The sequence below is a fragment of the Nonomuraea sp. NPDC002799 genome, from assembly GCF_053592075.1.
Genome location: NZ_JBSFVA010000016.1, coordinates 161,970 through 218,847 on the forward strand (window position 1 = coordinate 161,970; position 56,878 = coordinate 218,847).

A 56,878-nucleotide genomic window follows, 5' to 3' on the forward strand; every position below is an offset into this window, starting at 1 on the left:
CATCCTGACCCGCCGAAACCTGACCTGCGTGATCCTGACTTGCCGGAACCTGACCTGCCGGAACCTGGCCGGCGCGATCCTGGCCAGCCGGAACCTGGCCGGCTCGATTCTGGCCGGACAGGGTTTCTTGGGTTGGGTGCTCGGCGTCAGCTCGGTCGTTCGTGGAGGCTTGGTTGGCTGGGAGTGTTTCGTTCTCCGGGCTGTCCGGTGTCCCGTCGTGCCCATCGGACTCGCCGTGCCCTGGCATCAGGGAATTGGTCGGCTCTGGTGGGGCGGTGTCGGTTTCGGTGTTGATGGAGGCGCGTTGGCGGTCGCGTTGCTCGCGCCACTCGTCGGCCGACGGCCAGGCGTCCGCTGCTGAGCGAGCCAGGTCGCGACCGCCGCGCGACCTGGTGTGGTCCCGTGGGTCAGCCACGAGCGGGCCTCCGGAGCAGCGGCTTGCCGACGATGGTGCGGGAGCGGTGATCAGCAACATAGGACCGGGCGCCCCGGAACGGCGGGTGGGGCGCTTGGAGTCGGGTTGTTGGGTCGGTCATGGGGTCAACGATCAGACGTCGCCCGGCTTCGGAGTGGCCTTCGAGCCACGGCCGGAGGAGGCGGCGGCAGGGGCCGGAGCAGCGGCGGCGGCGACCGGCTCAGCGGGAGCGTCGAGGCGCGGGCCCACGCCCAGCTTGTCCTTGATCTTCTTCTCGATCTCGTTGGCCATGTCGGGGTGGCTCTTCAGGAAGTTGCGGGCATTCTCCTTGCCCTGGCCGAGCTGTTCGCCCTCGTACGTGTACCAGGCGCCGGACTTGCGGACGAAGCCGTGCTCCACACCCATGTCGATGAGGCCGCCCTCACGGGAGATCCCAACGCCGTAGAGGATGTCGAAGTCGGCCACGCGGAAGGGCGGAGCCATCTTGTTCTTGACGACCTTGACCCTGGTGCGGTTGCCGACCGCCTCCGTGCCGTCCTTGAGCGTCTCGATGCGGCGGATGTCCAGGCGGACCGAAGCGTAGAACTTGAGCGCCTTACCACCGGTCGTGGTCTCAGGGCTGCCGAACATGACGCCGATCTTCTCGCGGAGCTGGTTGATGAAGATGGCGGTGGTGCCGGTGTTGCTGAGGGCGCCGGCGACCTTGCGCAGGGCCTGGGACATGAGGCGGGCCTGAAGACCGACGTGGCTGTCGCCCATCTCGCCCTCGATCTCGGCCTTGGGCACCAGCGCGGCCACCGAGTCGATGACGATGACGTCGACGGCGCCGGACCTGATCAGCATGTCGGCGATCTCCAGCGCCTGCTCCCCCGTGTCGGGCTGGGAGACGAGCAGAGCGTCGGTGTCCACGCCCAGCTTCTTGGCGTAGTCGGGGTCGAGGGCGTGCTCGGCGTCGATGAACGCCGCGATGCCACCGGCCCGCTGGGCGCTGGCCACCGCGTGCAGGGCGACCGTGGTCTTACCCGAGGACTCGGGGCCGTAGATCTCCACGATGCGGCCACGCGGCAGGCCACCGATGCCGAGGGCCACGTCAAGGGAGATCGACCCCGTGGGGATCACCTCGATGGGGGCTCGGACGTCGTCGCCCAGGCGCATCACTGAGCCCTTGCCGAATTGCCGCTCGATCTGAGCGAGCGCGGTCTCGAGGGCCTTCTCGCGGTCGTTGATAGCCATGGGAACTCCCCTGGAGGGTCGTGGTCCGATCAGTCGAGTGAAAGCTACGGCCTGCCACCGACATTTTCTCGGCAGTCGGGGAAGACGTGGCTGGCGCGGCGGGTCCATCGTAGCCGAACGGCTGTTCGATCACAGCAGTAACACGCAGGTGGCCGGTCAATCTGCCTCCAGCCCTGGTGGCGAGCCGTCAGGTCCTCCTTGCCGTCAGGTCCTCCTTGCCGACGATGTTGGAGTAGGCGTGTTCTTGGTGAGGTCGGCTTCGGCGGTGATCTCCGACAGCGAGTCAGGCAGCGGCTGATCGTGGTTTGGGACAGCGGTGCGCCGATGGTGGTGCTCAAGATGCCAGGAGATGGTGTTGGGACCGGTGCACAGGCTCTGACCGGCCACCGCAAAGGTTGCGCCCGCTCCTACGGGTGTCCCGAGGGCCGGGTGTCCTGAGCGGGTGTCCCGAGGGCCGGGTGGCTGCTTTATCTCGGCTGATCCCGGCAGTGACCCCGACGGTGGGTGTGTAAATGCAAGGTGTCGCCGAGCAGCTTTGGCAGCTTGCGCATGCGCCTTCTTGAGGGTTGTGACGCCAAGCGGGGCGTCACGTCGCGATCTCGCCGGGTGATGTTCGCCAGGGGTTGGCGCCAGCGTGTTGTCATGTGCGATGAGCTGGGGAGACTCACTGCAGGGGCAAGGGTTGGAGGCGGCGACGTGGTGAGCGGCTACACCGGGGAACGGCGCGTCCATTTGGAGGCACTCGCCGAGTTGCTGCCCGACCACGGCCTGGTCGGGCGTATGGTCGGCGGCGACGATCCGGTGTTGTGGGTCTGGCATCCGCGTACCGGACGCCAGACGATCATCTTCGCCACCCCGTCGGGGCAGGGCTGGCTCTTCCTGTGGTCGCCGGGTGGGCAAGGGGCCGTGGACGATCTGGAGCATACGGCCGCTGCGCTGCGCCAGACGCTGGACCTGCCCGAACCCGATTAACCCGGCTACCCCGGGCCACTCCGGCTACCCCTGCTACCCGGTCATTCCAGTACCCCAGCTACCCCGGCCATCCAGGTACCCCTCTTGCCCCGGCTACCCAGTCATCCAGCTACTCCTGTTGCCCCGGCTACCCCGGTTGCCCCGGATTACGGACGGTCAGCGGAGCTTGGATGAGACGTCCTCAACCTGACAGACGGCGCGCCAGACGGTTTTGGCGCTCTCTCCATCGGACAGCGCCTGCGCCACCGTCCGCCCGCCCAACGGGGCGATGACGTAGTCCCGAGCCCACGACTCGGCGTAGGTTTCGCCGAAGTGAGCGTTCATCCGTCTCCAGAATTCGGTCAGGCGCATGACGTCAAGTATGGAATCGCCCGGGGCGTGGGTAGAACACCTCCATGCCAAAGACCCCCAAGTCTTCACCCCCGAGGACAGCCAAGACCAAGGCCAACAGAGCCAAGCGCCGCCGGTTACTACTGGTGATACGACTCGCCGTACAGCAGGAGAAGGCGGAGCGATCTGAGCGGCATGCGGGCATCAGACGGGCGCCCCGTGCGGGCAAGCCGCGGACGCGCAGGGCGTCACGGCGTTAGGTCACAACACCCGCGATCCGTACATCTCACCGAGATGGTCGGCGAGCAGCTCCAGCCGGGCGCCGTCGGGGTCCTTGAAGTAAATGGAGGCGCCGCTCTCGATCTGGTGCGGCACGCCGGCCATCTCCAGCTTTCCGCGCAGTCGCTCCCACGTGGCGGGGTCCACCGAGATCGCGATGTGGTGCAGGCCGCCGAGCACTTCCTGGTACGGCCCGAGGTCGAGGCCCGGGAAGTCGAAGAACGCGAGCAGGTTGCCGTTGCCGATGTCGAAGAAGAAGTGGCTGGAGCCCTTGTAGTCGCGGTTCTCGATGATCTCGGTGAGCGGGAACTCCAGAAGCTCCTGGTAGAACGCGATGGTGCGCTCCACATCGGAAGAGATCAAGGCCATGTGGTGCAGGCCGCGAGCGCTGCTCGAGGGTCGGTGCGGTAAGACGTATCGTCGCCTGATCTCCGCACGGCGGGCTTCGATGGCCGCATAGTCAGTGGTCACGGTCGCTGTATGTCCGCAAGTGCCCCTGCTCAATCTTGTGCTGTCGTGCCAAATGCGTTTTCTGTCGGTGGCAAGAGGCAATATGTGCAGGTGAGCTCGCTAGACCATTTCAGCCAGGTGACCAGGCAATGGTTCGCTGGGGCCTTCCAAGCTCCCACGGCCGCCCAAGAGGGGGCGTGGGAGTCGATTTCGCGCGGTGACAACACCCTCGTCGTCGCGCCCACCGGGTCGGGCAAGACGCTGGCGGCCTTTCTGTGGTCCCTCGACCGGCTGGCGGCCGAGCCCGCCCCACCCGGCGTGCCGGGCAAGCCGACAAAACCCGCCAAGCCAGCGAGCAAGCCAGCGAGACCGGCCAAGTCCGCGAAGTCAGCCAATGTCGCGAAGCCTGCTGGGGTCGCGGAAGCTGCTGAGGTTGCGCAGCAAGTCAGGCCCATGGGGACACGCGTGCTGTACGTGTCGCCGCTCAAGGCGCTGGCCGTGGACGTCGAGCGCAACCTGCGCGCGCCGCTGGCCGGGCTCAAGCAGACGGCGCGGCGGCTCGGCCTGCCGGTGCCGGAGATCTCGGTGGCGATCCGCTCGGGTGACACGCCGGCCCAGGAGCGCCGGCGGTTCGCGGCCAAGCCGTCCGACATCCTGATCACGACGCCCGAGTCGCTGTTCCTGCTGCTCACCAGCCAGGCTCGGGAGGCGTTGCGCGACGTCAGGACGGTGATCGTGGACGAGGTGCACGCGGTCGCGGCCACCAAGCGCGGCGCCCACCTGGCACTCAGCCTGGAGCGGCTCGACGCGCTGCTCGAACGGCCCGCGCAGCGGATCGGGTTGTCGGCGACCGTACGGCCGGTGAGTGAGGTGGCGACGTTCCTGGGCGGGGCGCGCCCGGCGACCGTGGTGCAGCCGCCGTCGGACAAGGTCATCGAGGTCGACGTCGTGGTGCCCGTCGAGGACATGACCGAGATGGAGAGCGGGCCGCGCGCGGAGGGCGAGGAGTTCGCCCCCGAGCCGACCAGCAGGTCCATCTGGCCGCATGTCGAGGAGCGGCTGTTCGATCTGATCGAGGCCCACAGCTCGACGATCGTGTTCGCCAACTCCAGGAGGCTGGCGGAGCGGCTGTGCACCCGGCTCAACGAGCTGGCGTACGAGCGGCGGCAAGGCCCGGAGACCGTCGACCTGTCGATCTGGGAGACAGGATCGCCGCGCCCGCCCGCCGAGGTGATGGCGCAGGCGGGGGCGAGCAGGGGGGCCACCACGGAGGTCGTGCGCGCGCACCACGGGTCGGTCTCCAAGGAGGAGCGGGCGCAGATCGAGGAGGCGCTCAAGTCGGGCCGGTTGCCTGCCGTGGTCGCCACTTCCAGCCTGGAGCTGGGCATCGACATGGGCGCGGTGGACCTGGTCGCGTGTGTGGAGGCGCCGCCGAGCGTGGCCAGCGGGCTGCAGCGCATCGGCCGGTCCGGCCACCAGGTCGGCGCGGTGTCCAGGGGTGTCATCTTCCCCAAGTACCGGGGTGACCTGGTGCAGACGACCGTGGTGGCCGAGCGGATGAAGAGCGGCCAGATCGAGGAGCTGCACTATCCGCGTAATCCGCTCGACGTGCTGGCCCAGCAGATCGTGGCGATGACCGCGCTCGACGAGTGGACGGTCGAGGAGCTGGAGTCCGTGGTCAGGCGGGCGGCCCCGTACGCCACCCTGCCGAGGACCGCGCTGGAGGCGACGCTCGACATGCTGGCCGGGCGCTATCCGAGTGAGGAGTTCGCCGAGCTGCGCCCGCGCATCGTGTGGGACCGGGTCACCGGCACCCTCCAGGGGCGTCCCGGCGCGCAGCGGCTGGCGGTCACCAACGGCGGCACCATCCCCGACCGGGGTCTGTTCGGGGTGTTCCTGGTGGGCGAGCGTGCCTCCAGGGTGGGCGAGCTGGACGAGGAGATGGTCTACGAGTCGCGCGTGGGCGACGTCTTCGTGCTGGGCGCGACGTCCTGGCGGATCGAGGACATCACGGCCGACCGGGTGCTGGTCTCCCCGGCTCCCGGCCAGCCGGGCAAGCTGCCGTTCTGGCACGGCGACGCGGCGGGGCGGCCGGTGGAGCTGGGCAAGGCGATCGGGCAGTTCCTGCGCGAGCAGGCCAAGGAGGGCACGACCGACCGGATGCGGGCGGCCGGGCTCGACGAATACGCCTCGGGCAACCTCATGGCCTACCTCAACGAGCAGCGCGAGGCCACCGGTTACGTCCCCGACGACCGCACCCTGCTGGTCGAGCGCTTCCACGACGAGCTGGGCGACTGGCGCGTGGTGATCCATTCCCCCTACGGCGCCCGGGTGCACGCCCCGTGGGCGCTGGCGATCAACCGGCGGCTGCGCGAGCGCTACGGCATCGACGTACAGGCCGTGCACTCCGACGACGGCATCGTGCTGCGCATCCCCGACACGCTGGCCGAGCCGCCCACCGACGTGGCGGCCTTCGACGCCGAGGAGATCGAACGGATCGTCACCGAGGAGCTGGGCGGCTCGGCGTTGTTCTCCTCCCGCTTCAGGGAGTGCGCGGGGCGGGCGCTGCTGCTGCCGCGCCGCACGCCGGGGCGGCGCAGCCCGCTGTGGCAGCAGCGGCAGCGGGCCGCCCACCTGCTGGGGGTGGCCTCCCAGTACGCGTCGTTCCCGATCGTGCTGGAGACGATGCGCGAGTGCTTGCAGGACGTGTTCGACGTGCCGGGGCTCGTGCAGCTCATGCGTGACATCGCCGCCCGCCGGGTGCGCGTGGTGGAGGTGGAGACCTCGCAGGCCTCGCCGTTCGCGGCCTCGCTGCTGTTCCACTACGTGGGCGCGTTCATGTACGAAGGCGACGCGCCCCTGGCCGAACGGCGGGCGCAGGCCCTCGCGCTGGACACCACGCTGCTGGCCGAACTGCTGGGCCAGGCCGACCTGCGCGAGCTGCTCGACCCCGACGTGATCTCCGACACCGAGCGGGAGCTGGCCAGGCTCGACCGGCCGCTGCGCGACCTGGAGGATCTCTCTGACCTGCTGCGCTCGCACGGGCCGCTGCTGGCGCCCGACGTCAGCGTGCGCGGCGGCGATCCCGCCTGGCTGGAGGCGCTCGAACGTGCCCGCCGCGCGATCAGGGTACGCATCGCGGGCGAGGAGCAGTGGGTGGCCATCGAGGACGCGGCCCGCCTGCGTGACGCGCTGGGCACGCCGCTGCCCGTCGGGATCCCGCACACGTTCCTGGAGCCCGTGCCCGATCCGCTGGCGGACCTGGTGGCGCGGCACGCCCGCACCCGAGGGCCCTTCCATCCCGGTACGGCCGCCGCCCGGTTCGGGCTCGGCGTGGCCGTGGTGACCGACGCCCTGCGGCGGCTGGCGGCGTCGGGGCGGGTGGTCAACGGCGAGTTCCGTCCTGGCGGGCGGGGCGAGGAGTGGTGCGACGCCGGGGTGTTGCGGATGTTGCGGCGCAGGTCGCTGGCTCAGCTCCGCAAGGAGGTCGAGCCGGTCGAGCCGGAGACGCTGGCCGTGTTCCTGTCGGCCTGGCACGGCATCACCGGGTCCGACGGGGCGGCCAGGGGCAAGGCCGGGGACGCCCGCGCCATGGACGCGCTCATCCGCTCGATCGAGCTGCTCCAGGGGGCGGTCGTGCCCGCGTCCGCGCTGGAGACGCTGGTGCTGCCGTCCCGGGTGCCCGGCTACCATCCGGCGCTGCTCGACGAGCTGACCTCGTCGGGCGAGGTGATGTGGTCCGGCCAGGGGTCGCTGCCCGGCGGCGACGGCTGGGTGTCGCTCTACTTCGCCGACACCGCGCCGCTGCTGATGCCCGAGCCCACCGAGATCACGATGACGCCGGTCCATGAGCGCGTGCTGGAGCTCCTGAGCGGGGGCGGCGCGCTGTTCTTCCGGGGGATCTCCGACCAGCTCGGCTCGCTGGACGACGCTTCGCTGGTCTCCGCTCTGTGGGATCTGGTGTGGTCGGGGCGGGTGTCCGGCGACACGCTGGCGCCGCTGCGGGCGACGCTCGGCACCGGGCGTCCTGCGCATCGGCCCGCCACGACGCGGCGGCGCCGGGCGGTGCTGCCGAGCCGGAGCGGGCCGCCGACCGTGGGCGGGCGGTGGTGGTTGCTGCCCGCGCCTGCCGAGGGGGCGACACCGCGTGCGCAGGCCCAGGCCGAGGTGCTGCTGGAGCGGCATGGTGTGGTGACGCGGGGAGCGGTGACGTCGGAACGGCTTCCTGGAGGGTTTACGCCCATTTATCAGGTCTTGCGGGCCTATGAGGAGAGCGGGCGGTGCCGCCGGGGCTACTTCGTCGAAGGGCTCGGGGGCGCGCAGTTCGCGCTGCCGGGTGCGGTGGATCGGATGCGCGCCATGGCGCCGGGCATCGCGCCTGGCGGCGGCCGTCCGGAGAACATGGGGACGATCGAGCAGGCGGGCGCGGGGGCCTTCGAGCAGGGAGGCACCAGGACGGGCGAGGACGCGGGTGCGGGGGCGTTCGAGCAGGCGGGGGCGTTCGGCCGGGCGCGTTCCGGGGCTTCCGTGCGGCGGGCCGTGGTGCTGGCGGCGGCAGACCCGGCCAACCCGTACGGCGCCGCGCTCCCCTGGTCGCAACATCCCGGCGACGTCGGCCACAAGCCGGGGCGGAAGGCCGGATCCCTGGTCGTGCTGGTCGACGGCCACCTGGTCCTCTACGTCGAACGCGGCGGCAAGACGCTGCTGTCGTTCACCGACGACGAACGGCTGCAGCCGGCCGTCGACGCGCTGGCCCTGGCCGTGCGGGACGGCGCGCTGGGGAAGCTGACCGTGGAGCGGGCCGACGGGGCCTCCATCGTGGAGTCACCGCTGGCGGCGGCCCTGGAGGCGGCCGGGTTCCATCCGACGCCACGCGGGTTGCGGCTGCGCGCCTGACGTAAGGGCCGCCCCTCTGACGCGGCTTGCGACTGCGTCTGGCGCAAGGGCCGTCCTCTGACGTGGGTTGCGGCTGCGCGCCTGACGAACCCCCGTACGGCGCCGGCCGTGGTCGTCGTGTCGGGCGGAGAAATGCCTGGCGGGTCCGGCAGAATGATCGTCCCGACTACCCGAGGAATCCGCCGCATGAGGTTACTGATCGCCGCCACGGTGGCACTCGTCACCGCCGTTCCGGCCGTGGCCCACGCCGAGTCCGCCGGTCCCGACCCGATCAGGGCCATCCGCACGCTGCTCGCCGAGGGCAGCGGAGCGCGGATCGACGTCTTCGGCTCGGTCGTGACCAGCCGGTACAAGAGGGACGAGGCGTCGGACCAGGACCACACGGGCGGTTATGACGTGAGCGGGGCCGGGCGGATCCGGCTCGGCGCGAGCGGCGTGGTGGCGGCGGAGGTGACCCGGAAGCTGACGTTCGAGGGCGCGCCGGAGCGGGCGCTCATGGCCGAGGACGCGGAGACGGACCCCTACGCCGCCGGCGTGCTCGCCTCCGCCGGGACCACCCGCATGATCAGCGTGCGGGGCCGCCAGTACCAGTTGCCGCCCAAGGCGAAGCGGTGGATCGGCCTGGGCCGCGCCAGTGGGGGCGCGGCGGCGTACGGCGACCAGGTGATCAACGTGTTCGAGCCGGCGACGTTGCGCAAGTTGCTGGCCGGCGCGGACCGCAAGAGCGTGTCGGACTGGCACGAGAACAGCGCCACCGGCCGCAGGCAGCGCATCTACACGGTGAGCGGGCTCATCACCCTCGCCGGGCTGCACACGTTGTCGCCCAGCTTCAGGGAGGCGGCCGGGCCGGCCACCGGCGGCGCGGCGCAGGTCGACTGGACGTACATGTACGACGACCGCGGCCTGCCGTACCGGGCCGGCTGGCTTTTCCACGCGCTGCCCGACGGTGAGGGGCTCGGGGACGACCGGGTCAGACGGGTGTCGATGGCCACGCAGTACCGCGGCTGGGGCAGCGAGGTCTCGATCACGGCGCCGCGGTCGGTGCGGGGCAAGGGCCTGGCCGTCGACGAGGTCCTCGACGTCCTGCGGGCCCCCGCGCGGTCCGAGTAATAATCCCCTCTGTATACGATAAATCCCTATATGACTGATCTGACGCTGGGCGCGTCTCACCGGACCTTGCGCGACGAGGTCACCAGTGAGTTGCGGCGCCGCATCCTCTCGGGCGAGTTCGCCCAGGGCGAGCGCCTGGTCGAGGACCGGCTTGCCGCCTCGCTCGGCGTCTCGCGCAACCCCGTGCGCGAGTCCATCCGGGTGCTGGCCACCGAGGGCTTCGTCGAGGTCGTCCCCCGCTTCGGCGCGACCGTCGCCCGCCTGTCCGCCGAGGAGGGCGAGGAGCTCTTCGACGTCCGGATGGCCATCGAGGGGCTCGCGGCCCGGCTGGCGGCGCGCAAACGCAGCCCCGCCGCGGCCCGGCGGCTGCGGCAGGTGCTGGAGCAGGCCAAGGAGGCGGTGGAGAGCGGGCACCTGGAGCAGGTGGCCGACCTCAACACCGCCTTCCACCTGGCCGTGGGCGAGGCGGCGGGCAACTCCTACCTCAGCCTGATGATGAAGCCGATGCTCCAGCGGGCGCAGTGGGTCTTCACCCAGACCGCCGCCACGCGCGGCCCGCACTCCTGGTCGGAGCACCTCGGCCTGTGCGAGGCGATCGTCGCAGGCGACGAGGACGAGGCGCAGGCCAGAGCCGTCGCGCACGTCGCCGCAGCCAGACGATCTTTCCTCGCGGCGGTGGGCCGCACGGCAAAACACCCGAACGATTAGAGAACACTCAGATAACAACATAAGGTGATGAAACACCACTGAAATGTGAGGTTGTGTATACAGTCTCCTAAACCTTTTCAACGGAGGCTCCATGAGACCGTCCCCCAGGCTGGTCGCGGCGCTGGCCTTCCTCCCCGTGGCCCTTGCGGCTTGCGGTGGCGGCGGATCCAGCAACAACACCCCCGCGGCTGCTCCTTCCATAGCCGACGCCTCGGCCGACACCCGGCCGGTCAAGGGCGGCGGCACGCTCAACGTGGCGCTGAACGCCGACCCTGACGCGCTCGACCCGAGCACCTCGACCACGCTGGTGGGCCGCGAGGTGTTCGCGAGCATGTGCGAGAAGCTCTACGACATCGACGCCACCTCCACGCTCGTCCCGCAGCTGGCCTCGGCACTGCCCGAGGTCTCCGGTGACGGCAAGGAAGTGACGATCAAGCTGCGCGAAGGCGTCAAGTTCAACGACGGCACGGCGTTCGACGCCGAGGCGGTCAAGAAGTCGCTGGACCGGCACCGCACCTGGGAGAAGTCCGCGCGTCAGGCCGACCTGGCGGCGATCTCCAAGGTCGGCGTGGTCGACGCCACCACGGTGAAGCTCACGCTGACGCAGGCGTTCACGCCGCTGGCCGCGCAGCTCGCCGACCGCGCCGGCATGATCCTGTCGCCCAAGGCGCTGGACGCGAGCAGCGACAACTTCGGCGCGAACCCGGTGTGCGTCGGGCCGTTCAAGTTCGCCGGCCGCACCTCCGGCAGCCAGATCGAGCTGGACCGGGCGCCGGACTACTACGACGCCGCCAAGGTCAAGCTCGACAAGGTTGTATACAAAATCATCGTCGACCCCAACGTGCGGGCCGCGAACCTGAAGTCCGGCGACGTGCAGGTGGCCGACCAGCTCGCCACGAACACGGTCAAGGGCGTGCAGGCGGATCCGAACCTGTCCGTCGTGTCCGGCGGCGGCCTCGGCTACTACGGCTTCCAGATCAACGTCGGCAACGTCAAGGGCTCCACGGAGAAGCCGGGTGCGGTGAACACCGCGCTGGGCAAGAGCCCGCAACTGCGCGAGGCGTTCGAGTTGTCGCTCGACCGGGACGCGATCAACAAGACCGTCTACAACGGTCTGCACGAGGTCGACTGCTACCCGGTTCCCGCCGACAGCCCGTTCCGGCCGAAGGACCTGCCGTGCGCCAAGCGCGACCTGGCCAAGGCCAAGCAGCTCGTGCAGGCCTCCGGCGTGCAGACGCCGATCCCGGTCACGCTGGCCACGCCGAACGACGCCGTCAACCAGCGTCTGGCGCAGGTCATCCAGTCGATGGCCAAGGAGGCCGGCTTCAACGTGAGCGTGCAGACGGCCGAGTTCGTCAGCGTTCTGGAGCAGGGTAAGGCCGGCAAGTTCGACGTCCTGCTGAGCGGCTGGTCGGGCCGTGTGGACCCGGACGGCAACCTCACGAACCTGGTCACCACCCAGGGCAGCAACAACTACGCCGGCATGGCGGACGCGGGCATCGACGACCCGATCAAGCAGGCCGCCGCAGAGACGGACACCGCCAAGCGGGCCGAGCTGTACGGCAGCGCCATGCGGAAGGCCGCCGAGCTCCGGGGCGTGGTGTACCTGTACCACAACAAGTACTACCTGGGCATGAACAAGACCGTGGCCGGGGTCCAGTACTTCAAGGACGGTCTGCCGCGCTTCGTGACCGCCGGGTTCGCCGGCTGATGTTCTGGTTCATCCTTCGGCGCTTCGGCTCCGCGGTGATCGTGCTCTTCATGGCCAGCGTCCTGATCTTTCTCGGGATCAGGGCGCTGCCCGGCGATCCGGCCACGGTCATGGCGGGCCAGGAAGCCTCGCCCGCCGCGATCGAGGCCATCCGGCACGAGTTCGGCCTGGACAAGCCGCTGCTCGCCCAGTACGGCGACTACGTCGGCCAGACCCTCACCGGCAACTTCGGCCGCTCCACGCAGGACCAGCTCCCGGTGATCGACATCATCGCCGAACGGCTGCCGGTCACGCTGCAACTGTCGGCCCTGGCCATGCTGGTCGCGATCATCGTCGGCGTCGGCGCCGGCATCGTCGCGGCCGTCCGGCGCGGCAAGGTCGCCGACTACCTGGCCACCGCCTTCGGGCTGGCCGGCCTGTCGGTGCCGCACTTCTGGCTGGGCCTGCTCGGCATCCTGCTGTTCGCGGTCACCTGGCAGGTGCTGCCCGCCTCCGGCTATGTCCCGTTCTTCGAGGATCCCGTGGAGAACCTGCGGCGCATGATCCTGCCCGCCCTCGTGCTCGGCACCGGCTTCGCGGCCATCCTCATGCGGCAGACCCGCTCGGCCATGCTGGGCGCGCTGTCGGCCGACTATGTCAGGACCGCCAGGTCCAAGGGCCTGTCGGAGATCAAGGTCGTGGGCGCGCACGCGCTGCGCAACAGCCTGACGACCGTGATCACCGTGCTCGGCCTGCAGCTGGGCGCGCTGATCAGCGGGGCCGTGGTGACCGAGCAGATCTTCGTCATCCCCGGGTTCGGCAAGCTGACCGTGGACGCGGTCCTGACCAGGAACTATCCGGTCATCCAGGCCGTCGTGCTCATCACGGTGGTCGGCTACGTGCTGGTCAACCTGCTGGTGGACATCGCCTACGCCTTCCTCAACCCGCGGATCAGGCTGTCGGGGGGCAAGCATGAGTAAGTTGTGGCGGCGTTTCAGAAGGCGCCCGATGCCGATGGCCGGCCTGGTGCTGGTGGTCGCGTTCGTGCTGCTGGCGCTGCTGGGGCCGCTGTTCACGGGCGACCCGGCCGCGCAGGACTATCTGGCCACGCTCGCCGCCCCGTCGGGCGCCCATCCGATGGGCACCGACGACCTGGGCAGGGACGCCTTCGCCCGGATCGCGCACGGGGCGCAGGTGTCGCTGCAGGCGGGCGTTCTGTCCACACTGCTGGCGATGGCGATCGGCATCCCCGTCGGGCTGGTCGCCGGGTTCTACCGGCGCTGGCTCGACCCGATCGTGATGCGGCTGGTGGACGTGACGCTGGCGTTCCCGTTCCTGGTGTTCGCGGTGGGCCTGGCGGCGATCATCGGCCCCTCGCTGAAGGGCGTGGTGCTGGCGCTGGGCTTCTCCCAGCTGCCCGCCATCATCCGGATCACCCGGGGCGAGGTGCTGGCGGTCAGGGAGATGGACTACGTGTCCGCGGCCATCGCCGACGGCTCCGGCGACGGGCACATCATCTTCCGCTACGTGCTCCCGAACTGCGCCAGCCCGCTGATCGTGCAGGCCACGGTGGCGATTCCGGCGGCGATCATCGGCGAGGCCACGCTGTCGTTCCTGGGGCTCGGCGTGCAACCGCCGACGCCGTCGTGGGGTGTGATGCTGACGACCGCGCAGCAGTACCTGAGCGACGCGCCCTGGCTGGCCGTCTGGCCGGGACTGATGATCGCGCTGGCCACCCTCGGGTTCAACCTGCTCGGTGACGGGCTGCGCGACGTTCTCGATCCGAGGAGTCACCGATGAGCCTGCTGGAGATCACCGACCTGACCGTCGGCTTCGACACCGAGGACGGCCTGGTGCAGGCGGTCAGGGACATCTCGCTCAGTCTGGACGAGGGCGAGATCCTGGCGCTGTGCGGCGAGTCCGGCTGCGGCAAGTCGGTCACCGCGATGTCGGTGCCCCGGCTGCTGCCGCCGGAGACGACGAGGTTGTCCGGGTCGGTGCGACTCGACGGACGCGAGCTGACCACGCTGTCGGAGCGGGCCATGCGGCAGGTACGCGGCAAGGACGTCTCGGTCGTCTTCCAGGAGCCGATGACCTCGCTCAACCCGTCGTTCACCGTCGGCTACCAGATCACCGAGGTGCTGCGCCGGCACGAGCGCCTGAGCCGTCAGGCGGCCGACCGGCGGGCCGTCGAGCTGCTGGAGCTGGTCGGCATCCCGGCGCCGCAGCGCAGGATGAAGGAGTACCCGCACCAGCTCTCGGGCGGCATGCGCCAGCGCGTGATGATCGCGATCGCGGTGGCCTGCTCGCCCCGGGTGCTGATCGCCGACGAGCCCACCACGGCGCTCGACGTGACGATCCAGGCCGGGGTGCTGGACGTGTTCCGCGACCTGCGCGACCGGCTCGGGACGGCGATCATCCTCATCACGCACGACCTGGGCGTGGTGGCCGACATCGCCGACCGGGCCGTGGTCATGTACGCGGGCCGCGCCGTCGAGCAGGCCCCGGTGGCCGAGCTCTTCGCCCGGCCGCGTCATCCGTACACGCTGGGCCTGATGAACGCCCTCCCATCAGCGGCCGTCAACGGCCGGCTGGCCGAGATCCCCGGCATGGTGCCCTCACCGCTGTCGGACCCCGACGAGTGCGCCTTCCAGACCCGGTGCTCGCGCGCCCAGGCGGACTGCCGCGCGTCGAGGCCGCCGCTCGAACCGCACGCGCCAGGCCACCTCACGGCCTGCTACCACCCGGGAGGCCGGCAGTGATCCTGCGCATCGACAACCTGGTCAAGCACTACGGCCCGGTACGCGCCGTGGACGGCCTGTCGCTGGAGATCGGCGAAGGCGAGGTGCTCGGGCTGGTCGGCGAGTCCGGCAGCGGCAAGTCCACGGTCGGCAAGTGCGTGCTGCGCCTGACCGAGCCCACCTCAGGCATGATCGAGCTCGGCGGCCGGGACATCACGCGCCTGTCGCGCCGGGCCATGCGCCCGCTGCGCCGCGACGTCCACATGGTCTTCCAGGACCCCTACTCCTCGCTCAACCCGCGCTTCACGATCGAGCGGATCGTCGGCGAGCCGCTGCTCCGCCACGGCGTGACCGACCGGCGCGAGACGGCGAAACGGGTGGCGGCCATGCTGGAGCGGGTCGGGCTGCGTCAGGAGATGCGCGCGCGGTACCCGCACGAGCTGTCCGGCGGGCAGCGGCAGCGGGTGGGGCTGGCCAGGGCGCTGATCCTTGAGCCCAAGCTGGTCGTCGCTGACGAGCCGGTGTCGGCGCTCGACGTGTCGGTGCAGGCGTCGGTGCTCAACCTGATCACCGATCTGCAGCGGGACATGGGGTTCTCGTGCCTGTTCATCACGCACGACCTGTCGGTGGTGGAGTTCCTGGCCGACCGGATCGCCGTGATGTACCTGGGCAGGATCGTCGAATCCGGCCCCAAGGCGGAGATTTTCGCGGCGCCGCGGCATCCGTACACGCAGGCCCTGCTCTCGGCCGCCCCGGTGGCCGATCCGGTCAGGCAGCGGGAGCGGCGCAGGGTCGTGCTCGGCGGTGACGTGCCGAGCCCGATCGATCCTCCGGCGGGGTGCCGGTTCCACACGCGGTGCCCGCTGGCGTACGACGCCTGCCGCACCGATGAGCCGCCCCTGCACGACCCACGTGGCACCGGCCATCCAGCCGCCTGTCACCTGGTAACGGCGGACGGCGTCCCCGACGCGTCCGCGCACCGATAGAAGGAGAGACTTTGTTCACCACCAGGCCCGAGCTGACTGGCGACTTCGGCATGGTCGCCGGCACGCACTGGCTGGCCTCGGCCACCGGCATGGGCGTGCTGGAGCGCGGCGGGAACGCCTTCGACGCGGCGGTCGCCGCCGGATTCGTCCTGCAGATCGCCGAGCCGCACCTGAACGGCCCCGGCGGCGAGGCGCCGATCCTGCTGTGGAGCGAGGCCGAGCAGAAGGTGTCCGCGATCTGCGGGCAGGGCGTGGCGCCGGCCGCGGCCACCATCGAGCGCTTCGCCGAGCTGGGCCTCGACGTGGTCCCCGGCACCGGGCTGCTCGCGGCGACGGTGCCGGGGGCGTTCGGCGGCTGGATGCTCATGCTGGAGCGCTGGGGCACCTGGTCGCTCGCCGACGTGCTGGCGCCCGCCATCCACTACGCCGAGCACGGCGTTCCGGTGATCGAGCGGATCGCCGCCACGATCTCGTCGGTCAAGGAGCTGTTCACCGGCGAGTGGCCCACGTCGGCGGCGACGTGGCTGCCCGGCGGGAACGTTCCCGCGCCCGGGTCGAAGCTGGCCAACCCCGTGCTGGCCGCCACCTACCGGCGGCTGGTGGCCGAGGCCACGGCCGCGTCCGGCACCCGCGAAGGGCAGCTCGCCGCCGCCCGCCAAGCCTGGTACGAGGGTTTCGTCGCCGAGGCCATCGCCGAGTTCAGCGCCAAGACGGCCTGGCGCGACAGCTCCGGCGAGGTGCACGGCGGCCTGCTCACCGGCGACGACCTGGCGAGCTGGTCGGCCACCGTCGAGGAGCCGCTGACCTTCGACTACCACGGGCACACCGTGGCGAAGACGGGCCCGTGGGGTCAGGGACCGGTGTTCCTGCAGCAGCTCGCGCTGCTGGAGGGGCTCGACCTGGACGCGATGGGGCACCTCAGCGCCGACTACGTGCACACCGTGACCGAGGCAGCCAAGCTCGCCTTCGCCGACCGCGAAGCGTGGTACGGCGACACCGACGTGCCCATGGACGACCTGCTGAGCAAGGCGTACAACGCCGAGCGGCGGCGGCTGATCGGCGCCGAGGCCAGCCTGGAGCTGCGCCCCGGAGCCCCGGGCGGCCGGCCGCCGAAGTTGCCGGTCTTCCCCGACCCCGGCACCGCGAGCAACGCCCCGGGCGTGTCGGGGGCGCGTTCCCCGCAGGGCGTCGGAGAGCCGACCGTGGCCCGCGACGGCACGGTCAAGGGGGACACCTGTCACATCGACGTCGTGGACCGCTTCGGCAACATGGTCTCGGCCACCCCCAGCGGCGGCTGGCTGCAGAGCTCCCCCACCATCCCCGCGCTGGGCTTCTGCCTGGGCACGCGGGCGCAGATGTTCTGGCTGCAGGAGGACCTGCCCGCCACCCTGCGTCCCGGGACGCGGCCGCGCACCACGCTGTCGCCGTCGTTCGCGCTCAGGGACGGCCGGCCCTGGCTCGCGTTCGGCACGCCCGGCGGCGACCAGCAGGACCAGTGGAGCGTGAACTTCTTCCTGGCCGTCGTCCACGGCGGGCTGAACCTGCAGGAGGCCGTCGACGCGCCGATGTTCCACTCCGAGCACTTCCCCAGCTCGTTCTTCCCGCGCGGCTCGCGGCCCGGCGTCATGCACATCGAGGACCGCGTGGATCCGGGCGTCATCGCCGAGCTGCGGCGGCGCGGCCACGAGGTCGAGGTCCAGGGCCCCTGGTCGCTCGGCAGGCTCAGCGCGGTCGCCCGTGACGGTGACTTCCTCAAGGCCGCCGCCAACCCACGTGGCGCCCAGGGCTACGCCGCCGGCCGATGACACCGGCCGATCTGCTCTTCCTGGCCGGGGCCGGTCTGCTGGCCGGGGTGGTCAACGCCCTGGCCGGCGGCGGCACCCTCATCTCCTTCCCCGCACTGCTGGCACTGGGCTATCCGAGCCTGACCGCGTCCGTGACGAACGCGGTCGCGCTGTGGCCCGGCTACCTCGGCGGCGTCCTCGGCTACCGGACCGAGCTGCGGGGACAGCGGCGCCGGACGACGCTGTTGTCGGCCACGGCGGTGCTCGGCGCGATCGCGGGCAGCGCGCTGCTGCTGCTCACGCCGGGCCGGCTGTTCGAGTCGATGGTGCCGTTGCTGGTGGCGTTCGCCAGCCTGGCGCTGCTGGCGCAGCCGTGGTTGCGCAAGATGTTCGGCGGCGAGCCCGGCGAGGCGCCCAGCAGGCTCGTGTACGCCGGGGTCTTCCTCGGCGGATGTTACGGGGCCTACTTCAACGGCGGCATGGGCGTGCTGCTGCTGACCGTGCTCGGCATGTTCCTGCACGACACCCTGCATCGCGTCAACGCCGTGCGGGCCGTGCTCGCCCTGGTCATCAGCACGGTCTCGGTCGTGGCGTTCTCGCTGTTCGGGGCGGTGCAGTGGCAGGCCGTGGCGGTCATCGCGCCGGCCAGCCTGGTGGGCGGGCTGCTCGGGACGCGGCTGGCCAAGCTCATGTCGGCCAAGGTGCTGCGGGGCGTGGTGGTCGCCTTCGGCCTCGGAGTGGCCGTGGCGCTCGCCCTGCACTAGGCCACGGCCACCTACGGCCCCTGCGCTAGGCCACGGTCGCCTCGATGAGGTCGTCGACGACCTCGGCCAGGTCGTGGCCCCTGGCATGGACCCGGCGCTGGCGCGTGGCCCCCGACCCCTTGCGCAGCAGCCGGTCCAGGCCCTCCTGGATGTAGGTCAGGTCGCCCGCCTCCGCCAGCGCGGACCTCGCGTGCTCCAGGAGGCGCCCGGCCATGACCGGCGCCGGCACGAGGGTGCCGTGCCGCACGTCCAGGCTGTCGCCCTGCAGCCCGTCGCGGGCCGCGCGCCAGTAGGCGGCGCGCAGCACCTCCGACGGGATCGGCAGCCCCCGGTCGCCCCGGCGCACGTCGGCGAGCGCGGTCACGACCAGGGCGCGGATGAGGCCGATCAGGGTGAGGCTGTCGCTCACGTCGAGCGGCACGTCGGCCACCCTGATCTCCACCGTGGGCAGGCTCGGCGACGGGCGGGTGTCCCAGTAGACGGACTTGGGGTCCATCAGCGCACCCGACTCCGTCAGGGCGCGCAGGGCCAGCTCGTACGCGCCGTAGGACGGGAAGTAAGGGGGCGCGCCCGAGACCGGCCACCGGCCCCAGCTGATCACCCGCCAGGACGCGTAGCCGGTGTCGCGGCCCACGAAGAACGGCGAGTTGGCGGCCAGCGCGATCAGCGTCGGCAGCCAGGGTCGCAGATGGTTGCCGACGTAGACGGCGTGCTCCTGGTCGGGCACGTCGACGTGCACGTGCAGGGCGCAGATGCTGATCTCGTCCTGCAGCGCGCGGTAGAGCTCGCTGCCCTGGTGGTAGCGGACGTCGTCGGTGAGCGGCGGCGGCACGACGTTCCCCAGGACGGGGATGCCGCTCGCGACGACGGCCAGCCCGCACGAGCGGGCCGCGCCCGCCACCTCCTTGCGCACGGTGCGCAACCGCGAGCCCAGCTCGCTGAGGTCGGCGGAGGGCGGCGTGCGGGCCTCCACCTGGAATCTAGTGATTTCATGCACCACGTCCAGCACGTCCGTCGCCGCGGCCAGGACATCGGCCGCTCGGGGAGCCACGTGGCGGGTGCGGGGATCGACGACGAGGTATTCCTCTTCGATCCCGATCAACGGAACCATGCACACACCTCGCTGGGGAGTCCAAAAGCCTCCGTACGAGGTTGTGCCCGTCTCACACCCGGCGGAAAACCGTTCCGACAAGCGGTTGTCAGCCGGGGAAGGCGATCGGGCCGTAATGGGCGTGCGGCGAGCGCGTGACCATGGCCCAGTAGCGGTCGCCGTAGGACCAGTGCCACCACTCGGTGGGGTAGTTGACCAGGCCGGTCGGCTCCAGGGCGGCGGACAGGAGCTTGCGGTGGGCGCGGGCGTCGTCGGAGATGGCGGGGGCGGCGGTGTAGCAGGCGCCGTCGCTCTCCTCCGGGTTGTCGTTGACCTGGGTGCCCATGTCGTACTCGACGCCGTCGGGGTCGCACAGGGTGAGGTCGACGGCGGCGCCGGCGGTGTGGGGGGCGACCTCGACGGGCGACACGTAACGACTGGCCGCGACATAAGAGTCGTCAGGCGACAGGTCGGGGAAGGTGGCGTGCAGCTCCGCCCGGTAGGCGTCGAAGATCCGGCGCTGCGTGCCGATCGGGCGGTAGCCCTCGACGATCAGCAGGTGGAAGCCGTCGGGCAGCAGCCGCTCCACCTGCTCCAGCCGGTCGAGCAGCCCGGACCGCAGGTGCGCGTACGCGCCCTCGTCGTCGGCCAGCCGCGTGTCCACCCGCAACCGCCCGCGCGCGTCGGCGAGCGGCTCGCCGCACTCCCGCACGGGGATCGCGGCAACCCGGGGGTCGGAGATGAGCACGACGTCGATCGGGGACTGCCACATGGGCAGAGATTCTCACACAGTGTCGGAGAAGACCTGCTCCCGGGCCTGCTCCAAAGCCGCCACCAGCGCCCCGCGCAACACCGGGTTGCCGGTGACCTTCGTGGCGACGACCGCGGGCTGGCTCGGGCAGACGCGGGCCACCGCCTCCTGCACCTTGGCGGCCAGCCGCTCGCCGCCCGCCCGGCCGATGTCGCCGCTGAGCACGATCAGCCCCGGGTCGAGCACCACGGTCACGGCCGCCGCGCCCACGGCCAGGCGGGCCGCCACGGCGTCCAGATAGCCCTCGTCGCCCCCGCGCACGAGGTCGGGCACCGTGTGGCCGGAGACGCCGTGCTCGTCGGCCAGCCCGCGCAGCGCGTCGTGCCCCACCAGGCGCTGGAAGGAGCCCGACTGCGGCTCGGAGACGTCGCTCGGCAGCGGCTCGCCGGGCACCGGCAACCAGCCGATCTCGCCCGCTCCTCCGGTGATGCCCCGGTGCAGCCGGCCGCCGAGCATCACGCCGAGCCCCTGGCCGACGCCCGACCAGATGACCACGAAGTCGTCGTGGCCGACGGCGGCGCCGTAGCGGTGCTCGGCCAGGGCGACCAGGTTGACGTCGTTCTCGATCGTGACCGAGGTGCCGAGCGTCTGGCGCAGGCTCGCCAGCACGCCGATGTGCCAGGTCGGCAGGTCGTACGAATAACGCACGTCGCCGCTGCCCGGATCGACCACCCCCCTGGTGCCGATGACGAACGCGCGCAGTTGCGACAGGCCGATGCCCGCCGTGTCGCAGGCGCGCCGCAGGGCCGCGTGCACCGCCTTGACCGGGTCCCTGCTGTCGGAGGGGTTGATGGTGATCTCGACCACGATCCGGCCTGTGATGTCCGCCACACCGACCTTGAGGTTGTCGGGCAGAACCTCAAGGCCGGCGACGTACGCGCTGGAGGGAACCACGGCGTACAGGGCGGCGTGCGGCCCCCTGCCGCCGGCGCGCTCCCCCGCGACCTCCACCAGTCCCCGCTCCTCGAGTCGAGCGAGGAGCTGACCTGCGGTTACCTTGGAGAGCCCCGTCCGTTCCCCCAGTTCGGCCCGGGTCAGGGGGCCGTCCACGAGAAGGAGTTCGAGCGCCGAGCGATCGTTCAACCTGCGCAGCAGCCTGGGGATCCCCGGGCTTCGACTCATTACCGCACCCCTCTCGTCACGAATGGCTAACGGGCGTTTCTTTTAAGAAAGTTTCTTGTTAGTTTAGCAGCGTTGTCCGGCATTGACGATCAGCCTGGTGCGGACCGAAGGCCGGCACCCGGGAAGGGAGAACCCTGTGAGGGTCGCGAAGATCACCGCCACTACGGTCGCCACGGCCGCCCTGGCCCTGGGCCTGGCGGCATGTGGATCCAGCCAAGAGCCCACCACGTCCTCACCCAGCGCGGCCGCGTCCGCCAGCGGCCCCAAGTACGCCGGCAAGACCCTGACCTTCTGGCGCCTGGGCGACAGCAACCCCGCCGCGCAGAAGTACACCGACGAGCTGGTCGCCGAGTTCGAGAAGCAGACCGGCGCCAAGGTGACCGTCGAGTGGATCCCGTGGCCGCAGGTCAACGACAAGTTCACGGCCGCGGCGGCCGGTGGCAGCGGACCCGACGTGACCGAGATCGGCAACGACCAGGTCCCGCTCTGGCAGAGCCAGGAGGCCTTGGAGCCGATCACGGACCTCGTGAGCGCGGGCGACCAGTCGCAGATCCCCAAGAACCTCATGGGCTTGGAGACCATCGACGGCGAGACGTACGCCGTGCCGTGGGGCGGCGGCAGCCGGGCGGTGCTCTACCGCACCGACTGGTTCAAGGAGCTCAAGATCGAGGTCCCCAAGAGCTGGGACGAGCTCGTGGCCGCGGCCAAGACGATCCAGGCCAAGAAGGGCGCGGACGTCGACGGCTTCGCCTTCAACGGCGGCTCCGACGCCAACCACCTGCTCGGCGCCCTCGCCTGGACCTCCGGCGGCGACTACGCCGTCAAGGAGGGTGACAAGTGGGTCGGCAAGCTGACGGACCCGGCGTTCAAGGCCGGCTTCGCGCAGTACACCGGCCTGGTCACCGACGGCCTGTCCAGCAAGTCGCGGCTCAACCAGAACACCACGGAGATCCGCACCCGCTTCTCCAACAACAAGGTCGGCATGTACCTGACCGCGTCGTGGGACCTGGCGACCATCGAGGAAGAGAGCAAGGGCAAGATCAAGGGTGACAAGCTCGCCTTCTTCTCGCTCCCGGCCAAGGACGGCGGCGAGGCGCAGTCCTTCCTGGGCGGCAACGACATCGCCGTCTGGGGCACCGCCAAGGAGAAGGACATCGCCAAGGAGTTCGTGAAGCTGGCCTCGGGCAAGCAGTGGGGCGTCAAGTACGCCACCGACGGCGGCCTGCTCCCCGTCTACCCGGAGGCCCTGGCCGCGCTCTCCAGCGACCCGGTCCAGGCGCCGTTCGCGGCCGCCTTCGCCAAGGCCAAGGCCTTCCCCGCCGACCCGCAGTGGACTGAGGCCAACGAGACCAAGGCGGTGCTGCAGAACGCGGCCCGCAAGGTCATCGAGGGTAAGTCCACGGCCGACGAGGCGCTGGCCGCGGCCAACAAGGAACTCGAAGACATCCTCAACGCGTCCTGAGTCCTATGACCGACATGTCAACGCTCCCCCGGGGTGGAGATCGTCCCTCCGCCCCGGGGCGGCGCCGCGCCCGCCCACCGCAGAAAGCGAGTGGGCTCCCCGCCTGGTCTATTCCCTACGTCCTGCTCATCCCCGGCCTGCTGGTCATCGCGGCCCTGCTGCTGTACCCGCTGGGCCAGATGGTGGTCATCGCCTTCCAGAAGGTGGGCCTGGTCCAGATCTCCGGCAAGAAGCCGGCCACCTGGGTGGGACTCGACAACTTCACCAGCATCTTCGCGAACGAGGTCTTCTGGTCCTCGCTCCGCAACACGGTGGTGTTCGCGGTGATCGCGGTGCCGCTCACGCTCGTCTTCGGCACCGCCGTCGGCGTCCTGCTGAACCGGCTCGGCTCGAAGATGTCACTGTTCGTCGTCCTCGGCATCATGTCCGCCTGGGCGGTCCCGCCGGTGGCGCAGGGCGTGATCTGGCGCCGGCTGTTCGACGCCGAGGCGGGCATCATCAACCCGGCGCTCAACCTGCTGCCCGACTGGCTGTCCACCGCCCTGTTCGGGCGGGCCCTCTGGGACGGCGAGCCGTGGCTCAACAACGCCTGGTCGATCTACCTGGTGCTGATCATCTGCGTGGTCTGGGCGAGCTTCCCGTTCGTCGCCGTCTCCGTGCTCGCCGGGCTGCGGGGCATCCCCGCCGAGCTCTACGAGGCCGCCAAGGTCGACGGCTCGCGTCCGTGGCACACCTTCAGGCGGATCACCTTCCCCTTGCTGAAGCCGGTGTTCGCGGTGCTGACCGTGCTGTCGATCATCTGGGACTTCAAGGTCTTCTCCCAGCTCTACGTGCTGGCGGGAACGACCAACCGGGAGGCATACAACCTGTCGATGTACGCGGTGACCGAGGCGTTCAAGGCCCCGCCGAAAATGGGCTCCGGCGCGGCCATCGCGGTGGTGCTGACGGTGATCCTGCTCATCGTCACCGCGGCCTACGTCCGCCAGATGTTCAAGCAAGAGGAGCTGTGATGACCCCGCTGGCTCGCAAGCGCCTCGGCAAGATCGCGCTCAACACGGCAGGCGTGCTGGTCTTCCTGGTGGCGACCTTCCCGGTCTACTGGATGGTCTCCACCGCGTTCAAGACGAACGACCAGATCTTCACGACCGAATTCATCCCGTTCCCCACGGAGTTCACCCTCTCGCACATCGAGCGGGTGCTCACCGACGGCGTGGCGGGGCACTCGATCTGGCTCTACCTGCGCAACAGCGCCATCGTCGCGCTCGGCACGGTCCTGATCGGCGCGGTCTTCGCGCTGCTCTCCGCCACGGCGGTGGCCCGGTTCCGGTTCAAGGGGCGCACCGGGTTCCTGGTCCTGCTGCTCGTCGCGCAGATGATCCCCGCCGAGGCGCTGCTCATCCCGCTGTTCCTGAGCGTCAAGCGCCTCGGCCTGTACGACCAGCTCCTCGGGCTGATCGTGGCCCAGGTGGCGCTGACGCTGCCGTTCGGGATCTGGATGTTGCGCACGTTCGTCGCCGCGGTGCCCAAGTCGCTGGAGGAGGCGGCCTGGATCGACGGGGCCAGCCGGTTCACCACCTTCTGGAAGGTGCTCTTCCCGCTGGTGGCCCCGGGCCTGGTCGCGACCAGCATCTTCTCGTTCATCACCGCGTGGAACGAGCTGATCATGGCGTTGTACCTGCTCGGCGATCCCACCAAATACACCATGCCCGTCGCTCTGCAGTACTTCTTCGGGCAGAAGGGCACCGACTGGGGCGCCATCATGGCCAGCTCCACGATGATGACCATCCCGGTGGTCATCTTCTTCCTTCTCGTACAACGCCGCATGGTCTCCGGCCTGGTCGCCGGGGCCGTGAAGGGCTGACCACCACGACGAGTCGCGTACGGCGCGCCGATGCCGTGCCCGACCATGCCGGAAAACTGATGAGGAGCCATGAGTCAGAGTGATCGGGGGCTGCGCCGTCTTGCGGCCGGCACGCTGCTCGTCGCCTTCCAGGGCACCACGGCGCCCGACTGGGTGCTGAGAGAGCTGGAGCAGGGCCTGGGCGGCGTGACGCTCTTCGGGTTCAACGTGGCCGATCCCGGCCAGGTGAAAGAGCTGACCACCGCGCTGGGGAGAGCCGGTGAGCCCGTCATCTCGCTCGACGAGGAGGGCGGGGACGTCACGCGGCTGGCCTACCACGTCGGCAGCCCGTACCCGGGGAACGCGGCGCTCGGCGCGGTGGACGACGTCGAGCTGACCCGCCGGGTCTACCGCGCGATCGCCTCCGAGCTGGCCGCCTGCGGCATCAATCTGGACATGGCGCCGAGCGCCGACGTCAACTCCGAGGCCGACAACCCGGTGATCGGCACCAGGTCCTTCGGAGCGGAGCCGGAGCTGGTCGCCAGGCACACGGTGGCGGCCGTACAGGGGCTGCAGTCGGTGAACGTGGCCGCCTGCGTCAAGCACTTCCCCGGCCACGGCGCGACCCGCGTCGACTCGCACCTGGCGGTGCCCGTCGTGGACGTCAGCATGGACGTTCTGCGCGCACGGGAGCTGGCGCCGTTCCGCGCGGCGATCGGCGCGGGCGCCAAGTCGGTGATGACCGCGCACGTCGCGGTGCCCGTCGTGACGGGTGAGACCCCCGCCACGCTGTCCAGCGCCGCGCTGACCGGGCTTCTGAGGGGCGAGCTCGGCTACGACGGCGTGGTCGTCACCGACGCGCTCGACATGCACGCGATCACCAAGAGCGTGGGCCTGGCCGGCGGCGCCGTGCTGACGCTCGCGGCCGGGGCCGACCTGCTGTGCCTGGGCCCGATCCCCGCCTACGACGACGTCCAGGGCATCATCGCGGAGATCGTCGCCGCGGTGCGCGACGGCCGGCTGCCGCTGGAGCGGCTGGAGGAGGCCGCGGCGCGGGTGGCCGCGCTGCGCGCCTGGTTCGGCACGTCCCACGAGGTGACCGCCGAGCACAACGTGGTCGGCCTGCACGCGGCACGCCGTGCCGTGCGGCTGACCGGCGAGACCGAGCCGCTGGTCGAACCCCTGGTGATCGAGGTGGACACCCCGCCGACGATCGCCGTGGGCGACGTGCCCTGGGGGGTGGGCCCGTGGCTCCCCGACGCGGAGATCGTCCGGATCGAGCCCGCGGCCGCCGTCGTCGGCGACCTGCTGGCCAAGGCCGCGAACCGGTCCCTGGTCGTCGTGGTCAAGGACGCGCACCGCCATCAGGCGAGCCGGGAGCTGGTCTCCGCCCTGGTCGCGGCGCGCCCCGACGCGACGGTGATCGAGATGGGGCTGCCCATCTGGCGGCCGCAGAGCGGGGCCTACATCGCGACGTACGGCGCCGCCAGGGCCAACGCGCAGGCCGCCATCGAGCTGCTGACACCTGAGAACGCGCAGACCGCCATCGACCTGCCGGCCTGAGGACACCTTTCCGGCTGCCACCGACCGGACGGCCCGAGCGCGGCTGGAGGGCCGTCGCTCAGGGGACCAGCAGTTCCTCGCGCGCCTGGTCGAGAGCGGCCAGCACGGCGCCGCGCAGCACCGGGTTCCGGTCCGTCACCGTCGTCGTCACGACCTGGGGGCGGACCGGGCAGATCCGGGCCACCGCCTCCTCCACCCGGGACGTGAGCGCGGCGCCGCCCGCGTGCCCCACCTCGCCGGACAGCACCACCAGCCCGGGATCGAGGATCACGCACACCGCGGCCACACCCAGCGCCAGCCGCTGCGCGACCTCGTCGAGCAGCGGCTCGCCGGCCGCCCCCGCGGCCACCGCGACCTTGACGCACTCGCCCGCGCTGCCCGCCGCGAAGCCGTAACTCTGCGCCAGCTCCGCCACCGCCTCGGCGCTGACCAGCGACTGCAGGCCGCCCGCCAGCGAGGGCAGCCGCCCCGGCATGGTGCGGATGTCCTCCGGCAGCGGCACGCCGGGCACCGGCAGGTAGCCGATCTCCCCCGCGCTGCCCGAACGCCCCCGGTGCAACTTGCCACCGAGCATGACGGCCATGCCCAGGCCCCGGCTCGACCACAACAACACGAAGTCGTCGAGCCCCTGAGCCGCGCCGTCGGCACGCTCGGCGATGGCGGCCAGGTTGACGTCGTTCTCGATCGTCACCTCGCGCCGCAGGTCGCCGGCCAGGGCCTCGTGGATGCCCTCGTGCCAGCCCGGCAGGTCGAAGGAGAAGCGCACGTCGCCGCTGCGCGGATCGACCACCCCCGGGGTGCCGATGACCACGCCGCGCAGCCTGGCCAGGCTGACCTTGGCGCTGCGGCAGGCCTTGACGATCGCGTCGTGCACCACGGAGACCGGGTCGTCGTCGCCGTTGGGGTCGACGGTCACCTCGGCGATCGTGTGGCCGTGGATGTCGGCGACGGCGGCCGAGATCAGGTCGGGGCCGACCTCCAGGCCCGCCACGTACGCGCTGGAGGCGATCACCGAGTAGAGGGCCGCGTTCGGACCCCGGCCGCCGGCCTGCGCGCCGACCACCTCGACCAGACCGCGCTCCTCCAGCCTGGCCAGCGTCTGCGAGGCCGTCACCTTGGACAGGCCGGTCAGGTCGCCGATCTGCCCGCGCGTCATGGGACCGGTGGCCAGCAGCAGCTCCAGCGCGGCCCGGTCGTTGATCTCCCTGAGCAGTCTGGGCACACCAGGGCGTCGCTCCACGCTGAATCCCACCGTCATATCGAAAAGGTTGTTGGAAGTTTAACGCTCCGGCTCTCCGCTGCCGTCGCAGGTGATCACGAGGGTGCTCGTGATCGTCCGTGCGACGCCTCCGGAGCCGATGACCTGTCCGCCCGCCTGGTTCATCCTGCCGCTCCGCACCACCTTTGCAAAGCCAGGCTCGCCTCCCACCGCCACGGTCTTCCGGTACGGCCGCGCCCGCTCCTCCTCCGGAGGGTCTTCCGCGGTGCCCGGGCACTAGGTGATGTCCGGCCCTGGGCGATGGACGATTCACGATCGTGTTCCCCCGCTGCTCATCATCCCTACAGCTGCTGATCGTCCGCTGAATATTCAGTGGCCACCGTGCCGAGAGGTGATTGCCGGTGGGCGAGAGCACCATATGACCGCCGTCACTAGTCGAGCTAGACATAGTCCATCTAGCCCCATTGGACGAATCGCGTATCGCTCCCTAGACTTCCGGGCATGGAACACTTCGAAGAGATCTTCGATGAGCCCGAATCCCACGGAGACCCGGACGAGTTCGTCGACGTCAAGTACACCTCGTACCGCGCCACCGCGACCCGCACCGGCAGGACTTGGACCGTGACCGTCCATGACCTCCCGAACAGCCGCGTCGTGACCCAGGGCGCGCACTGGGCCGAAGCTCACCGGAACACGCACTCGGCCGTCGTCGAATTGCTCGGAGTCGAGCCCCAGTCCGTCGGCATCACCATGCGACCGGACGATCCCGAGATTGTCGCTGCACTGGATGCCGTCATCGGCGCCCGCACCGCCCGCGCGGACGCCGAACAGGCCGAGCGGGACACGGTCGCCCACGCCGCCCGCCTGCTCACCGGCAAGAAGTGGACCACCCGCGACGCCGGAGGAGTCTTGAGCTTGTCACCCCAGCGCATCTCCCAATTGGCACCCCGCGACCCCGCGTAAGGAGTAGCCGGGAACGGCGAAGCCCCCGTCAGCGCAACCTGATGGGGGCCTGTACGTGCCAGAGGGTGATCTACCCTACGTAAGCGCCGGTCTTCTGGCCGGTGCCGGCGCACCTGTTGCCGGTTGACGGGTTGTCGTGCTCGGGCGCCTTCTTGCCGGACTCGACGCCGAAGAAGACCTCAGCGCACCAGCGGCACTGGCTGTCACTCGTGGGCATGTGCGGTTTCCTTTCACGATGCCGCCCGTGGAGCTCCAGGTTGTGCTGTTCGGACAGCTCCAGCCACTTCCAGACGGCGCGGCGGCGGGATGGGGTGTTGAGGCTTGCCGCCGCGCCTGCTTGGGTTCGGGCGGGAGGGTCCCGTCTCCCGCCTGGGGCTTCTCGGGGGCTGGTCTTAGACGATCCTGCTCAGCTTGCGCAGCGCGTCGCCCGGCAGCCGGAGTTCGCCGGCGTCAGGGTTGGCCGCGTCGCGCAGGGCGTAGGCGTCTCCGGCCTCGATCGGGGCGTAGGAGATGGTGGTCCCTTCGAGCTGCGCGAACGTGTCCTCGTCCACGTCGGCGAGGTACAGCTCTGGCACGTCGGTCTTGTTGTCGTTCGCCACGGGGTTCTCCCTCGGTTGCGTTTCTTCGTTGAGGCCGGGTGCGAGATCTCCGGCTTGGGCTCCCCCGCCGTCGTGGACGGCTCCGACGACGGGCCGGGGAGGGTTTCGCGGGTCAGGCGGGCGGCCGGACGATCCGCTCCATGGCCCATGCCTGCCAAGTCAGTGCCGCCATCAGACTGACGGGGTCACCGCGCTGCACTTCTCGCAGCATGCCGGCGGTCACCATCTCCAACGTGAGCGTCCACCGCGCGGTTGCTCTCCAGATCCACAGGCCGGACGGGCCGACCTCGTAGCCGATTTCCCAGTTGGGGAAGGTGTTGCGCAGCACGGAAAGCTGGCGGTCCCGCACGTCGAGCTGAAGCCATGCCCTCAACGACGAGGTGTCGGTAACTGGCATTCCGGGCTCTCCGTTCAAAAGCGAAACCGCACTCTTTCTTGATCGCAACTCGCGTGCGCCGACCTTGAAAGCGGAGGGACGTTCACGCCATTCACCAGTAGCGTGGTCAGCGACCATGGCCACGGTCTAGGTGAAGGGTGTTGACTCTCTTCCAGCGCCTTTCACTGGCTACGGTGGAAAGTGCTGGAAAAGATGTTGGGTGCGCCGGGGGCGGCATGAGCGAAGAGACGTTCGGGCAGGTCCTACGCCGCCTGCGTGGGCGGCGCACACTTCAGGCGGTCGCGAAAGCAGCGGGCATATCACTCAGCTACGTCCATAAGTTGGAAAACGGACAGGGAACGCCAACCCTTACAGTGGTCGAAGCGCTAGACGCCGCCACTCACGCGCAGGGCGAGCTGATTGAGGCACACGAGAGGAATGAGGCACGCTCCGCTCCCATTGCGGAGTTTCGCGCCTCTACCGCCAAAAAGCGTTCCATGCGTACTCTGGATATATACGACGCTTATTACGGGGAGGATGCCACGGAACGCCGCCGACTTCTGCAGATAGCCGCCGGACTAGGAATGGTCGGCCCTGCCGAAGCACTGCGCCAGCTCATCGACCTCAGCATCCCCCTCCAGCGGTCCGTCGCCGACTGGGAACTCGCCTGCGCAGACCACCTGCACGGCATCCGCACCCGGCCACCAGAGCAGGTACAGACAGACGTCCACATCGACCTCATGGCCGCACTCCACCAGGTGCAGCAGAGCGCCACCCACCTCGGCGTCGACCATTCCCAGACGCGGGACCTGTACCGAGTCTTGGCCGCGCTCGCCACACTCAACGGCAACGTGCTCACTCGCATCGGCGATCACGGGGCCGCGATCCGCTGGTGGCGCACCGCCCGCCAAGCAGCCGACGCATCCGGAGACCTGTACCTGCAACTCGGCGTGCGCTCCACCGAGGCGGGACACGGGCTCGGCGGCGGCCAGCGCGACCCTGAGACGGTCCTGCGACTGCTGGAGACCGCTCAGCCGATCGTGGAGAAGGCTCCGGACTCGTTCGGAGCCGCGCTGATCGGCTACACACGCGCCAAGGCCATGGCCATGGTCGGACGCCACGAGGAGGCCCGCGAGACCCTGGAACGGGTCAGCGAGCGCCTGGCCACCGGGCATCTCCCGGTCAGCATCATGGGCGGATACTGGCGTGCGGGACAACTCCCGTACGCCAGGGTGTGGGTGTACAGCGCCGCCGGCGACGAGGGCCGAACCGTCGATGCGCGGGAACAGGTCATCGCCTCCAACCCCGACTACCAGTACCCGGCCATCGCGCGTCTGCTCACGTCTCGGTGCACGGTGGTGCGGGGTGGCGTGGATGAAGGGCTGCAGGCGGCGGCCGGTGTCCTGGACGATCTGCCAGCCATGCATCGGACGACATTGGTCATGCAAGCCGGGCACATGGTTTTGAGCGCGGTGCCCATGCAGCAGCGGGAGCGCCCGGCGGCGGGAGACCTGCGATCTCTGCTCGCCATCGGGAAAGCCTGATCTATAACTTGTTGTCTTTCGCCATGTCAACCACCCAGCACATGCTTACAACCAGCACGGCGGCGCACAAACCATGTTGACCAGGAGGGATAATCGAGAACATGCGCCTTTCCGCTCGTGTCGACTACGCCCTCCGTGCCGCCGCCGAACTCGCTGCAGCCGGTGCCGGACCGACTACCGTGGGCGAGCTCGCCAAGGAACAGGACATGCCGCCCAAATACCTGGAGAACATCCTGCTGCAGATGCGCCGAGCCGGGCTCGTGCGTGGACAGCGGGGGCCCGAGGGTGGCTACGTGCTGGCCAGGCCCGCTGCTGAGATCTCGCTGGCCGACGTGATCAGGGCGGTGGACGGGCCCCTGGCCAACGTCCGCGGCGAGCGGCCCGAGCATGTCGGCTACCGGGGACCGGCCGAGTCGTTGCAGATGGTGTGGATCGCGCTGCGGGCGACCGAGCGGGCCATCCTGGAGGAGGTCACACTCGACCAGGTCGCCACCGGCGCGCTGCCCGAGCGTGTCCGCCAGCTCGCCGCCGACCCCGCCGCCTGGGACTGATCGCGCACGCGGGGTCACTTGCGGGTGAACCAGAGCACGACTTGATCGACCTCAGCGGCAGGGCCGTCCGCCAGGGTGCGCACCACCTGCCCGTTCAGATCCATCAGAACGACATCGGTGCGCTGGGCCGCGGGCTTGGTGGCGAGGAAGTGGCGTTCGTCGAGCCAGCCCCGGAAGGCGGCGCCCTTCGGCAGCGACACCACGCCCTTCCTGTCGCCGCTCATCTCATCCCATAGGCAAATATTTCGCGAAATATCGCGACATATTGTGGTGAAGACTGTACCGAGGGTGGTCCGCACCACCTCACCCGAGACCAGCTTCCCCACCCCCGCATGCACCCGTACCGGCTTCCCGGCCAGATCCAGCACCCGGACCGCCCCGTCCGCCGCCTGATGCAGCACGCTCGCACCATCGGAGCCCCACGCGTACCTGGCCGCGTCCGCCTCCGCGACCTTGATGATCTTGACGGCGCCGGCGACCACGTCCACCAGCGCGAAACCCACGGCCCGGTCGGACTCCGCAGCAGCCATGACGGTGGCCAGCAGCCGCCGCCCGTCGGCGGACCACCTCGGCTGCGTCAGCGTGGCGGGCTTGTCCACGGTACGCAGCTCCCGCTCCCGGCCGGTCGCGACCTCGCGCAGCCGGATGTTCTCGAAGCCGGCCTTCCTGAAACGCGTGATGGACAGGGAGGCCACGTAGCCGCCGCCCGGCGAGACGATCGGCTCCTCCCAGTTGCCGAAGAAGCCGAACGCCCCCGTGGCCGCATTCCGCGCGTACGACGCGTATGTCCCCTGCTTACGGTGGTCGTGGTAGGAGGAGACCCAGATGGGGTCGGCGGGGTTCTCGTGCACCGTGATCCCGGTGTCGGGGATCTTCAGCTCGCTCACGGAGGTGAGCGCCATCGGCCCCTGGCGTGGCGTGGGAAGCGGCGGCGCGGTGGGAGCGGGCGGCCCCGGCGCCGGCGCCGGCCGCAGAAGGAGCAGCAGCGCGACGGTGACGGCCACCACGGCGCCCGTCACCCCGGCCACGATCGGCCACCCGCGACGCAAGAACGAATCGCGCCGCGCCGGCTCCCCAGAGCCTGCCAACGGGCCTGTGCCACCCGCCAACGCCCCAGAGCCCGCCGGCGAGCCTCTGCCGCCCGAGAACGACCCAGCGCCCGCGAGCGGCCCTGAACCCGCCGGCCACCCGTTCCCGGGCGCCAGGGGCCCGCCGGCCCGCGCGGGCGGCGCCGCCGACTGCTGACCTTCGGCCAGCAGGTGCCGCTCCGGCACGCGCTGCCCGAGCAGGGAGAGCAGCGCCTGCGTCGCGGTCGGGCGCGCGCCGGGATCCTTGGCCAGGCACCGCATCGCCAGGTCGCGCACCTCGCCGTCGAGCCCGCCGAGGTCCGGCTCGGCGTGCAGGATCCGGTTGATCAGCGCGGGCAGCTCCCCCGTCCCGAACGGCGGGCCTCCCGACGCGGCGGCCACCATGGTCGCGGCCCACGCGAACAGATCGGCCGGCGGCCCCGCCGGAAGCCCGCCGAACTGCTCGGGCGCCATGTACGGCGGCGTCCCCACCAGGTACTCCCCGGCGAGCTCCGCCTCCTCCAGCGCCGTGGAGATGCCGAAGTCGATCACCCGGGGCCCGTCCCTGCTCAGCAGCACGTTGCCGGGCTTGAAGTCCCGGTGCACGACTCCCGCCTGATGGATGGCGGCCAGCGCGGTCAGGGTCCCGATCGCCAGCCGGCGCAGCTCCGCCTCGCGCAGCGTGCCCCGTTCCCGGATCACCTCCGCCAGCGAGGGCCCGTCGACGTACTCGCTCACCACGTACGGCATGCCGCCCAGCTCCCCGCTGGCCAGCACCTGCGCCGTGCAGAACTCCTTGACCCGCCGCGCGTACCCGATCTCCTGCCGGAAGCGCTCCCGCGCGCCGGGGTCGTCGAGCCCCGCCCCCAGCATCTTGACCGCGACCCGCGTCCGGTCCGGGGACTCACCAAGGTAGACGACGCCCTGGCCGCCCTCGCCGAGCCGTCCGACGATGCGGTAACCGGTCACCTGGCGGGGATCGCCGTCGATGAGCGGTCTCATGGCCCCGGTACGCGGGCGAACTGGATGAGCCCGCTGCCGGCGGTGAGGTCGGCCAGCACCCGCTTGGTCGCGCCGAGGAAGTCCACGATCTTGATGACCTGGGTGCCCTTCTTCTTGCCCGGGTCCTGGATCAGCAGATGCCTGTCGTTGAACCAGCCGAGCAGGCTGCCGTCGTCGTCACCCAGGGGAACGGTCGCCTGCCGGGTGCCCGTCCGGGCGTCCCACACGCAGATCTCCTTCTCGTTCGGGCAGATCGTGACGAACATCTTGCCGGACGGGGAGAACCAGTCGCGGTCGCGTGGCAGGCCCACCCAGTTCATCGTCTTGATGACCTGACCGGACATGTCGTAGTACTCGATGCCGTTGCGCTTGCCGTCCCAGTACGCCCCGGCCACCTCGCCGCTGGGCGTGAAGGTGTAGCTGAGGGAGTCGTCGGCGATGTACTCGGTCTCGACGTGCACGGCCTTCCGCGTGGCCAGGTCGACGACCACGAAGCCCACCAGGCGCCGCTGCTTTCCCGCGTCGTAGACCGACAGCAGCAGCCTGCCGCCGTCCCTGGACCAGACCGGCAGCATGGTCGTCAGCGGTTTCTTGACCGTGTTGACGACGAACGACTCGCCGGTGGACAGCTTGGTGAACTTGACCTGGTCCAGCTCCGAGCTCTGGAACTTCAGGAAGGGGTTCAGCGCCACCCAGTCGCCGCCGGGCGAGAGCCTGGGCTCCTCGGTCGCGCCCAGGGCCTTGAACGCCCCGCTCCTGTCCCTGGCGTACGACGTGAACTGGCCCTTGGCCTCCAGGTAGGCCACCACGCGTACGGGGTCGCTCGGGTGCTCGTGGAACGTCGCCCCGATCGTCGCCAGCTTCGTGTCGGCCGCCGCCTTCTTCTCCACCTTCTCCAGCGGCGCCGCCGTCTGCGCGGCCGTGATCGTGGGCGTGCCCGCAGGGCTGGGCGAGGTCGCGGCGGCCACGGTCGTCCGCACGGCCGGGCGGTTGCCGGTGACGGCGTAGACGCCCGCACCCGACAGCAGCGCCCCCACCACGAACGCGGCCACCAGGCTCACCACGCCTGCTCCCCTGCGCGCCGGCCGGGTGTCCTGGTCCGGCCGCACCCCGAGCTCCACCCGCCCGGTCAGGAACGACGTCTGCCCGACCAGCCGCAGCAGCACCTCGCTGGCGACCGGCCGCGCGGCCGGATCCTTGGCCAGGCAGGCGACGATCAGGCCGTGCAACTCGCCCAGGTCCGGCAGCTCCGGCTCGGCGTTCTCGATGCGGTCGACCGTCGCGGCCATCGAGCCGCCCTCGAACGGGGACGTCCCGCTCGCCGCGAAGACCATGGTGGCCGCCCATGAGAACACGTCGGCGGGCGCCTGCGCGCCGGCGCCCCGCAGCCGCTCAGGCGCGGTGAACGCGGGCACGGCGACCTTGCGCGTGGTGATCGACGCGCGCGCCAGCGCCTGCTCCAGGCCCGCGTCGATCAGGCGCGGCCCGTCCGGGCCGAGCAACACGTTGCCCGGCCGGATGTCGCCGTGCGCCAGACCCGCCTCGTGCAGCGCGACCAGCGCGGTGATGGTGCCGGCCGCCAGCCGGTAGAGCCCCACCCCGCTCAGGACGCCGCCGAGCTCGGTCAAGACGGGCCCGTCGACGAGCTCGGTGACCAGGTAAGCCCGCTCGTGCTCCACACCGGCCGCCAGGATCTGCGCGGTGCCGACCGCGGCGACGCCGCGCAGCGGCTCCATCGCCTGCAGGAACGGCTCCGGGTCCATCTCGGCCGGCAACACCCGCACGACCACGGGTTCCGGCGAAAGTGCGGGCGAGCGCGCCGCGTACACGCTGGAGCCGAGCCGCCCGGTCAGCCGATGGCCCGCGATCTCCGCAGGGTCGCCCTCGCGTAACTCCGTGATCTCCGGCATGCCATGCCCTCCGCCAGGCCCGCTCCTGATCGTCATTATCGCCGCCGACCCGGCCCGGAGGGCAACAGATCGCATGAACGTCTGTACCGTCCACATGACACCGCGAACCCCGCCACGGGCGCGAAGATCGCGTGGCGGGGTTTCTAAACTGGAAGGATGCCCGAAGGAGACACCGTCTATCGTGCCGCCGGCCGCCTGCGAGGCGCGCTCGACGGCCACGTGCTCACCCGGTCCGACTTCCGCGTCCCCAAGCTCGCCACCTCCGACCTGACCGGCCGCGAGGTCATCACCACGCGCTCCCGGGGCAAGCACCTGCTCACCCGCGTCGAGGGCGGCCTGACCGTGCACACCCACCTGCGCATGGAGGGCGTCTGGCTGATCACGCCGGCGGGCCGCCGCACCGCGGGGGGCGACCAGGTCAGGCTGATCCTGGCCAACGAGAAGTGGCAGGCGGTGGGGCTCAAGCTCGGCATGGTGGACCTGGTCAGGACGGCGGAGGAGGAGCGCGTGGTCGGCCATCTGGGGCCGGATCTGCTCGGCGAGGACTGGGACCCGGACGAGGCCGTGCGCAGGCTGCGAGAGGCGCCCGGCAGGACCATCGGAGAGGCGCTGCTCGATCAGCGCAACCTGGCGGGGATCGGCACGATCTATCGCGCCGAGACCCTGTTCCTGCGGGGGGTCTGGCCGTGGAAGAAGGTCGGGGAGATCGAGGATCTCCACGCGCTCGTCTCAATGGCCCAGCGGCTGCTGCACGCCAACACAGGGCATGCGGGCACGGTGACCACAGGTGATCGCCGCCCGGCGAACCAGACCTGGGTCTATGGCAGGGCGGGGAGGCCCTGTCGCCGATGCGGCACCCGCATCAGCCGCGGGGAGATGGGGGCGCAGCCACAGGAACGGCTGATCCTGTGGTGTGGTGGCTGTCAGCCGCGTTAGGCCGCCACCATGTCCTTGACCTCGGGGAACACGGAGTCGGAGATCGACCCGGGAACCGTCTCGGCAAGGGGCAGCCGCTCGTGCTCGGGCATGTCGGCCAGCACAGGGGCCGCCTGGAGCTCCGCCAGCGCGAACTGGTCGGACACCTCACGCAACACCTGCGAGAGCGGCACTCCGAGTGCGCCGCAAATGGATGCGAGCAGCTCGGACGAGGCCTCCTTCTGACCACGCTCCACCTCGGACAAGTAGCCGAGGGAGACACGGGCGAGCGTGGACACCTCGCGCAGCGTGCGTCCCTGCCGCACCCGCAACCGCCTCAGCACATCGCCGAGTAGCTGACGCAGCAGAATCATCTGTCGCTCCCTCCCCGGCGTGGATGTCTTCACCACGCCCCGCGCGATCGGATCGTGCCGCACTTGGCTCTTCTTAGCTTCGTACATACTCCTCGCCGTCATCATGGGGTTTCGCCGCCCAGGGACCGCCGCTCGTGGCTTGTTGCGCGACTCATCAGGCCCGCCTGCCGGGCGCTCGGTGCTTGCAGTTGGCTCACGGACCTCACTCACAGCTCCACCGTACCCGTATCAACCGACACCGCGTCAGACCGTGCCTCGCATGTTCGCTGGGGACGTAACACGGTAATCACCCGGAATGTTCCCCTATGTTCGCCTTCAGCACACCTGCGAGTAGATCGACTGCCTCGTCCACCGTCTCTACCCTGATACGTTCACGCGACCCGCGAAGTCTCAATTCGCGAGACCGAATCTGCCCGCCGGGCCCGCTGACGGCCACGTGCACGAGCCCCACGGGCTTGCCGTCCTGCGGCTCCGGCCCGGCCACCCCCGTCACGGCCACCCCGTAGGTCGCCGCGCAGAGCCGCGCGACCCCCGCCGCCATGGCCGCGGCCACGTCGGGATGCACCGCCCCCTCGCGCCTCAGCAGCTCCTGTGGCACCCCGAGCAGCGAATGCTTGAGATCGGTCGCGTAGGACGTCACGCCACCCCTGAAAGCTCTGGAGGCGCCCGAGACGGAGGTGATCGTGGCTCCGATGAGCCCGCCGGTCAAGGACTCGGCGACCGCCACCGTGGCGTCCTGGCGCACCAGCAGCTCCAGCAGCTCGGCCACATCCGCCATCGCTCACTCCCCGCGGGCCCGGCGGGCCACTTGACGCAGCTTCGTGGCCCGCAGGACGTAGTCGGCGCCCGTGGCCACGGTGATGACCGTCGCCGCCCCCATCACCACCCAGTGCACGGGCCCCTGCGTGAAAGGCAGGAGATAGAGCACGATCGCGGCGATCTGCAGCACCGTCTTGACCTTGCCGCCGTAACTGGCGGGGATGACCGCGTGCCGCAGCAGCACGAACCTGAGCACGGTGATGCCCAGCTCCCTGCCCAGGATGATGATCGTGACCCACCACGGCAGCTCGCCCAGGATCGACAGGCTCACCAGCGCCGCGCCGGTGAGCGCCTTGTCCGCGATCGGGTCGGCGATCTTGCCGAAGTCGGTGATCAGGCCGTAGCGCCTGGCCAGCTCGCCGTCGAGGTGGTCGGTGATGGAGGCCACCCCGAACACCGCCAGCGCGGCCAGCCGCCAGCCCGTGCCCGGCAGGAAGAGGCAGAAGACGAAGAAGGGGACGAGCGCCAACCGGAGGACCGTGAGGACGTTGGCGATGTTCCACGGACTTACCACGGGGCCGCGACGCTCGTCCTTCTTCATGGGCCGGCCTTGATGCGCGCGATCAGGTCAACCCCCTCGGCGTCGACCACGACCGCGCGCACGATCTGTCCCTTGACCAGGCCGATGCCCTGAACCGTGACGGATCCGTCGACTTCGGGGCCCTGGTGCGCGGCGCGGCCCTCATAGCCGCCGTCGCCCAGATCGTCCTCGATCAGCACGTCCACCTCGGTGCCGATGCGCTCTTCCGCACGCTGGGCGGTCAGCTCCTCGGCCAGCTCGGTGAGCACGCGGACCCGCTCGTCGATGACGTGCTGGTCGAGCTTGCCGGACATCCCGGCCGCCTCCGTGCCGTCCTCGTCGGAGTAGCCGAACACGCCGATCACGTCGAGCCGGGCCTCCTGCAGGAAGCCGACCAGCTCGCCGAACTCCTCCTCGGTCTCGCCGGGGAAGCCCACGATGAAGTTGGAGCGCACACCCGCCTCGGGAGCGCGCTCGCGCACGGCCTCCAGCAGCGCGAGGAAGCGGCCGGGGTCGCCGAAGCGCCGCATCCGGCGCAGCACGGTGCCGCTGGCGTGCTGGAAGGACAGGTCGAAGTAGGGGGCCACGCCGTCGGTGCCGGTGATCACGTCGATCAGCCCTGGGCGCAACTCGGCCGGCTGGAGGTAGCTGACCCGCACCCGCTGGACGCCCTCGACGGCGGCGAGGTCGGGCAGCAGTTTCTCCAGCGCCCGCAGGTCGCCCAGATCCTTGCCGTAGGACGTGGAATTCTCGCTGACGAGGACGAGCTCGCGCACGCCCCGGTGAGCCAGCCAGTCGGTCTCGGCGATCAGCTCTTCCGGCTTGCGCGAGACGTAGGAGCCGCGGAAGGCCGGGATGGCGCAGAAGGTGCAGCGCCTGTCGCAACCGGAGGCCAGCTTGAGCGAGGCCACCGGGCTCTCGTCGAGCCGCTTGCGCAGCACGCGCGGCCCGGTGGCGGGCGCCAGGCCGTCGGGCAGGTCGCCGTGGCCGGGGATGCTCGTCTTGGGCGCGCTGGCACGGTCCACCGGCGAGATCGGTAGCAAGGTGCGGCGGTCGCGTGGGGTGTGCGGCTTGAGCGAGCGGCCTTCGAGCACGTCGTCGAGGCGGCCACCGATCTCGGCGTAGTCGTCGAAGGAGATGACCGCGCTGGCCTCCGGCAGTGCCTCGGCCAGCTCGTTGCCGTAGCGCTCGGCCATGCAGCCCGCGGCGACCACCTTCGCGCCGGAGTCGGCCGCGGCCAGCAGCGTGTCGATCGAGTCCTTCTTGGCCGAGTCGATGAAGCCACACGTGTTGACGACGACGACATCGGGGTCGTCGTCGCCGAGCTGCCAACCGGCAGCCTCAAGTCGCGCGGCCAGCTCCTCGGAGTCGACCTCGTTGCGGGCACAGCCCAGGGTGATCAGCGATGCGGTTCGGCGGGATGACATGGTGAACCCTACGGTATCGGGAGTTGGCCACCACCCGATGCACGGGTTCCCCCGACGGCTACCGCTGCTTGGGTTTGGCCGGCCCGAACGAGCGCCGCACCATCTCCCCACGACCGCCGAGTTTGGCCACCTTCTGGCCGTTGACCTGCACCGTAACGGCTGATGCGTCGGCGAGCAGCACGTGCACCTGATCGGCCGCCTCCCAGGTGGAGCTCTTTCCGGCCTTCAGCGTTCCGGAAAAGAGCTTGCGCCCGTCGGCGTCGCGCACGTTCACGTACGACGACCGCTTGGCCTTCATCATCACCGTCACCATGCCCTTGCTCGCCTTGGACGGCTTGGACCTGGGCGTCTCGGTGATCGGCGTGTTGGGCGGCACGCTGGGCCTGGCCGAGGCCGCCTGCACGCCGGTGTTGCGCACCTGGTCGCTGGCACCCCCCAGCACCCGCATCATGCCGAAGACCACCACGATGGCCAGCGCCACCCCGAGCGCCATCGTCCAGTTGGGACCCCGCCGCTCCGGCAGGTGGATCTTGCGGTCGGCCTGGAACACGGCCGCGGCCCGCACCGGCACGGGCGCACCGCCGTGCAGCTGGTCGAACAGGTGGACCGTGGCCTCCGGATCGATCGCCACCGCCTTGGCGAAGGCTCTCACGTGCCCCCTGGCGTAGAACTGGCCTCCGCACTGCTCGTAGTCATCCTGCTCGATGCCTTTGATGATGGCCTCGCGGATCCGGGTGATCGCGCTGACCTGCGCGATTGTCAGCCCAGCAGACTGCCTGGCAGCCCCCAGCATGGCCCCGATGCTCTGCTCCTGCACAGCGAACGCCTCCCCACCACGACGTTGCGTAGTGGTTCATATTCAACCAGTAACCGCCGTGGAAGCATGCATTGGGGTCATTCGCCACGCAGGTCGGCCAGCAAACCCGGCAGATCGTCCGGCTTCACGAGCACTTCCCGCGCCTTGGAGCCTTCGCTCGGGCCGACCACACTGCGGCTTTCGAGCAGGTCCATCAGCCGCCCGGCCTTGGCGAACCCGACCCGCAGCTTGCGCTGCAACATCGAGGTCGAGCCGAACTGGGTGGTCACGATCAGCTCGGCGGCCTGGACGAGCAGGTCGAGGTCGTCGCCGATGTCCTCGTCGATCTCCCGCTTGACCACCACCGCCGCGACGTCGTCGCGATATTCGACCTGCATCTGCGTCTTGCAGTGCGTGACGACCTCGGCGATCTCCTTCTCCGAGACGTACGCGTTCTGGATCCGGATGGGCTTGCTCGCGCCCATCGGCAGGAACAGGGCGTCACCCTGGCCGACGAGCTTCTCCGCGCCCGGCTGGTCGAGGATGACCCGCGAGTCGGTGAGGCTGGAGACGGCGAAGGCCAGCCTGGAGGGCACGTTCGCCTTGATCAGACCGGTGACCACGTCGACGCTCGGCCGCTGCGTCGCGATCACGAGGTGGATCCCGGCCGCGCGGGCGAGCTGCGTGATGCGCACGATGGAGTCCTCGACGTCGCGCGGGGCGACCATCATGAGGTCGGCGAGCTCGTCCACGATCACCAGCAGGTACGGATACGGCTGGTAGACCCGCTCACTGCCGGGCGGCGGCTGCAGCTTGCCCGCGCGCACGGCGTTGTTGAACTCGTCCACGTGCCTGAACCCGGACGCCGCCAGGTCGTCGTAGCGCCGGTCCATCTCGCCGACCACCCATTCGAGGGCCTCGGCGGCCTTCTTCGGGTTCGTGATGATCGGCGTGATCAGGTGGGGAATGCCCTCGTAGACGCTCAGCTCGACCCGCTTGGGGTCGACCAGCACCATCCGCACCTCGTCGGGCGTGGCCCGCATCAGGATGCTGGTGATCAGCCCGTTGACGCAGACCGACTTGCCGGCGCCGGTGGCGCCCGCGATGAGCAGGTGGGGCATCTTGGCGAGGTTCGCGACGATGGTGCGGCCCTCGACGTCCTTGCCCAGGCCGACGATCATCGGATGGTGGTCGGCCTGCGCCACCTGGGCGCGCAGCACGTCGCCGAGCGCCACCAGGTCCTTGTCGGCGTTCGGGATCTCCACCCCGATCGCCGACTTGCCCGGAATTGGCGACAAAATCCTGACATCTGCGGACTTGACCGCGTACGCGATGTTCTTGGTGAGGGCCGTGACCTTCTCCACCTTGACCGCCGGCCCCAGCTCGATCTCGTAGCGGGTCACGGTCGGCCCCCGGGTGAAACCGATCACCTGCGCGTCGATGACGAACTGCTCCAGCACGCTCGTCAGCGCGTTCACCACGGTGGTGTTGGCCTTGGTCTGCGGCTTGGGCGCGGTGCCCTGCTTGAGGAACTTCAGGTCGGGCACGCTGTAGGGGCCCGCCTGCGGCGACAACACGAGCTGCTCGACCTTGCGCGGCGCGGGCGTCGGCTGCGGCGGCTCCGGCCTGCGGTCGGCCTCGGCCGCGGCCGGCTCCTCCTCGTCCGTCAGCCCGGGGACGATCTCCGGCGAGTGCTCGCCCCGCCTCTCGGGCTTCTCGGCCAGGACCGGCGTGTCATAGGGCTTGACCGTCTCGCCGGGCTCGCCGGGCTCGCCCTTCTTGGGCCTGGCCCGCTTCTTGGCCGGCTCACGCGGGTCGGGCTCCGCGTGCCGCTCGAACAGCAGATGCTTCAGCTCCCCCAGCCGCTCGGGGATGCGGTGCACCGGGGTGGCGGTGATCACCAGCACGCCGAACCCGGACAGGAGCAGCAACAGCGGGATCGTGATCCAGGGCGGCAGGATGCTCATCGGCGGCGCCGAGACGATGAACCCGACCATGCCGCCGGCCTGCGCCACCTTGTCCATGCCCTGGCCCTCACCCGCCGGATAGGGGGTGTCGTTGGCCACGTGGATCACACCCAGCACGCCCACCATCAGCGCGGCCCAGCCGATCACCATGCGCCCGGTGTCGGCGTTCTGGTCGGGATGGCGCAGGTAGCGCCAGGCCAGCAGGCCCAGCAGCAGCGGCAGCGCCCAGGCCAGCGAGCCGAACACGCCGTGCACGGTCACGTTGACCACGCTCGCGACCGCGCCGCCGGAGGTGCGCCACGTCATGGACGCGAGCACGATCGCGCCCGCCAGGACCGTCAGGCCCACCCCGTCGCGCCGATGCGCGGGATCGAGCTCGCGGGCGTTCTTGCCCAGCGCGCGAGCCGTGCTGCCGATGCCGTTGGCGAGCAACATCCACAACCCGACGATCAGCTTGCCGATCATCGTGAAGACCCAGCTGATCGGGTCCGGGTGCGCCACCGACGACTTGCGGCCGGCGGCGGACCCCCGCGCTCGGGGACGCCCCGCCGACGCGCCGGTCCGCTTCGCGGGGGTGGAGCGGGCCGAGGCCGACCGCTTCGCCGGCCCCTTCGGTGAGCTTTTCGGCGTACGGGTGGCCATGATGCCAAAGGTACGTCGGAGACACCGCTGAACGCGCGGAGGCTCGCCGGTGCCCCCTCAGATCGTCAAGGTGGCGCAAACCGGCGGGGTCTCAGTCCCGCAGCCGGCACGTCGCGGCGGCGGCGTCGAAGGCCGCCTGCATGGCCGCCACCCGGTCGGCCAGCTCCTTGACCACCTCTCGCACGCCCTCGTCACCGGAGGCCGCCGCGGCCAGCCCGTCGAGGTGCGCCTCGACCGCGCCGAGCCGCCGCGCGAAGTCCGTCAGCCCCTCGTTGTCCGGGACGAGCTGGGCGAGCAGCGCGGCCTGTTCGGCGAGCACCGCGTTCTTGCGGGACAGCTCGATGAAGACCGCCACCTTGGACCGGAGCACCCAGGGGTCGAACGGCTTGGTGAGATAGTCGACGGCGCCGACCGCGTAGCCGCGGAAGGCGGCGCCCGAGCCGGGCTCGGTGCCGGTCAGGAAGATGATGGGGACGTCGCGGGTCTGGTCGAGCCGTTTGATGTGGGTGGCCGTCTCGAAGCCGTCCATGCCGGGCATGAGCACGTCGAGCAGGACGACCGCGAAGTCGTGCCGCAACATCAGCTTCATCGCCTCATGCCCCGACCTGGCCTTGAACAGCAGTTGCTGCAACGGCTGCAGGACGGCCTCCAGCGCGATCAGGCTCTCCTCGTTGTCGTCGACCAGCAGAATGCGCACCTGGCGGTTCATCCACCGCCCTTCCTCTCGCCCGCGAGCCACCGGCGCATCACCCCCAGGAGCTGATCGAGATCGACGGGTTTGGGCACGTAGTCGGACGCGCCGCAGAAGATCGTCTTCTCGCGGTCGCCCGTCATCGCCTTCGCGGTGAGCGCGATGATCGGCAACTCGGCGAAGCGCGGCATCTGCCGTACCGCGAGGAGCGTCTCGTAGCCATCCATCTCGGGCATCATCACGTCCATGAGGACGAGTGAGATGTCCTCCTCCCGCTCCAGCGTCTCGATGCCCTCCCTGCCGTTCTCGGCGTAGAGGATCTCCATGCCGAGCCGGCCGAGGACGTGGGTCAGGGCGTACACGTTGCGGATGTCGTCGTCCACGATGAGCACCCGCCGGCCCGCGAACACCGCCTTGAGCGGGCCCTCCATCACCTGGGTGAGCTTGGTGGCGGACGGCCACAGGCCGTCGCCCTCCGCGCCCGGCTCGATCGCCTTGGGCACGATCTCGGGCTGCCAGTCGGACGCGCCCGGGACGTTCGGGGCCGGGCATCTGGCGGGCACGTAGAGCGTGAACGTGCTGCCCCGGCCGGGAACGCTGCTGGCGTGGATCTCGCCGCCGACCAGGCGGGCGATCTCGCTGCTGATCGACAGGCCGAGGCCCGTGCCGCCGTACTTGCGGCTCGTGGTGCCGTCGGCCTGCTGGAAGGCGCCGAAGATGGCGGACAGTTTGTCGGCCGCGATGCCGATGCCGGTGTCGCTGACCGCGAACGCGAGCACGTCGCCGTCGCCGACCGGCTCCAGCACGCCCCGGTCGGCCGAGACCACCAGGCGGACCTCGCCCGCCGCGGTGAACTTGACGGCGTTGGACAGCAGGTTGCGCAGGATCTGCTGCAGGCGGCGCTCGTCGTTGTACAGCTCCTGCGGTGCGCCGGGGCAGACCTCGATCTCGAACGTCAGTCCCCGGTCCACGGTGAGCGGCCGGAACGTGGCGTCCACGTAGTCGAGCAGCTTGCTCAGCGGCAACTTCTCGGGGCGCACGTCCATCCGCCCGGCCTCGATCTTGGACAGGTCGAGGATGTCGTTGATGAGCTGGAGCAGGTCGCTGCCCGCGTTGTGGATGGTGGTGGCGAACTCGACCTCCTGCTCCGACAGGTTGCACTCCGGGTTGTCGGCCAGCAGCCGGGCCAGGATGAGCAGGCTGTTGAGCGGCGTGCGCAGCTCGTGGGACATGTTCGCCAGGAACTGCGACTTGTAGCGCGAGGAGGTGGCCAGCAGGTGGGCCTTCTCCTCCAGCGCGGCGTTCGACCTGCGCAGCTCGGCCTGCTGGCGCTGCAGCTCGTCGGAGCGGCCCTGGAGCTGCTGGGCCAGCCGCTGCGACTGCGACAACAACGACTCGGTACGGGCGTTGGCGATGATGGTGTTGATCGCGACGCCGATGGTGACCACGAACTGGTCGAAGAAGGCCAGGTGCACGTCGCTGAACCGGCTGAACGAGGCCAGCTCGATCACCCCGAGCACCTTGTCCTCGAAGAGGATCGGCAACATCACCACGCTGGCGGGCGCGGACTCCCCGAGCCCCGAGTGGACCTTGATGTAGCCGGGCGGCACGTCCTCGAACAGGATGCGCTTGCGCTCCAGCGCCGCCTGCCTGATCAGCCCGGGCCCGGGGGCGCCGGAGCTCGGCGACATGTCGTGGGCGGCGCCGTAGCCGGCGATGAGGGCGAGCGCCCCGTCGGGGGAGTCGGAGTCAGCCAGGAAGAACGCGCCGTACTGGGCGCTGACCAGCGGCGTCAGCTCGCGCAGGATGAGGTCGGCGACCTCGACCAGGTTGCGGTGGCCCTGCATGAGGCCGGCGATGCGGGCCAGGTTGCTCTCCAGCCAGTCCTTGGCCTGGGTGGTCTCGCGCAGGTTGGCGACCATGAGGTTGACGTCCTTCTTCAGCTCGGCGACCTCGCCCTTGGCCTCGATGCTGATGGAGCGGCTCAGGTCGCCCTGGGCGACGGCGCTGGCGACCTCGGCGATGGCGCGGACCTGGGTGGTCAGGTTGCCCGCGAGCTCGTTGACGTTCTTGGTGAGGCGTTCCCAGGTGCCGTAGACGCCCTCGACCTCGGCCTGCCCGCCGAGCCTGCCCTCCGAGCCGACCTCGCGGGCCACCCGCGTCACCTCGGAGGAGAACGACGAGAGCGTGTCGACCATGGTGTTGATGGTGGTCTTGAGCTCCAGGATCTCCCCGCGCGCGTCCACGTCGATCTTCTTGGACAGGTCGCCGTTGGCCACGGCGGTGGCCACCTGCGCGATGTTGCGCACCTGGCTGGTCAGGTTGGAGGCCATGAAGTTGACGTTGTCCGTGAGGTCCTTCCACACCCCGCTCATCCCGCGTACCTGCGCCTGGCCGCCCAGCCGCCCCTCCGTGCCCACCTCGCGCGCCACCCGCGTCACCTCGTCGGCGAACCCCGACAGCTTGTCCACCGCGGCGTTGATGGTCTCCTTGAGCTGGAGGATCTCACCCCGGGCGTCCACGGTGATCTTCTTGGACAGGTCGCCGTTGGCGATGGCCGTGGTGACCATGGCGACGCTGCGCACCTGGGTGGTCAGGTTGGAGGCCATGAAGTTGACGTTGTCGGTCAGGTCCTTCCAGGTGCCGAGCACGCCCTTCACCTCGGCCCGGCCACCGAGCTGGCCCTCGGTGCCCACCTCGCGCGCGACCCGCGTCACCTCGCTGGCGAACGCCGACAACTGGTCGACCATGGTGTTGACGGTCAGCTTGAGCTCCAGCAGCTCGCCCGTGGCCTCGACCGTCACCTGCCTGGTCAGGTCGCCCCTGGCCACGGCGGTGGTCACGACCGCGATGTCGCGCACCTGCGCCGTCAGCCGCCCCGCCATGGCGTTGACCGCCTCCGTCACGTCGCGCCAGCTTCCCGACATGCCCGCGACCTTGGCCCGGCCGCCCAGCCGGCCCTCGGTGCCGACCTCCCTCGCCACCTTGGTCACCTCGCCGGAGAAGCGCGCGAGCTGGTCGACCATGCGGTTGACGGCGGTGCCCATCAGCCGCAGGCCGCCGCGCAGCGGCCGGTCGTCCCCTTGCAGGTCCACCCGCCTGGACAGGTCGCCGTCCGCGACCGCGTTGAGCACCCGGGTGGCCTTGGCCACGGGGATGACGAGCGCGTCGAGCAGGGTGTTGACGGTGGCGACGTTGACCGCCCAGCCGCCCGTGCCGGGAGTGGCGCTGAGCCGCTCGTCGAGCCGCCCTCTCCGCACCACCTCGGTGCGCAGCCTGGTGAGCTCACCCGCAAGGTGCTCGTTGCGGTCCACCACCTGGTTGAACGCGGTCGCCAGCTCGGCGAGGAACGGATCGCCCGGCACCTCCAGCCTGGTGCGGAAGTTGCCGTCACGCAGCCCCTGCAGAACCACGAGCAGCGGCCGGAGGTCCGCAGGGTGCAGCGTTCCAGGGGTGCGGGGGGATTCCAACTGCGCGACCATGGCGGCCTTCTTCACAACTGGAGATATCAACGGCATCAGTCTGCCACCCTGAGAGTGACCGAACTGCCACATCGAGTGATGTTCTAGGACGCTAAGTGGACACGACCAGGGTGTCGAGCACGGCCTTCGACGGCACGCCCCATGCGCCCGCGCACGCGCGCAGGTTCGTCCGCCAGGTGCTGGGCGAGTGGCGGCTGAGCCATCTGGCGGAGGACGCCGTGCTGCTGACCAGCGAACTTGTCACGAACGCCGTCGTGCACGCGGGCACCGGCGTCGAGCTGACGTGCCGGTTGGACGTGGATGCCGTCCCGCCGAAACTGGAGATCGAGGTCGACGACCACTACCCGACCCGGAGCATCCCCGCCGCCGAGAGCATGCCGGCCGACGGCCCCGTGGAGGCGATGCCGACCTCGGGGCGCGGCCTCGCGCTCGCCGGCATGCTCGCCGACGCCTGGGGCGTGACCTACACCAGGACCGCCAAACGGGTCTGGGTGCGGATGGACCTCACCGACGGTTGCGACGTCCAGGAGATCGTGGCCGGCCGCCACGGCCCGCTCCCGATTCCCGTCCCCGCGCCGATCGAGACATTGCACGTCGGTGTCGTGGTCTGCGACCGCGACGGGCTGGTGGAGTCGTGGAACCCCGAGGCGGTGCAGTTGCTCGGCTGGCGTCCCGAGCAGGCGATCGGCCGGAAGCTGCAGGACATCGTGGCCTGGCGCGGGCACGGCCCGTACGCGCTGTCGCTGGACGACACGCTGGGCCTGGGCCGGTGGCGGGGCGAGGCGCGGATGCGGCACTCCGACGGCCGGCTGATCCCCGTCTACGTCTCCCACCTGCGCACCAGGGGGCAGGGCTACTCGATCTGGATGGTGGTCTCCAGCGACCACCGCTACGTCCTGACGCCGCCGCCCGCGCCGCTGCGCAGGGAGACCGGGCGGCGCATCAAGGACCTGCTCGACCACGACATGCCGTTCGCCGAGTTGCTCGACACGATCGCGCAGATGGTGCAGATCTCCAGCGGCGGCGACGCGGCGTACGTGCTGCTCGCGGCCGACGGCGGCAACCGGTTCGGGGTGGCGGCGGGCGCGGGAGCGACGGCGGGGCTGGTCGGGGTGCTGGCCACGGGGGTGTTCGGCTCCGACCGCAGGACACCGGCCATGATCGAGGACCTGCTGGCCGGGGACGTCGAGCTGGCCCAGCAACTGCGCGCCAGGTCGCTGGCCTGCGCGCCGCTGCTGGTCAGCGGCGAGGTGATCGGCTACGTCGTGGTGACGGCGGCCCAGCCGGGCCACTTCGACCAGGAGCTCACGGTCAGCATGCAGCACATCGCCGACCAGGTGGCCGTGCCGGTGCACCGCGAACGCGTGGCCGAGCAGGACCGGGCGCACCGGGGGCGGTTGTCGTTCCTGGCGGAGGCGGGTGAGCTGCTGGCGGGCGTGCACGACGAGGAGCTGATCGCGGCCCTGACCGCGCAGCTCGTCGTGCCCAAGATCGCGACGTGGGCGGCCATCTACCTGACCGACCTGGCCGGCATGACCCGGCTGGCCCACGTCTGGCACGCCGAGGAGCGCCACAACGCCGACCTGCGCAAGTCGCTGCCCGCCATCCCCCGCACCGCGCTGACCGAGGTGAGCTGGCCGGTCGGCCCCGAGTCCGTGCTGGCCTTCCCGCTGCTCACCCAGGGCAGGTCGCACGGCGCGCTGGTGATCGGCCGCGCCGAGCCGACGCTGCCGCTGGAGCTGGCCGACCTGCTGTCGGACCTGTGCCGCCTGGTGGCGCTCAACCTGCACACCGCCATGCTGTACACCCGGCAGGCCACCACGTCCCGGGTGCTGCAGCGCAGCCTGCTGCCGATGCGGGTGGCGCCCATGCCCGGCCTGGAGTCCGCGGTGATCTACGAGCCCGCCGAGGAGGGGGCGGACGTCGGCGGCGACTTCTACGACCTGTTCACGGTGGCCGACCACTGGTGTTTCGCGCTGGGCGACGTGTGCGGCAGCGGACCGGAGGCGGCCGCGGTCACCGGCCTGGCCCGCCACGCCGTACGCCTGCTGGCCAAGGAGCACTACACGGTGGCCGACATCTTCGACCGGCTCAACCAGGTGCTGCTGGAGGAGGTCGAGGAGGGCCGCTTCCTCAGCCTGCTGTGCGGCGAGCTGACGCCGCTGCCGCAAGGCGGCGCGCTGTGCACGATCGCCTCGGCCGGCCATCCGCCACCCCTGCTGCTGCGGGCGGACGGCCGGGTCGAGGCGATGGCGAGCCCGCAGTTGCTGCTGGGCATCGAGGCCGGCGCCAGGTTCTACGTCGAGACGTTCGAGCTGGCGCCGGAGGAGCTGCTGCTGTGCGTCACCGACGGCGTGACCGAGCGGCGCGACGGCGACCGGCTGCTCGACGACGGCGACGGGCTGGCGGCACTGCTGTCCGGCTGCACGGGGCTGAGCGCCCACGCGGTGGCCGAGCGCGTGCGGCACGCGGTCGAGACGTTCGCGACCGAGCCGTCGCACGACGACGTCGCCCTGCTGGTGATCAAGGCCGCCACCACCCTGCGCACGGTCAGGCCGTGAACCGGTACGTGGTGGTGGAGGTGCGGCGCTCGCCCGGCCGCAACACGGTGGAGGGGAACCCCGGCTGGTTGGGCGAGTCGGGGAAGTGCTGCGTCTCCAGGCACAACCCCGCGAACGGCCCGTACGGCGTCGCGACCCCGTCCAGCATGCCCCCGGCGTAGAACTGCACGCCCGGCTCGGTGGTGGTGACCTCCATGGTCAGGCCGCCGCCCGTCACCTGGATGCCGCCGCCGTCGAGCACGAAGCAGTGGTCGTAGGCGCCGTCGTGCCGCTCGCCCACGGCGTGCGGCGCGGTGAAGTCGAACGGCGTGCCCTTGACCGGCGCGAGCTCGCCCGTGGGGATCTTGTCGTCGTCCACCGGCAGGTAGTGCTCGGCCTCCATCCGCACGACGTGGTCGAGCACATCGCCGCCGCCCTTGAGGTTGAAGTAGGAGTGGTTGGTCAGGTTGACCACGGTCGGGGCGTCGGACTCGGCCGCGTAGTCGATGCGCAGCGCGTCGTCCGCCAGCGTGTACGTGACCGAGGCGGTCAGCGTGCCCGGATAGCCCTGGTCGCCGTCGGGGCTGGTCAGCGTGAGGGTCACCGACTCCTCGGTCCGCGCCTCGATGGTCCACACCTTGCCGTCGAAGCCCTCGGTGCCGCCGTGCAGGCTGTTGGGGCCGTTGTTGACCGGCAGGCGGAACTCGGCGCCGTCGAGGGTGAAGCGGCCGCCCGCAATGCGGTTGCCGTACCTGCCGACGACCGCGCCGAAGTAGCGGCTGCGGGTGCGGTAGTCCTCCAGCGTGTCCAGGCCGAGCACGACGTCGACTCCCGACACCTCCAGCGAGCGCACGATGGCGCCGTAGGTGAGCACCTCGGCGCGCAGCCGTCCCGATGACAACTCCACCCGTTCGACGCTCTCGCCTGACGGCAGCGTTCCGAAGATCATTTTTGGGCCCTTCCCGTGGACTCGCGGACGATGAGGGCGGTGTCGAGGGTCACGGTCGCGCCCTCGCCCCCCGACTGCAGCAGCAGATCGACGGCCATCCGCCCGGCCGCCACGGCGGGCATGGCCACCGTGGTCAGCTTGGGCCGATTGAGCCGTCCAGGCAGGATGTCGTCGAACCCGACCACACTTATCTGGTCTGGTACCCCTATCTCCATCGCGGAGAGGCCCTCGATGAGGCCGAGCGCGACGAGATCGTTGTAGGCGAGCACCGCGGTGGCGCCGCAGGCGGCCACCTCGGGGGCCACGGCCAGGCCGCCGGTCTCCGTGGGCTGGTTGGGGCCGAAGAAGACGAGGTCGAGCCCGGGGGCCTCGGCCGCCACGCCCTGCATCTCGTTGCTGGTCCACGACCCGATCGGGCCCGACACGAGCGCGATCCGGTGGTGGCCGAGCCCGGCCAGGTGCTCCAGCGCGAGCTTGGCGCCCTGGGCGACGTTCATCAGCACGGCGGGCAGGCCCTTGATCCGCCGGTTCACCACCACGAACGGCACGTCTTCCGCCAGGCGCTCGATCATCCGGTTGGACAGGCGGGGGCTGCACAGCAGAACGCCGTCCACCTGCTTGGCGAACGTCCTGATCAGCTCCTCCTCCACCCGCGGGTCCTCATCGGTGTCGGCCACGAACACGTGGTAGTCGCGGCCCCTGGCCTGTGCCTGGGCCGCCTTGATGAGCGGCGGGAAGAACGGGTTGGCGATGTCGGCCACGATCAGGCCCATGTTGAACGTGCGGCCCGTGGTCAGCGCCCTGGCCGCCCGGTTGGGCCGGTAACCGAGGTCGTCGGCGGCGGCCAGCACCCGGCTCCTGGTGGCAGGATTGACCAGGTGCGGCGCGGAGAAGGTGCGCGACACGGTTGACACGTGGACGCCGCAGGCGCGCGCCACATCCTTGATCGTCGCCGTCATCGCCGTCCTCCCTTGCAAACGGTTGCCAAGTCAAACCTTGACCTTCATGCCTCTACACGTCAAGGTTCTTGCAACCGGTTGCTAAGGAGTCACCAGCGCTCACCGAGTTCGTTCAGCGTGAACACGCCGCCGGCCCGATGGTGCAGGGGTTCTGACAGATCGGGCTCTCCGTGCTCGGCGATGAGCGCGGCGGCGCCGGGTTCGGAGTCGTCGCGGGAGACGTAGCCGATGGAGGCGGCCTCCTCCAGCGACCACCAGCGGCGGGTGTTGTCCGAGACGCCCCAGACCACGTGGTAGCCGGGCGCGGCGAGGGCGGCCTCGACCAGGCCGGTGAGGTCGTCGGGCGAGATCCACGTGGCCAGGCCGCGCGTGTCGAGCGTGCCCTCGTTGCAGGTGCCGAGCCTGACCACGGTGATGTTCATGCCGAACCGATCGTGGTAGAGGCTGCCGAGGGCCTCCATGACCACCTTGCTCACGCCGTAGAAGGTGTCGGGGCGGGGGAAGGCGTAGTCGGGCAGGTCGGCGCCGCCGGCCGGGCGGGTCTGGAAGCCGGCCGCGTGGTGGCTGCCCATGAGGACGAGGTGCTCGACGCCCTCCTGGCGCGCCGCCTCCAGCAGCACCTGCGTCCCGTTGATGTTGGCCTGGACGATCTCGTCCCACGGAGCCTCCCGGCTCTGGCCGCCCAGATGGAGCACCGCGTCCACGCCCTTCATCGCCTCGGCCACGGCGGCCGGGTCGGCGAGATCGGCCGTCACCCACTCCTCTCCGGGGCCGGTTTCGACGGGGTTGAGATCGGAAAGCCGCAGTGTGCGGCCTTCACGTGCGAGCCGCGGGCGGAGCAGCGTGCCGACTTTTCCCGCGGCGCCGGTCATGAGTATGCGCATGCTCAATGATGTACACGAACCTGACAGAAATTCACATCCTTGAATATTGACCGTGAAGCGAGCGCTCGTTACGTTCACACCACTGAGTTCATGTGACCGACACATGTCCACGTATGTGAACGGGAGGCGGTCTGATGTCACGTCGCTTGCTCGGCATCGCGCTCATCGCGAGCCTGGCCGGAACGCTGACGGGCTGCGGTTCCGGGGGATCGGGTTCGGACGACACCTTAGAGATCTGGATCAGGCAGGCGCCTGATTCGGACGCGGCCAAGACGGCGCAGAAGCTCGCCGCCGCGTTCACCACGGCCAGCGGGGTGAAGACGAAGGTCGTCGCGCTGTTCGACGACTTCGAGACCAAGCTGAACCAGCAGGCCGCCCAGAAACACCTTCCCGACGTCGTCATCAACGACACGGCCCAGCTCGGCAACATGCAGACCCAGGGCTGGCTGCGCGAGATCGACAAGGCCGCGCTGGCCGGCGGCGGCACGCTCTCCGAGTTGTCGTGGAAGGCCGCCACCGGCAGCGACGGCAAGTATTACGCGGCGCCCTTCTCCGCCCAGGCCTTCGCCCTGATCGTGCGCAAGGACTGGCGCGAGAAGGTCGGCATGGAACCGCCGCAGACGTGGGAGGACCTGGCCAAACTGGCCACGGCGTTCACCGCCAAGGACCCCGACGGCAACGGCCAGGCCGACACCGCCGGCTTCGTCATCCCGGCCGGCACCAAGCGCGGCTACGCCTCCTGGTACGCCTCCTCGCTCATCTACGCCAACGGCGGAGACTTCATCAAGTCCGCCGGCGCCGGCAAGTTCACGGCCACCACGAACGACCCCAAGACCGTCGAGGCCGTGCAGTACCTGCAGGACCAGTTCTGCAAGTCCAAGTCCGTCAACCCCGGCGCCGTCAGCAACGACACGACCGTCACGCACGAGGTGTTCGAGAAGGGGCAGGGCGGCATCTACCTGGTCGGCCCGTACGTGCTGGCCAGGTTCGTCAAGAGCATCGGCACCGACAAGATCGAGGTCCTGCCCGTGCCCAAGGGCCCCTCGGGTGGCCCCGGCACCCTCGGCGAGGGCGAGAACGTCTACCTGATGGCCGGCTCCGAGATGCAGGACGCGCAGAAGAAGTTCGCCGAGTACGCGATCTCGGCCGACGGCCAGCGGGTCGGCATGAACAAGGACGCCAACGGCGCCATCGTCCGCCTGCCCGTCAACACCCAGGTCGACCTGGCCGCCGAGCGGCAGGACCCGCGCTGGAAGGTCTTCCAGGACTCCTACGCCAACGCCGTCTACGCCCCGCCGGTGCCGAACTGGGCGCCGATCCGCCAGGACTCGGCCGACTCCATCAACGCCGCCTGGGCCGACTGCGCCAAGGACGTCAAGGCGACGATGGGCGAGCTGAATACCAAGCTGACCCAGGAACTGCAGAGCCAGAAAGCGTCATGACCTCCACACTCGCGCGGGCCGGGGGCCGGACGACGGCCCCCGGCCGTCCCCCCAGGCGGGTGCGGTGGCGGGGGCCGCTGGTCACCTGGCTGTTCCTCGCCCCGGCACTGCTGCTCTTCCTGTACTTCAAGTTCATCCCGATGTTCGTGGGCCTGTGGAAGAGCTTCTTCAAGGTCCAGACCTTCCTCGGCGATGAGTTCGTCGGCTTTGCGAACTACCAGACGATCATCACCGACTCCGAGTTCGCCGCGGCCATCTGGCAGAGCATCGTGCTGGCCCTGGGCACCACGGTGGGCTCGCTGGTGCTGGGCTTCGGGTTCGCGCTGCTGATCGAGGGACCGGCCAGGTACCTGTGGTTCGTCAGGACGGCGGCCTTCCTGCCGGTCGTGACCACGATGGCGGCCGTGGCCGAGGTGTGGCGGATCATGTTCCATCCGGCCGGCAACGGGATGCTGAACATCATCATCGGCTGGGTCGGCGTCGATCCGCAGCCCTGGCTGGCCAGCGAGCACTCGTCCCTGTGGTCGATCATGTTGATGAGCATCTGGCGCGGGACGCCGTACGACATGATGATCTTCCTGGCCGGGCTGGTCGGCGTGGACCGCACGCTCTACGAGGCGGCGGCCGTGGACGGGGCCTCCACGTGGCGGCGGTTGCGGCACATCACGCTGCCCGCCCTGCGGCCGGTGTTCTGGATCCTGTTCACCCTGGCCGCGATCCGGGGCTTGCGGGTGTTCGTCGAGGTGTACGTGCTGACGAACGGCGGCCCGAACGGAGCCTCGGAAGTGCTGATGACCTTGATCTACAAGCTGGGGTTCCAGAAGAACGAGCTGGGGGTCGCCTCGGCGGGCGGGATCGTGCTCTTCCTGGCCACCTTGATGCTGACCCTGGTCGTACAGCTTCTGCGCAGGAGGCAGGCGAAATGAGGTTCGACAGCGCGCTGGGGCTGGAGTCACGGAAGGGCCCCCTGGCAACAGCCGGAAAGGTCCTGATTTATACGCTTATTGTGGTGGTTTTCACCGGACCGCTGGTCGGGTTGCTGATGAGCTCGTTCAGCAAGACCCTCGATCCCACCTCCTTCTCCCTGTGGCCCGACGAGTTCACCCTGGAGAACTACGTCCAGGCCAAGGACAAGAACGTCTACCTCTACCTGCTCAACTCGTTCGTGGTCGTGGGCCTCGGGCTGCTGCTGCAGATGCTGGTGAGCGTCTTCGCCGCCTACTCGCTGGCGCGCAAGAAGTTTCGCGGCATGACGTTCGTGATGCTGCTCATGCTCACCACGATGATGCTGCCCGAGGAGATCATCGCGATCCCCCTCTCACTCGTCCTGGCCGACCTGCCGGTGTTTCACCTGAACCTCATCGGCACCTACGCCGGCATGATCCTTCCGGTCGGAGCCTGGGGCTTCTCCATCCTGGTCATGACGGAGTTCATGAAGGAGGTGCCGGTCGAGCTGGAGGAGGCCGCGCGCATCGACGGGGCGGGCGAGCTGCGGATCTTCGCCACGATCATCGTGCCGCTGTGCCGTCCCGCACTCGGCGTGATCGGCGTCTTCGGCTTCACGATGATCTGGGATCAGTACCTGCTGCCCCTGATCGTCGCGACGGACTCCGAGATGTGGACGCTGCCGATCGCACTGCGCTCACTCCGCTCCGACGAGGAGGTCGGGATCGGCGTGCTGCTGGCGGCCTCACTCCTGGCGCTGCTGCCCTCGATCATCGCGTTCCTGGCCTTCCAGCGACAGTTCATGCGCGGTCTGACAAGCGGCGCTGTCAAGGGTTAGATATCCATGTATCTGGACGGTATCCCATATTCTGGATCTCCGAAGCCGCAGTCGAGATGGGATGAGTATGGAGCCCCAGTTGGTCAAGTCCGCCGAGCGGACGGTACGCATCCTGGAAGCCCTGGCCGAGTCGCACGAGAGCCTGACGCTGTCCGAGCTCCAGCAGCGCACCGGCTTTCCGCGGAGCAGTCTGCACGCTCTCATGCGCACGCTGGTCGAGCTCAACTGGGTCGAGACGGACTCGGCACGCTCGGCGTTCGGAGTCGGGCCGCACGCGCTGCTGACCGGCACCGCGTACCTGGACAAGGACCCCGCGCTGCCGTTCGCGCAGGAGACCCTGGAGGATCTGCGGGACGAGATTGGGCAAACCGTGCACTTCGCCCGTCGCGACGGGGGCCACGTGCTCTACCTGGCGACCAGGGAGTCACGCGATGCCGACCACATCATCCCCCGGGTGGGCCGGCGGCTGCCCGCCCACGTCACGGCGCTCGGGCAGGTGCTGCTCGCCCAGCTCACCGATGACGAGGTGGTGGCCCTGCTGTCCGACCCGCTGACGTCGCTGACCGAGCACACCATCACCGACCTGGCCAAGCTGACCGGGGAGCTCGACCAGGTCCGCACCAGGATGTGGTCGTACGAATGCGAGCAGGGCACGCTCGGCGTGGCCTGCGTGGCCGTCGCGGTGGACTACCGCATCCCGGCGACCGACGCGATCAGTTGCTCGATGCCCGCCAGGCTCACGCCCGCCGACGTCGAGCAGATCACCGAGGCAGTGATCAAACACACCCGCAAACTGGCTGCCACCCTCCGCCGGGAGGGCATCCGCTAGAAGGGGCGCCCCACCCGGAAGAGCACCCGCTAGACAGAACGCCCTCCACCCCGAAGGGCACCCGTCAGACAGAACGCCCTCCACCCCGAAGGGCACCCGTCAGACAGAACGCCCTCCACCCCGAAGGGCACCCGTCAGACAGAACGCCCTCCACCCGGAGGGGCACCCGCTAGAGAGGACCGCAGATGCGGCTGGATGGCGTGCTCTTCTTTCCGGTGACCCCCTTCGGGCCCGATGGCGACCTCGCCGAACCCGCGCTGGCCCGGCACGTCGCCGAGGGGGTCGCAGCCGGGGCCGGAGGAGTGTTCGCCGCCTGCGGCACCGGTGAGTTCAACGCCCTCGACCTCGACGAATACAGCAGGGTGGTGCACACCTCCGTCGC

General features: G+C 70.1%; 49 protein-coding genes (1 of these 49 running past the window's edge). 26 read left to right on the forward strand and 23 right to left on the reverse strand.

Going from position 1 to position 56,878, the window contains the following annotated elements:
* A partial coding sequence (locus ACWD0F_RS27665; RefSeq protein WP_449880265.1) for a hypothetical protein occupies positions 1–361 on the forward strand: 361 nt, incomplete at its 5' end.
* Between the two features lie 186 nt (positions 362–547).
* Here the strand turns inward: ACWD0F_RS27665 and recA are convergent.
* Positions 548–1,648 (reverse strand): recombinase RecA, encoded by a 1,101-nt coding sequence (gene recA / locus ACWD0F_RS27670; protein WP_449880268.1) that lies wholly within the window; start codon positions 1,646–1,648, stop codon positions 548–550.
* Between the two features lie 699 nt (positions 1,649–2,347).
* Here recA and ACWD0F_RS27675 point away from each other — a divergent pair.
* A complete protein-coding gene (locus ACWD0F_RS27675) occupies positions 2,348–2,620 on the forward strand; it encodes a hypothetical protein (protein ID WP_449880270.1) in 273 nt (90 codons plus the stop codon).
* A 156-nt stretch (positions 2,621–2,776) separates the two neighbouring features.
* Here ACWD0F_RS27675 and ACWD0F_RS27680 read toward each other — a convergent pair whose 3' ends face one another.
* Positions 2,777–2,971: a DUF3046 domain-containing protein gene (locus ACWD0F_RS27680; RefSeq protein WP_449880272.1), complete on the reverse strand. Its 195-nt coding sequence runs from the start codon at positions 2,969–2,971 to the stop codon at positions 2,777–2,779.
* Positions 2,972–3,211: 240 nt separating this feature from the next.
* Entirely contained in the window at positions 3,212–3,598 is a 387-nt protein-coding gene (locus ACWD0F_RS27685; protein ID WP_449880274.1) for a VOC family protein, read from the reverse strand.
* Between the two features lie 186 nt (positions 3,599–3,784).
* On the opposite strand from ACWD0F_RS27685, the gene ACWD0F_RS27690 reads away from it, so the two are divergent.
* From ACWD0F_RS27690 to ACWD0F_RS27735, 10 genes are all read left to right on the forward strand, one after another.
* Positions 3,785–8,575 carry an ATP-dependent helicase gene (locus ACWD0F_RS27690; RefSeq protein WP_449880276.1) on the forward strand — a complete coding sequence of 1,597 codons (4,791 nt, stop codon included), beginning with the start codon at positions 3,785–3,787 and terminating at the stop codon, positions 8,573–8,575.
* A 186-nt stretch (positions 8,576–8,761) separates the two neighbouring features.
* On the forward strand, positions 8,762–9,685 hold the full coding sequence (locus ACWD0F_RS27695) for a hypothetical protein (RefSeq protein WP_449880278.1): 924 nt from the start codon (positions 8,762–8,764) through the stop codon (positions 9,683–9,685).
* A 30-nt stretch (positions 9,686–9,715) separates the two neighbouring features.
* On the forward strand, positions 9,716–10,393 hold the full coding sequence (locus ACWD0F_RS27700) for a GntR family transcriptional regulator (protein ID WP_449880280.1): 678 nt from the start codon (positions 9,716–9,718) through the stop codon (positions 10,391–10,393).
* Positions 10,394–10,484: 91 nt separating this feature from the next.
* Positions 10,485–12,104 (forward strand): ABC transporter substrate-binding protein, encoded by a 1,620-nt coding sequence (locus ACWD0F_RS27705; protein ID WP_449880282.1) that lies wholly within the window; start codon positions 10,485–10,487, stop codon positions 12,102–12,104.
* Positions 12,104–13,063, forward strand: a complete 960-nt coding sequence (locus ACWD0F_RS27710) for an ABC transporter permease (protein WP_449880284.1) — start codon at positions 12,104–12,106, stop codon at positions 13,061–13,063. The genes ACWD0F_RS27705 and ACWD0F_RS27710 overlap by 1 nt, the downstream gene beginning before the upstream one ends.
* A complete protein-coding gene (locus tag ACWD0F_RS27715; protein WP_449880285.1) occupies positions 13,056–13,883 on the forward strand; it encodes an ABC transporter permease in 828 nt (275 codons plus the stop codon). Before ACWD0F_RS27710 ends, ACWD0F_RS27715 begins: the two co-directional genes overlap by 8 nt.
* Positions 13,880–14,845, forward strand: a complete 966-nt coding sequence (locus ACWD0F_RS27720; RefSeq protein ID WP_449880287.1) for an ABC transporter ATP-binding protein — start codon at positions 13,880–13,882, stop codon at positions 14,843–14,845. The genes ACWD0F_RS27715 and ACWD0F_RS27720 overlap by 4 nt, the downstream gene beginning before the upstream one ends.
* Positions 14,842–15,810: an ABC transporter ATP-binding protein gene (locus ACWD0F_RS27725; RefSeq protein WP_449880289.1), complete on the forward strand. Its 969-nt coding sequence runs from the start codon at positions 14,842–14,844 to the stop codon at positions 15,808–15,810. The genes ACWD0F_RS27720 and ACWD0F_RS27725 overlap by 4 nt, the downstream gene beginning before the upstream one ends.
* A gap of 50 nt (positions 15,811–15,860) precedes the next feature.
* Positions 15,861–17,615, forward strand: coding sequence for a gamma-glutamyltransferase family protein (locus ACWD0F_RS27730; protein ID WP_449880392.1), 1,755 nt, complete (start codon positions 15,861–15,863; stop codon positions 17,613–17,615).
* Entirely contained in the window at positions 17,612–18,358 is a 747-nt protein-coding gene (locus ACWD0F_RS27735) for a sulfite exporter TauE/SafE family protein (RefSeq protein ID WP_449880291.1), read from the forward strand. Before ACWD0F_RS27730 ends, ACWD0F_RS27735 begins: the two co-directional genes overlap by 4 nt.
* 25 nt (positions 18,359–18,383) lie before the next feature.
* Here the strand turns inward: ACWD0F_RS27735 and ACWD0F_RS27740 are convergent, their stop codons facing one another.
* The 3 genes from ACWD0F_RS27740 to ACWD0F_RS27750 all read right to left on the reverse strand — a co-directional run bounded on the left by ACWD0F_RS27740 (position 18,384) and on the right by ACWD0F_RS27750 (position 21,381).
* Positions 18,384–19,469, reverse strand: a complete 1,086-nt coding sequence (locus ACWD0F_RS27740) for a carboxylate-amine ligase (protein WP_449880293.1) — start codon at positions 19,467–19,469, stop codon at positions 18,384–18,386.
* A gap of 88 nt (positions 19,470–19,557) precedes the next feature.
* Complete coding sequence (locus ACWD0F_RS27745) at positions 19,558–20,220, reverse strand: M15 family metallopeptidase (protein ID WP_449880295.1); 663 nt, start codon at positions 20,218–20,220, stop codon at positions 19,558–19,560.
* A gap of 12 nt (positions 20,221–20,232) precedes the next feature.
* Complete coding sequence (locus ACWD0F_RS27750) at positions 20,233–21,381, reverse strand: ROK family protein (protein ID WP_449880297.1); 1,149 nt, start codon at positions 21,379–21,381, stop codon at positions 20,233–20,235.
* Between the two features lie 136 nt (positions 21,382–21,517).
* Here ACWD0F_RS27750 and ACWD0F_RS27755 point away from each other — a divergent pair, with 136 nt between their 5' ends.
* The 4 genes from ACWD0F_RS27755 to ACWD0F_RS27770 all read left to right on the forward strand — a co-directional run bounded on the left by ACWD0F_RS27755 (position 21,518) and on the right by ACWD0F_RS27770 (position 26,246).
* Complete coding sequence (locus ACWD0F_RS27755) at positions 21,518–22,843, forward strand: extracellular solute-binding protein (protein ID WP_449880299.1); 1,326 nt, start codon at positions 21,518–21,520, stop codon at positions 22,841–22,843.
* A gap of 14 nt (positions 22,844–22,857) precedes the next feature.
* Positions 22,858–23,853, forward strand: coding sequence for a carbohydrate ABC transporter permease (locus tag ACWD0F_RS27760; protein ID WP_449880301.1), 996 nt, complete (start codon positions 22,858–22,860; stop codon positions 23,851–23,853).
* Positions 23,853–24,704: a carbohydrate ABC transporter permease gene (locus tag ACWD0F_RS27765; protein ID WP_449880303.1), complete on the forward strand. Its 852-nt coding sequence runs from the start codon at positions 23,853–23,855 to the stop codon at positions 24,702–24,704. The genes ACWD0F_RS27760 and ACWD0F_RS27765 overlap by 1 nt, the downstream gene beginning before the upstream one ends.
* 69 nt (positions 24,705–24,773) lie before the next feature.
* Positions 24,774–26,246 carry a glycoside hydrolase family 3 protein gene (locus ACWD0F_RS27770; protein WP_449880305.1) on the forward strand — a complete coding sequence of 491 codons (1,473 nt, stop codon included), beginning with the start codon at positions 24,774–24,776 and terminating at the stop codon, positions 26,244–26,246.
* Positions 26,247–26,304: 58 nt separating this feature from the next.
* Here the strand turns inward: ACWD0F_RS27770 and ACWD0F_RS27775 are convergent, their stop codons facing one another.
* Positions 26,305–27,486: an ROK family transcriptional regulator gene (locus ACWD0F_RS27775; protein WP_449880394.1), complete on the reverse strand. Its 1,182-nt coding sequence runs from the start codon at positions 27,484–27,486 to the stop codon at positions 26,305–26,307.
* Positions 27,487–27,966: 480 nt separating this feature from the next.
* On the opposite strand from ACWD0F_RS27775, the gene ACWD0F_RS27780 reads away from it, so the two are divergent.
* The gene (locus ACWD0F_RS27780; RefSeq protein ID WP_449880307.1) at positions 27,967–28,428 is read left to right on the forward strand and encodes a type II toxin-antitoxin system HicB family antitoxin; all 462 of its coding nucleotides are present in this window, start codon (positions 27,967–27,969) and stop codon (positions 28,426–28,428) included.
* A 70-nt stretch (positions 28,429–28,498) separates the two neighbouring features.
* On the opposite strand, the gene ACWD0F_RS27785 is transcribed toward ACWD0F_RS27780, so the two are convergent.
* The 3 genes from ACWD0F_RS27785 to ACWD0F_RS27795 form a co-directional block, all read right to left on the reverse strand.
* A complete protein-coding gene (locus tag ACWD0F_RS27785; protein ID WP_449880309.1) occupies positions 28,499–28,645 on the reverse strand; it encodes a hypothetical protein in 147 nt (48 codons plus the stop codon).
* Between the two features lie 175 nt (positions 28,646–28,820).
* The gene (locus tag ACWD0F_RS27790) at positions 28,821–29,027 is read right to left on the reverse strand and encodes a hypothetical protein (protein ID WP_449880311.1); all 207 of its coding nucleotides are present in this window, start codon (positions 29,025–29,027) and stop codon (positions 28,821–28,823) included.
* Between the two features lie 112 nt (positions 29,028–29,139).
* Positions 29,140–29,541, reverse strand: a complete 402-nt coding sequence (locus ACWD0F_RS27795) for a hypothetical protein (RefSeq protein WP_449880313.1) — start codon at positions 29,539–29,541, stop codon at positions 29,140–29,142.
* A 20-nt stretch (positions 29,542–29,561) separates the two neighbouring features.
* On the opposite strand from ACWD0F_RS27795, the gene ACWD0F_RS27800 reads away from it, so the two are divergent.
* Both ACWD0F_RS27800 and ACWD0F_RS27805 read left to right on the forward strand, forming a co-directional pair.
* Positions 29,562–30,947: a helix-turn-helix domain-containing protein gene (locus tag ACWD0F_RS27800; RefSeq protein WP_449880315.1), complete on the forward strand. Its 1,386-nt coding sequence runs from the start codon at positions 29,562–29,564 to the stop codon at positions 30,945–30,947.
* A 101-nt stretch (positions 30,948–31,048) separates the two neighbouring features.
* Positions 31,049–31,498: an RrF2 family transcriptional regulator gene (locus ACWD0F_RS27805; RefSeq protein WP_449880316.1), complete on the forward strand. Its 450-nt coding sequence runs from the start codon at positions 31,049–31,051 to the stop codon at positions 31,496–31,498.
* Positions 31,499–31,512: 14 nt separating this feature from the next.
* On the opposite strand, the gene ACWD0F_RS27810 is transcribed toward ACWD0F_RS27805, so the two are convergent.
* Both ACWD0F_RS27810 and ACWD0F_RS27815 read right to left on the reverse strand, forming a co-directional pair.
* Complete coding sequence (locus ACWD0F_RS27810; RefSeq protein ID WP_449880318.1) at positions 31,513–33,567, reverse strand: protein kinase domain-containing protein; 2,055 nt, start codon at positions 33,565–33,567, stop codon at positions 31,513–31,515.
* A complete protein-coding gene (locus ACWD0F_RS27815) occupies positions 33,564–35,477 on the reverse strand; it encodes a serine/threonine protein kinase (protein WP_449880320.1) in 1,914 nt (637 codons plus the stop codon). Before ACWD0F_RS27815 ends, ACWD0F_RS27810 begins: the two co-directional genes overlap by 4 nt.
* Before the next feature lie 156 nt (positions 35,478–35,633).
* Here ACWD0F_RS27815 and ACWD0F_RS27820 point away from each other — a divergent pair, with 156 nt between their 5' ends.
* The gene (locus ACWD0F_RS27820) at positions 35,634–36,413 is read left to right on the forward strand and encodes a DNA-formamidopyrimidine glycosylase family protein (protein ID WP_449880321.1); all 780 of its coding nucleotides are present in this window, start codon (positions 35,634–35,636) and stop codon (positions 36,411–36,413) included.
* Here ACWD0F_RS27820 and ACWD0F_RS27825 read toward each other — a convergent pair.
* The 8 genes from ACWD0F_RS27825 to ACWD0F_RS27860 all read right to left on the reverse strand — a co-directional run bounded on the left by ACWD0F_RS27825 (position 36,410) and on the right by ACWD0F_RS27860 (position 47,110).
* Positions 36,410–36,766 carry a helix-turn-helix domain-containing protein gene (locus ACWD0F_RS27825; protein WP_449880323.1) on the reverse strand — a complete coding sequence of 119 codons (357 nt, stop codon included), beginning with the start codon at positions 36,764–36,766 and terminating at the stop codon, positions 36,410–36,412. The two genes, ACWD0F_RS27820 and ACWD0F_RS27825, sit on opposite strands and share 4 nt — an antisense overlap.
* Positions 36,767–37,052: 286 nt before the next feature.
* Positions 37,053–37,544: a CinA family protein gene (locus ACWD0F_RS27830; protein WP_449880325.1), complete on the reverse strand. Its 492-nt coding sequence runs from the start codon at positions 37,542–37,544 to the stop codon at positions 37,053–37,055.
* Positions 37,545–37,547: 3 nt separating this feature from the next.
* A complete protein-coding gene (gene pgsA, locus ACWD0F_RS27835; RefSeq protein ID WP_449880327.1) occupies positions 37,548–38,126 on the reverse strand; it encodes a CDP-diacylglycerol--glycerol-3-phosphate 3-phosphatidyltransferase in 579 nt (192 codons plus the stop codon).
* The gene (gene rimO, locus ACWD0F_RS27840) at positions 38,123–39,532 is read right to left on the reverse strand and encodes a 30S ribosomal protein S12 methylthiotransferase RimO (protein WP_449880329.1); all 1,410 of its coding nucleotides are present in this window, start codon (positions 39,530–39,532) and stop codon (positions 38,123–38,125) included. The genes pgsA and rimO overlap by 4 nt, the downstream gene beginning before the upstream one ends.
* A 58-nt stretch (positions 39,533–39,590) precedes the next feature.
* Positions 39,591–40,349 (reverse strand): helix-turn-helix domain-containing protein, encoded by a 759-nt coding sequence (locus tag ACWD0F_RS27845; protein ID WP_449880331.1) that lies wholly within the window; start codon positions 40,347–40,349, stop codon positions 39,591–39,593.
* A gap of 77 nt (positions 40,350–40,426) precedes the next feature.
* Positions 40,427–42,937, reverse strand: a complete 2,511-nt coding sequence (locus ACWD0F_RS27850; protein WP_449880333.1) for a DNA translocase FtsK — start codon at positions 42,935–42,937, stop codon at positions 40,427–40,429.
* Positions 42,938–43,028: 91 nt separating this feature from the next.
* On the reverse strand, positions 43,029–43,646 hold the full coding sequence (locus tag ACWD0F_RS27855; protein ID WP_449880334.1) for a response regulator: 618 nt from the start codon (positions 43,644–43,646) through the stop codon (positions 43,029–43,031).
* Positions 43,643–47,110, reverse strand: coding sequence for a HAMP domain-containing protein (locus ACWD0F_RS27860; RefSeq protein ID WP_449880335.1), 3,468 nt, complete (start codon positions 47,108–47,110; stop codon positions 43,643–43,645). The genes ACWD0F_RS27855 and ACWD0F_RS27860 overlap by 4 nt, the downstream gene beginning before the upstream one ends.
* Before the next feature lie 95 nt (positions 47,111–47,205).
* Between ACWD0F_RS27860 and ACWD0F_RS27865 the strand changes: the two genes are divergently transcribed.
* Positions 47,206–49,671 (forward strand): SpoIIE family protein phosphatase, encoded by a 2,466-nt coding sequence (locus ACWD0F_RS27865; protein WP_449880337.1) that lies wholly within the window; start codon positions 47,206–47,208, stop codon positions 49,669–49,671.
* Here ACWD0F_RS27865 and ACWD0F_RS27870 read toward each other — a convergent pair.
* The 3 genes from ACWD0F_RS27870 to ACWD0F_RS27880 all read right to left on the reverse strand — a co-directional run bounded on the left by ACWD0F_RS27870 (position 49,661) and on the right by ACWD0F_RS27880 (position 52,442).
* Complete coding sequence (locus ACWD0F_RS27870; RefSeq protein ID WP_449880339.1) at positions 49,661–50,599, reverse strand: aldose epimerase family protein; 939 nt, start codon at positions 50,597–50,599, stop codon at positions 49,661–49,663. The two genes, ACWD0F_RS27865 and ACWD0F_RS27870, sit on opposite strands and share 11 nt — an antisense overlap.
* On the reverse strand, positions 50,596–51,558 hold the full coding sequence (locus ACWD0F_RS27875; RefSeq protein WP_449880341.1) for a LacI family DNA-binding transcriptional regulator: 963 nt from the start codon (positions 51,556–51,558) through the stop codon (positions 50,596–50,598). Before ACWD0F_RS27875 ends, ACWD0F_RS27870 begins: the two co-directional genes overlap by 4 nt.
* 89 nt (positions 51,559–51,647) lie before the next feature.
* Entirely contained in the window at positions 51,648–52,442 is a 795-nt protein-coding gene (locus ACWD0F_RS27880) for an NAD-dependent epimerase/dehydratase family protein (RefSeq protein WP_449880343.1), read from the reverse strand.
* A gap of 134 nt (positions 52,443–52,576) precedes the next feature.
* On the opposite strand from ACWD0F_RS27880, the gene ACWD0F_RS27885 reads away from it, so the two are divergent.
* The 5 genes from ACWD0F_RS27885 to ACWD0F_RS27905 form a co-directional block, all read left to right on the forward strand.
* Positions 52,577–53,884, forward strand: coding sequence for an ABC transporter substrate-binding protein (locus ACWD0F_RS27885; RefSeq protein WP_449880344.1), 1,308 nt, complete (start codon positions 52,577–52,579; stop codon positions 53,882–53,884).
* Positions 53,881–54,810 (forward strand): carbohydrate ABC transporter permease, encoded by a 930-nt coding sequence (locus ACWD0F_RS27890; RefSeq protein WP_449880346.1) that lies wholly within the window; start codon positions 53,881–53,883, stop codon positions 54,808–54,810. Before ACWD0F_RS27885 ends, ACWD0F_RS27890 begins: the two co-directional genes overlap by 4 nt.
* Positions 54,811–54,893: 83 nt before the next feature.
* Positions 54,894–55,667: a carbohydrate ABC transporter permease gene (locus ACWD0F_RS27895; RefSeq protein ID WP_449880348.1), complete on the forward strand. Its 774-nt coding sequence runs from the start codon at positions 54,894–54,896 to the stop codon at positions 55,665–55,667.
* Between the two features lie 67 nt (positions 55,668–55,734).
* Positions 55,735–56,496 (forward strand): IclR family transcriptional regulator, encoded by a 762-nt coding sequence (locus ACWD0F_RS27900; protein ID WP_449880350.1) that lies wholly within the window; start codon positions 55,735–55,737, stop codon positions 56,494–56,496.
* Between the two features lie 185 nt (positions 56,497–56,681).
* Positions 56,682–56,878 carry the 5' portion of a 5-dehydro-4-deoxyglucarate dehydratase gene (locus tag ACWD0F_RS27905; RefSeq protein ID WP_449880351.1) on the forward strand. The gene runs 709 nt beyond the window's last position, so only the first 197 of its 906 coding nucleotides appear in the window; its start codon is at positions 56,682–56,684; its stop codon lies off the right edge, out of view.

What these genes read in the sequence shown, in the direction of transcription:
- recA (WP_449880268.1), bottom strand. Translation starts at nt 1,648, where the DNA reads ATGGCTATCAACGACCGCGAGAAGGCCCTCGAGACCGCGCTCGCTCAG.
- ACWD0F_RS27680 (WP_449880272.1), bottom strand. Translation starts at nt 2,971, where the DNA reads ATGCGCCTGACCGAATTCTGGAGACGGATGAACGCTCACTTCGGCGAA.
- ACWD0F_RS27685 (WP_449880274.1), bottom strand. Translation starts at nt 3,598, where the DNA reads ATGGCCTTGATCTCTTCCGATGTGGAGCGCACCATCGCGTTCTACCAG.
- ACWD0F_RS27695 (WP_449880278.1), top strand. Translation starts at nt 8,762, where the DNA reads ATGAGGTTACTGATCGCCGCCACGGTGGCACTCGTCACCGCCGTTCCG.
- ACWD0F_RS27700 (WP_449880280.1), top strand. Translation starts at nt 9,716, where the DNA reads ATGACTGATCTGACGCTGGGCGCGTCTCACCGGACCTTGCGCGACGAG.
- ACWD0F_RS27705 (WP_449880282.1), top strand. Translation starts at nt 10,485, where the DNA reads ATGAGACCGTCCCCCAGGCTGGTCGCGGCGCTGGCCTTCCTCCCCGTG.
- ACWD0F_RS27710 (WP_449880284.1), top strand. Translation starts at nt 12,104, where the DNA reads ATGTTCTGGTTCATCCTTCGGCGCTTCGGCTCCGCGGTGATCGTGCTC.
- ACWD0F_RS27715 (WP_449880285.1), top strand. Translation starts at nt 13,056, where the DNA reads ATGAGTAAGTTGTGGCGGCGTTTCAGAAGGCGCCCGATGCCGATGGCC.
- ACWD0F_RS27720 (WP_449880287.1), top strand. Translation starts at nt 13,880, where the DNA reads ATGAGCCTGCTGGAGATCACCGACCTGACCGTCGGCTTCGACACCGAG.
- ACWD0F_RS27730 (WP_449880392.1), top strand. Translation starts at nt 15,861, where the DNA reads ATGGTCGCCGGCACGCACTGGCTGGCCTCGGCCACCGGCATGGGCGTG.
- ACWD0F_RS27735 (WP_449880291.1), top strand. Translation starts at nt 17,612, where the DNA reads ATGACACCGGCCGATCTGCTCTTCCTGGCCGGGGCCGGTCTGCTGGCC.
- ACWD0F_RS27740 (WP_449880293.1), bottom strand. Translation starts at nt 19,469, where the DNA reads ATGGTTCCGTTGATCGGGATCGAAGAGGAATACCTCGTCGTCGATCCC.
- ACWD0F_RS27745 (WP_449880295.1), bottom strand. Translation starts at nt 20,220, where the DNA reads ATGTGGCAGTCCCCGATCGACGTCGTGCTCATCTCCGACCCCCGGGTT.
- ACWD0F_RS27750 (WP_449880297.1), bottom strand. Translation starts at nt 21,381, where the DNA reads ATGAGTCGAAGCCCGGGGATCCCCAGGCTGCTGCGCAGGTTGAACGAT.
- ACWD0F_RS27760 (WP_449880301.1), top strand. Translation starts at nt 22,858, where the DNA reads ATGTCAACGCTCCCCCGGGGTGGAGATCGTCCCTCCGCCCCGGGGCGG.
- ACWD0F_RS27765 (WP_449880303.1), top strand. Translation starts at nt 23,853, where the DNA reads ATGACCCCGCTGGCTCGCAAGCGCCTCGGCAAGATCGCGCTCAACACG.
- ACWD0F_RS27770 (WP_449880305.1), top strand. Translation starts at nt 24,774, where the DNA reads ATGAGTCAGAGTGATCGGGGGCTGCGCCGTCTTGCGGCCGGCACGCTG.
- ACWD0F_RS27780 (WP_449880307.1), top strand. Translation starts at nt 27,967, where the DNA reads ATGGAACACTTCGAAGAGATCTTCGATGAGCCCGAATCCCACGGAGAC.
- ACWD0F_RS27785 (WP_449880309.1), bottom strand. Translation starts at nt 28,645, where the DNA reads ATGCCCACGAGTGACAGCCAGTGCCGCTGGTGCGCTGAGGTCTTCTTC.
- ACWD0F_RS27795 (WP_449880313.1), bottom strand. Translation starts at nt 29,541, where the DNA reads ATGGTCGCTGACCACGCTACTGGTGAATGGCGTGAACGTCCCTCCGCT.
- ACWD0F_RS27805 (WP_449880316.1), top strand. Translation starts at nt 31,049, where the DNA reads ATGCGCCTTTCCGCTCGTGTCGACTACGCCCTCCGTGCCGCCGCCGAA.
- ACWD0F_RS27810 (WP_449880318.1), bottom strand. Translation starts at nt 33,567, where the DNA reads ATGAGACCGCTCATCGACGGCGATCCCCGCCAGGTGACCGGTTACCGC.
- ACWD0F_RS27815 (WP_449880320.1), bottom strand. Translation starts at nt 35,477, where the DNA reads ATGCCGGAGATCACGGAGTTACGCGAGGGCGACCCTGCGGAGATCGCG.
- ACWD0F_RS27820 (WP_449880321.1), top strand. Translation starts at nt 35,634, where the DNA reads ATGCCCGAAGGAGACACCGTCTATCGTGCCGCCGGCCGCCTGCGAGGC.
- ACWD0F_RS27825 (WP_449880323.1), bottom strand. Translation starts at nt 36,766, where the DNA reads ATGATTCTGCTGCGTCAGCTACTCGGCGATGTGCTGAGGCGGTTGCGG.
- ACWD0F_RS27830 (WP_449880325.1), bottom strand. Translation starts at nt 37,544, where the DNA reads ATGGCGGATGTGGCCGAGCTGCTGGAGCTGCTGGTGCGCCAGGACGCC.
- pgsA (WP_449880327.1), bottom strand. Translation starts at nt 38,126, where the DNA reads ATGAAGAAGGACGAGCGTCGCGGCCCCGTGGTAAGTCCGTGGAACATC.
- rimO (WP_449880329.1), bottom strand. Translation starts at nt 39,532, where the DNA reads ATGTCATCCCGCCGAACCGCATCGCTGATCACCCTGGGCTGTGCCCGC.
- ACWD0F_RS27850 (WP_449880333.1), bottom strand. Translation starts at nt 42,937, where the DNA reads ATGGCCACCCGTACGCCGAAAAGCTCACCGAAGGGGCCGGCGAAGCGG.
- ACWD0F_RS27855 (WP_449880334.1), bottom strand. Translation starts at nt 43,646, where the DNA reads ATGAACCGCCAGGTGCGCATTCTGCTGGTCGACGACAACGAGGAGAGC.
- ACWD0F_RS27860 (WP_449880335.1), bottom strand. Translation starts at nt 47,110, where the DNA reads ATGGTCGCGCAGTTGGAATCCCCCCGCACCCCTGGAACGCTGCACCCT.
- ACWD0F_RS27870 (WP_449880339.1), bottom strand. Translation starts at nt 50,599, where the DNA reads ATGATCTTCGGAACGCTGCCGTCAGGCGAGAGCGTCGAACGGGTGGAG.
- ACWD0F_RS27875 (WP_449880341.1), bottom strand. Translation starts at nt 51,558, where the DNA reads ATGACGGCGACGATCAAGGATGTGGCGCGCGCCTGCGGCGTCCACGTG.
- ACWD0F_RS27880 (WP_449880343.1), bottom strand. Translation starts at nt 52,442, where the DNA reads ATGCGCATACTCATGACCGGCGCCGCGGGAAAAGTCGGCACGCTGCTC.
- ACWD0F_RS27885 (WP_449880344.1), top strand. Translation starts at nt 52,577, where the DNA reads ATGTCACGTCGCTTGCTCGGCATCGCGCTCATCGCGAGCCTGGCCGGA.
- ACWD0F_RS27890 (WP_449880346.1), top strand. Translation starts at nt 53,881, where the DNA reads ATGACCTCCACACTCGCGCGGGCCGGGGGCCGGACGACGGCCCCCGGC.
- ACWD0F_RS27900 (WP_449880350.1), top strand. Translation starts at nt 55,735, where the DNA reads ATGGAGCCCCAGTTGGTCAAGTCCGCCGAGCGGACGGTACGCATCCTG.